The following is a 57,671-nucleotide window of genomic DNA, read 5'->3' on the forward strand; positions in this document are numbered from 1 at the left end:
GGACTGTTGTGCCTTGACATCCTGTTCGATGCCAAAGCGATAGGATCGCTCATTGAGGATTCTATGTCGGTGATTCTTTCCAGAATCAGTTTATCCAGCTCATGCTGTGGAAAAGAAGCTTCTTGGAGAATTTCTTTAACCAAGGCCAAAACTTCAGGAAGGCTCTCCCTGACCGTTTCCCCATATACAGAGAGTACACTGGCACTTCCATAGAATGAAACATTGGCTTTAAGCCTGTCAAATTCATCTTTTATTTCTTCCCTTGTTTTATTGGCAGTTCCCCTATTGAGCATATTGGCTGTATATTCACCGATCAAGCCTTTGTTTTTAAGGTTTTGCTCGTTGCCGAACCGGAAAGTAAAATCGAAATTGACAGAAGCTCCACGGGTCTTTTTATTGAGAAAGGCAATTTTCATCCCATTCTCCAATTCATGTCTGACCGTTCTACTTTCAATATTTGCCGGGCTTGGATCAAAAGCCTCCCCGGCTTCCAGTCCTTCTCCTCCTTTGTATTCCGCCACCAGTTCGGTAATATTGATGGCATCTGGAATTTTGGTCCGGTCTGGTTTTTCAACCGGAACAAACATGCCCATGGTCCTATTATCTTCCTTGAGGTAATGGACAGCGACCCTTTGTACATCCTCCACGCTGATGTCCCGGATGCGGTCTCTATGGATAAACATCAGTCTCCAGTCACCGGCTCCAATATATTCACTCAACTGTAGTCCTATTCTTTCCGAAGAATTAAATGACAGTTCAAAACGCTTCTGGATAGTGCTTTTAGCCCTATTCACCTCCTGTTCGGTGACTGGGTTAACAATCACATCTTCATAGGCTTTGATCATGGCATCCATTGCATTTTCCATTGATTTCTCATTGGGTACTTCCGCAAACGCCATTATGATCCCCGGATCTTTCCAAAGAAAGATATTTCCATAAACATAAGAGGCAAGCTGTGTATCAACCAAGGCTTTGTAAAGCCTTCCGGAAGGATTATCTGTCAGGATATTACTCAAAACTTCCAAGGCTGCGGCATCTTCATGGGAACGGGCTGAGGTTTTATATGCCGCTCCTACCAGTTGGGCATCACCCACCCGTTTTACTGTTACACGCCTTTCTCCATCCTGATCCGGATCCTTGGTATAAAAAGAAGGAAGTATTCTGTCCGGCCTGGGAATTGGGCCGAAATATTCATTGACCATTTCAATGGTTTTTTCCTCTTCAATTTTCCCTACCACAACCAATACAGCATTGTCCGGCTGATAATAGGTGCGGTAAAAGTGCTGCAACCTTTCAATAGGGACATTCTCAATGTCCGATCGGGCTCCGATAGTCGATTTTCCATAATTGTGCCAATCAAAAGCTGCGGAAAGCATCCGTTGCCGGAGGACATTCCAAGGGGAATTCTCACCTGCTTCAAATTCATTCCGGACTACGGTCATTTCAGAATCAAGGTCTTCTTTAGCTATAAAAGAATTGACCATCCTATCTGCTTCCAGGTCCAAGGCCCAACGAAGGTTTTCCTCTGTAGCCCGAAAAGTTTCAAAATAATTGGTACGGTCAGTCCAGGTGGTACCATTGGGCATGGCCCCACGCTCTGTCAGTTCCTGGGGAATATTGGGATGCCTTGGTGTTCCTTTGAAAACAAGATGCTCCAAAAGATGGGCCATACCGGTCTCTCCGTAATTTTCATGTTTTGAACCTACCAGATAGGTAATGTTCACAGTTATTGTTTCCTTGGTAAGATCAGGGAAAAGTAGAACACGTAGCCCATTGGCCAATTGGTATTCCGTGATCCCTTCTACTGTGGTGACCTTAATTGGGTCAGGTAGTCCTATTGTTCCCTGAAATAATTCAGCCCTTGTAGAAGGTGAATTCAGGAAAAGGTATAGACACAATACAATGGAAATTCTTTTTTTCATTGTTAATGATTTAGGTTATAAAAATGGTTTAAACTTAAATATTAGTTAATTTAGATCAAAAAATATCAACTTCCAAATTGTTTATTAAAAAATAACTTAAAAATTAGGTAAAATTAACTTTTGATTTTCATCACTAGGGGAAAAAGATTAAACATATCTTAGGACAAAACCTTTATTCATTCTGAGTTTCCCAATTTATTGAGAAGGCTGAGGAGGAAAATGTAGAATGAAGAATTAAAAATGAGGACTGGATTGAGGATTGGAATTCACTAAGTGGAAAGCACGTGAAAAAAAAACTTGAAATTGGTAGATTTTATCGAACCACAAAAGTCAACAAGAGCCAACAAAAGTTAATTGGGTAATGTAAGTATTCAAATTAGGCCCTTCCTTTTGTGTTACTTTTGTATCTTTTGTGGTTCGAAAATTCCTAATCAATAATTAAAAACTCTAACTGTCTCCACAGAAATCTAAATCCAAAATAAAATACTTCCCGATTCTTTAAGTTGATCCCCCAACCTTCAAAAAATTTCCTTAGGTTAACATATAATTGAACTATTCGTAAAAAATTCTAATTTTATGCGTTGAACCAAATAATCTTTTTAATCCAGTACCATGCATCTAAAAAGTGAAGACCTAAGCAGAATTGAAATTCTTTTTGAATCCGGAATGGTTCCTCCTCCTTACAGTCATATATTCAAATTAAAAATCAGCTTTGGGAAATTTTTTCTAGATACTAACCTGGATCTGACCTATACCGACAGGGAAGAATTATCGGAAGAGGAAATTCTGGACGAAGGCTTTACTTTGGATGATGACTTCCATTTCCAAGGGGAAATACCTATAGTATGGGAAAAACCCTTGAAAGAACTATATGCCAGGTCAAAATGGTCCAACAACAAGCTGGATGATGAAGGAGGAATCAGTATTTTGGCCAAGGACAGGCATGGGCAGATCGTCAGGACTGTTCCCCTAAACCAACAGGAATGGCAAAATTTCTCCCAAGATTATATACAGGCAATTTATGAAATCAGTAAAAAAGAAGCCCCCCTTCAACTGAATTATTTGATAAGGGAAAACCAAAAACAAACTGAAATCAATTTGACTGTAAAATTTTCTTTACGGAAAGTTGAGGTATCGGTCAATGGGAAGTTAAATGAAGCAGATTGGGAGGAAACAAAACAACTGCTCTCCTATGTGTTTTTACCGGATTATGATTACGGAAAAGCCAAAGAAAAAACTCCTCAACATGTGGGTCAGTTTATTGATTGCGGAGATGGTTATTGGCATGAAATAGGAAAAGGAGTCATCAATATTGACAACTCCTTTGATGCTGTTTCCAAAATGAAAGAAGGTTTTGAACACCTAGCCTATCATTAAGGAGTGGCTTTGTCATAAAAATCCCTAACAAAAGCCAATAACTGGTTATTGGTCAATTTATCGCTGGGCTGGACTGAAAACCATTTCCCTCCGAATGATTTGTTCTCCCTCAACCTATTCCTCAACTGTTCTTTCGCAGTTCCCGGGCCAAACAATAAGATATCATCAAAACCATGGAGTTTCGCTTCCATTATTTTGAAATATTCATTGAGCTCATTATGGGAAATGTTGTTCTTTCTATACTCATTATTGGAAGCATGCTCCGAATTTGGAGAAAATCTGGTAGTGTCATTACCTTCTCCTTCAATTCTTTTGATGCTCTCATAGGGAGAATCAATGGTCTCAATCAGTTCTGCATTTCCTTTATTATATCCGATTAAAAGGGCTTTGGAAAAATCTATCCAAACGCCAACCTGTTTAAATGATTTGCTGTCCATAACTTTAGTATTTTATTATTTTTTTATTTAAAGATCTATTGCTTGAAGCAAGCTATCTATGACTTTAAGTTAAGGGTTTTTCCGTAATCTTCCTCGGGAATGGCTACCTTTTCTTTTCTGCTTCTAAGATATTTTCAATACCCTTCAACAAGGCATCCGGATTGAACGATATACTATCGATTCCCTCTTCAACCAGGAATTGGGCAAAAGCTGGATAATCACTGGGAGCTTGTCCACATAGCCCTATTTTTCTTCCATTCTTTTTGGCTTCCTGGATCACAGAGGAAAGCATAAATTTCACCGCACCATTGTTTTCATCAAAAAGATCGGCCACAATGGCTGAATCCCTGTCTATCCCCAATGTCAATTGGGTAAGGTCATTGGACCCTATAGAAAAGCCGTCAAAAATCTCCGCAAACTCTTTTGCAAGAATCACATTACTTGGAATTTCTGCCATTACATAGACCTCCAAGCCGTTCTTTCCCCTTTCCAGTCCAAACTCCTTCATGGTCTCAAGGACTTTTTTCCCTTCTTCCACCGTGCGGCAAAATGGAATCATCAGTTTAACGTTGGAAAAACCGAGCTCATCCCTCAATACCCGCATGGCTTCACATTCCAGGCCGAAACCCTCCTTGTATCGCTCATTATAATACCGGGAGGAACCTCTGAATCCCAGCATTGGATTTTCTTCTTCAGGCTCAAAAGGTTTACCTCCAATGAGCTGGGCATATTCATTGGTTTTGAAATCGCTCATCCGAATGATCACATCTTTTGGATAAAAAGCTGCCGCCACCATGGCTAAGTGCTCAGACAGGGTTTCCACAAAGTATTTTTTCTTATCCTGATAATGCTGCGTAATAGCGGCAATGGCTCTTTTATCATTGCTTTCCGGCAATGAATTATAATTGACCAAGGCCATAGGATGGATTCGAATGGTATTGCTGATGATAAACTCCATTCTCAACAAACCAACGCCCTCATTGGGATAGCGGGAAAGTTTGAAGGCCCTAAATGGATCTGCCAAAATAAACATAGGCTTAGTTGTGGTCTTTCCAATTTCACCCATATTGATTTCTTTTTCTGACCAATCCAGTTTACCATCATAAATCAAACCTTCGTCACCTTCTATACAGGATACCGTGATAATCTGTCCATCCTGCAGTTTATCCGTGGCATCTCCGGTACCCACCACTGCATGGATACCCAATTCCCTGGCCACGATGGAGGCATGACTGGTCCTTCCTCCCTTGTTGGTAACGATGCTGACTGCTCTTCTCAGCATTGAATTCCAATCAGGGTTGGTGATATCGGCCACAATGATGTCGCCTTCTTTTACTTTCTCTGAATCAGCAATGGATTTCACAATACAAACCCTCCCACTGGCAATGGCATTCCCCACTGCTTTGCCTTTGGTGATAGGCTTGGCTTTAGAAAGCAGGGTGTATTCTTTGACAGTAATGCCGCTTTTTTGTCCATGAACCGTCTCTGGTCTGGCCTGTACAATAAATAAGTCCCCAGTCTGACCATCCTTTGCCCATTCAATATCCATGGGCAGGCCATAATGCTTTTCTATTTTGTAACTCCATTCCGCCAATGTTTCTACATCTTCCGGTTCAAGGGAAAATGAATTTCTTTCCGACTGAGAGGTTTTAACATTAACCACAGGCTTCTCCCCACTTTTGGCATATACCATTTTATTTTCTTTCTCCCCTATTTTTTTGAAAATCAAACTTTTATGACCCTTTTCCAAGGAGGGCTTGAAAGCATAAAATTCATCGGGATTGACTGCACCCTGAACCACATTTTCCCCTAATCCCCAAGCGGAAGTGATATAAATGACATTTTCAAAACCTGATTCAGGGTCAATGCTGAATATGACCCCGGCAGACCCTAGGTCAGACCTGACCATTTGTTGTACGCCTACCGAAAGCGCCACCTGCATATGGTCAAACCCATTGTCAACCCGGTATTTAATGGCCCGGTCATTAAACAGTGAAACATAACAGCGCTGGATGGCTTCCAATAGGTTATCTTCACCCTGAATATTCAAAAAACTGTCATGTTGACCTGCAAAACTAGCTGTGGGCAAATCCTCTGCTGTTGCAGAACTCCTTACTGCTACTGAAATAGAATCCGCTCCGCACAAATTCTTATATGCAGATAAAAAATCTGCTTTCATTTTTTCAGAAAATGTTCCTGATGCCATGAGAGAACGGCAAGCCTCACCTACTTCGGCCAAATTCTGGAGTTTTTCAGTATCCAGTTCGTTAAGTTTGTCCTCCAATTTTGAATGCAGCTGATTTTCATGTAAAAAATCCCTAAAGACCTCAGCTGTTGTAGCAAAACCATCTGGTATTTTTATTCCCAAAGGGCTCAATACATGTAACATTTCACCCAAAGAAGCGTTCTTGCCGCCTACAGATGCTATATCAGTATTCCGTAATTTTTGAAAGGGTATGGTATATTGAGGCATGGCATTTTAGACTTATTGTATGCTTTCTCAAGTTACAGTCCAAGCAATTAAAATAATATGATGAAAATCATTGATTGGTCTGATATTTATATTTTACCAAAAACAGCCTTATCTTTCCAAGCTGAAAAACATCAGAAATGAGTGATTCCCAAGGAACCAGAATCAATAAATACCTCAGTGAAGTAGGTTTCTGCTCCAGAAGAGCTGCGGACACTTTGATCCTGGAGGGAAGGGTTACCATTAATGGAAAAATCCCTGAAATGGGGACAAAAGTATTCCCTGGTGATGAAATCAGAGTCAACGGAAAACTGATTACTGAACCAAAAGAAGAGCATGTATATATTGCCTTTAACAAGCCCGTGGGAATTGTGTGTACCACTGATACCAAGGCAGAAAAAGACAATATCATCGATTATATCAATCACCCCAAACGCATTTTCCCCATTGGCAGATTGGATAAACCGAGTGAAGGACTGATTTTATTGACAAGTGATGGGGATATTGTCAACAAAATCCTAAGGGCCGGAAATAACCATGAAAAAGAATATATTGTCACAGTGGACCGGATCATTACTTCTGATTTTGTCAAAAAAATGGCAAATGGAATTCCCATACTTGGAACTGTGACCCGAAAATGTGAAGTTAAACCTCTAGGAAAATACAAGTTTAAAATCATTCTTACCGAAGGCCTCAACCGTCAGATCCGAAGGATGTGCGAGTATCTGGGTTATGAGGTCACCAAACTCAAAAGGATCCGAATCATGAACATCCCTTTGGATCTGCCAATAGGAAAATGGAGGGATTTGACAGAAAAAGAAATGGCAGAAATCAACCGTTTGCTGATTAACTCATCCAAAACAGTGGAGTAAAAATCACCATGTAGTGCGGTTTTCTAAACCGCACCCTTTCTAAATCTTTTCCCAAGGTTTTGATTCTTAAACTTTACTTTATGCGATTTAAAAAATCGAAATACGCTATCCAGTAAATTACCAAACCCGATTATGTGATTTAAAAAATCGCATTACTATTTGCGATTGGAAGCCCAACAGCTATTGCAGAAGACCCGATAAATAAGTCTTCAATAGGAATCACAGAAAAAAATCACTTCCCTCCCAAGCGGATGATTTCTGATTTGAGCTCTAATATCATCTGTGATATATCCTCTAAGCTTACTGGTTTGGATTTGTCTTTTGGATTTGGAAAATCTGTGCTGATAAAAGCTTTCGCCTCCCAGACTTCCAGAACGTCCTCGCCTTTCACCTCATAGGGTTTGTAATGCTCATTGTCAGAAACTAAAAATAACTTCCCGTTTTCCTCCAGGTAGTTAAACACACGCTTGTAAACTACTCCTTCTGTTACAGTTACCAATACATAGGTCTTCCCGCTTTTAATATCTTTAATCTGTTCCACATAGGAACCGATGATGATGGTCCCCGGTACCAATGGCAACATACTGTCCCCACTCAGTTCGAAGGCACGATAAGTAGTATGTCTGGATAAATTGGGCAAATGAAACTGAGGCAATGACTCCATATATTCCGGATCTGCATAACCATTGAGATAGCCTGCCGAAGCCTTTTGCCCTACCATGGTAATCTTTTCATTATCCCCTCCATCCACCGCAATGGTCAGCACTTTGATGCTCTTATTTTGCACTGCCTTCCTCCCCTGTGCTTCAATATCATGATAAAGCAGTTCATCAATATTTACATGAAAAAGTTTGGCCATGATGTCCAGTGAGGAGAGTTTTGGTTCAGACCTGCCGTCCTCATAGGCAGATATCATGGTCCGTTGAAGTCCCAATTTTTCTGCCAGTTCGGTTTGTGTCATCTGAACCTGTGTCCTGAGAAACTTAAGGTTTTTAGCCAGTAACATCTTTATAAGATTAAGCTGAGTAAAGATAAAAATTATGATCTTCCTTAACGGATTTATTCAATGAGAAAGGTTGTAAACCTGACATGGCCACCTTCCTTTGGTACATCCTTTCCTGAATTTCCGCAATGATCTCACCGATGGGTTTGGGTTCATTGGTCAGCAAATAACCATACATCGGCCTTTTATCATCTTCAATAAAAAACTTGACCTGTACATTACCTGATGGCAGTTCTTTCTGTGTCACGCTGATTTTGCTCATGTCTTCCATAAATCTTCCGGTTTACATGAGCTAATATAATAAAGTTATTTTAAATAACATATATGTGTTAATAAAATTAACCTTAAATTGACATTAGGTGTCACATTATTTAAAAAATACAGCAGTAATTGCTTGCATGAAGCAAAAATCATAGAGCTATAGTTTTGAAATTGCTTAAAGCAACCTTGAAAAATTACTGGTTTTCAACAAATTTCCCCTCTCCAAAATGTCGGGTTTTAAACAAATTGATGGTGTAATCAAGCAATTCGATATTACCATATTGCCCATGGCCTGGAACAACAATCTTGGCATCCGGAAATCTCTTTTTGACATTTTCTACTGTATTTGACCAGGAATTCACATTTGCATCCCCTAAAAAACCCTTGTTTGCACCCATTTCTTTGATCAGACAGCCTCCAAAAAGTACATCTTCACCCGAAAAATACACCACGACATTATCCTGGGTATGACCTTCACCAAAATACTTGGCCAGGATAGTCTTGCCTCCCACATTTAACTCAAGCGAATCGCTGAACCCAAGCTGAGGAAGTACAAAATTATTTTCCTTTGCAAGCTGAATCGTATGATTGGAAGCATAAGAAGGTATGCCTTTGTCTTCAAATGACTTAAGCCCGCCAAGGCAATCATTGTGAAAATGGGTAGGCATAACGCCTTTGATCTCCAATCCCAAGCTGGATTGTATCCATTCGATCAGCTCTTCTGAACTGGGGTCATCCGTTGGGGTATCAAAAACAAAAGCCTCTTTACCACTGGTAATTAAAAGCCCATTGCAAGGAACATTTCCAAAATCATTGGTCAGCAAATAAGAAGTGTGGACATAAGCATTTGCTGAAATCCGCGTGACTACCAAAGCCTCTGACCTATAAACTTCATCTGGAAAAATAACCTCTTTGGAGGAACTTTGACAATTTAGAAATGCAAAAGAAAGAAGGGTAAGCAGTAGAAGATAAAGGACTCTTTTCATTGTATTTTTAAGGTATAAATCCGGCTTTCTTTCAATTGGAAACCCAGGTCTGAATACAGCTTGATGGCAGGAATTCTATGCGCTTCGGTAAAAAGCAGGATTTCGCTAAGGTTTTTCTTTTTCCCCTCCTCTAGCAGTTTTTTCATCAATTTTCTCCCAATCCCTTGGTTTCTGTATTGTTCATCGACTACCACATCCTCGATCCATCCTTTTTTGCCGGATATCACTTTATAGGTACACATGGAGGCTATGCCGATAACCTGACCATTGTGCTCACAACAGGCCAAAGTAATCCGGTTGTCTTCTTCCAAAACCTCTTTCAAATTGGTTTGTTCCTTATCTCCTCCTAATTGCTTATATAGGTTGGCGATTTGGATTTCCTTATTTGGATTCAGATCCTGGATCTTTAGGATGTCGATTTTCATTGTTGATGCAAATTGGAGATTTGAGCTTTTAAATTTCAGTCCACAAAGGTTTCCTTAATCACTGCTTTGCATTGCTGGATTTCAGAAGGCTTTAATTTTTCAAAAACTTTTACAATCCGGCTTTTGTCCACTGTTCTGATTTGATCAATGACTATCATTCCTTTTTGTCCATTATGGTTTACCAGGACCCTTGTCGGATACTTTTTTAAATTCGAAGTCATGGGAGCAAGAACAATTGTATTGAGGTACTTATTCATCTCATTAGGAGAAATAATAACACAAGGTCTTGTCTTTTTAATCTCTCTTCCAACAGTCGGATCAAGGTTGACAAGAACTATAGTATATTGTTCTAATTCCATTCTTCAAAATTTTCATCATCAAAAACATCATTGATCAGCAATTTGTCATCCTGATTTTCTGCCATTTTCTTAAACTCATTTTCCCAGTTTTCTCTGGGTACTGAAATGGGCTTGATGATAATCTGATCCTTTTCAAGAATCAATTCCACTTTATCACTGATATTATATTTTTCCAAAATTGTTTTGCTCAACCGGAGTCCTTTGGAATTTCCTATTTTGATAATTGGTGCTTCCATAAATTCTTATATGTTATTACAAAGTAACTACAAATACCCGAATTTTCAAATTGTATACCAACTAGACTCTGCTATTTATTTTTGTCATTTGAATAAAAAAATATAACCAAATTTTGGCGTAGATGAATTTTGGACGTTTTCGAAGCAATTTCCTAGCAATTTCCAACAAACTTACTTAAAAGCATTAAGCTTGGAAAGCCCTCTATTATTATATGGGATAGCTTCTTTGGTTTTAGCTCAATTGCTTTTGTAAAATCCTCAAATCTTTCCTTAAGTAGTGCCTAATTGTAATAAACAATTGGATTGTTGACAAATCGTTATTTTGTTTTTAAACTCGTGTACACTTCCTTTTCAAAGAGTCGATAAAAATCATAGGATATTTTATCATTGAAAGGAAGAAATTGAGTAAAATATACGACGGCCAGTCCTTTTTCTTTATCTAGGGTATAATAGGAATTGGCAACCCCGGCCCAATAGACAGCACCTTTATTTCGAACCATCTCATCTTCACTATTTTCAATAGCCCAGGCAAGTCCATGTGTATCCGATTCATCTGGAAAACTACCCATTGTTTCCGGCAATCCACTTTCAGGAATTCCCCAGTTTATAGAAAAACCCTCAAGTTGATTTTCAAACATCATCGCCACAGTTTCGGGCTTTAGAATTTGGCCCCCTTCATATTTTCCTTCATTCATCATGCAATTGAGAAAAATCAGGTAATCCTTTGGTGAGCCAAATAAACCACCACCTCCACTATATTCAGATACCGGATTTGCCGGAATACGAGGGTATTCTTTAAATCCGGTTGAATCACGCACGCCAATGGATACAATTTTTTCTTTCAGATGATCCGGAACATTAAACCAGGTACTATTCATTTGTAAAGGTCCGGTAATATGATTTCTTAAGTAGGATTCGAGATCTTCTCCGCTAATTTTTTCAACAATTTTCCCGACCCAATCCGTATTGGTACCATACTGCCACCTATCGCCAGCTTCAAATAATCTGGGTAGATCCTCATACTTCCATTCAGATTTATCAAATGATTGAAGGCGATAATCAAAAATATCATACCCGAATCCTGCTGTGTGCGTCAATAAATGCCTCAAGGTTATTGATTTTTTTGCTTCAATAAGCTCTCCTGTCTCTGTTAAGATCGGAACAGCGGTCATTTCAGGCATTAGATTATCTAAAGGATCATCCAGTCCAATTAAACCTTTTTCAACAAGTTGTAGCGCGGCAACAGAGGCAATAGCCTTTGTCATTGAAAAAATTCTAAAGATGTTATTTTCACTCACTGTGTCTTTGTCACCCCAAACTGAGGGTCCAAATGCAAACCAATCCATTTTTCCTTCATTATTGCTATAACCCATAATGGCAGAAGGAAGGTTGCTGTTTTGAAAATAGGTTTCTAGAGTTAATGCATCCAGCGAAACTTTGCTTTCCTGTTCTTCAGTTTTGCAACCAATTACTGAAATAATAATTAGTACAAAGAATAATTGTTTCATAAAAGAATTTAAAGGTTAGGTTATTGATTGCAAACTTTTATTTACCCCTGACCTTTATCAAAACCAGCTGACTACTTTTTGCTGCCTGAGCATGTTTTTGATAGTTTACAAAAGGGTTTAATAAATCTAATTAATTCGTAACCAAACGGCAATCCTTTTAAAATAATTATAAATTTAACGCAACAACCTCTAAGGATACCACAAAGGACGCAACACCGCATATCCTTCCCTTCGTTGCGAGCGCTGCGAAAAACCGTCTCGGACGTTGCGTGAAAAAAGTCAAACCTTGTTGAAAATCCTGTGAATTCCACTTTTTGGATTCCTTTAGTTTCCTTAAGAAGTGCTTGTTCACCCCAAAATATACTAGAGTCAATATTCACCCTACTCAAAATCAAAAAGAATTTTCCTAAAACCCCATCCCCAAATAAACAAACAAGCCCCTTGCAGAGGCTTGTTTGTTAACTTTCCGCTTCACCTAATTATCCGGTCTTACTGCTGGTCTGGGAAATGGTGGTGGTGTAACTTCCGGAACTCCTGCTTTTTCCAGCAATTTCAAGGCTTCCTGTACTCCCCTTTCCAACTGCACATCCCTGCCTTCTGCAAAAGATTTCGCATCAATCGGAACTTCTATATCTGGTGCAATGCCGACATTCTCCCCTATCCATTCGTTCCGGATCGGATCGAAAACAGCATTGTCAGGCGAAGTCATGGCACCTCCATCGATAAAGGAATAATGCACGGAAGACTTTACCAAACCTCCCCAGGTTCTTTTACCGACCAGGGGTCCGGCATTTTGGTTCCTAAACACCCAAGGGAAGAAGTCCCCACCTGAACCTGCCAGTTCATTGATCAATAAAACCTTGGGTCCCAAAATACCGGCCGGCAACCTAAAGTGTCTTGGATTGGGCACTTCATTGGTGATGGCAGCCCTCAAAGTCCTCGTCATCAGGTCCACCATATAATCATCCAACAAACCTCCGCCATTAAACCGCTCATCAATCACGGCACCCGCTTTGTCCTGTTGGGCAAAGAAGTATCTGTTGAAGGACTCAAAACCTGCTCCTGAAGTATTCGGCACCCAAACATAAGCCAGCTTGCCTCCTGATAATTCTTCGACCTTTCTCCTATTGTCCTCCACCCAGGCCCGCTGCCTCAGACCATTCTCTGAGGGGATAGGTTGAACGGTCAGTTTTCTCGCCCCATTCATATTCGGCTCACTGTTGACATGGATATAGGTCTGCTTACCGGAAGTACCTTTGAAGGCCTCATAAATGTCTTTGCTTGCATCCACTTCCTGCCCATTTACCGCCAAAAGGTAATCCCCAACTTTCACATCCAAGCCGGGCTCGGACAGAGGTGCTTTTAGGCTTGGATTCCAGCTCTCAGCCGTATAAATCCGCTTGATCCTCCATTTGCCATTGGCAATTTCATAATCGGCACCCAACAAACCCGTAGCCAAGGTATCCACTGCCGGAAAGTCTCCACCAAACACAAAACTATGCCCCACAGACAATTCTCCATTCAATTGATCTAACAAGTAGGTCAAATCCTGCCTGTGCTGTATGTATGGAATCAGTGGACTATAACGCTTCCAAACATCCTCCCAATCCCTGCCATGGGTTCCGGGGTCATAGAAATAATCCCTTTCATAGTTCCAGGCCTCGGTAAAGATCTGCTCCCATTCCTTTTTGCGGTCCAGCTCCATCCGCAACTCCATTTTAACGAGTCCATCTGTTGGCCCTGGATTTTTATCTACACTTACTACTCTCCAGTTTCCTGCAGAAAAATAAAGCAGTTTTTCCTTATTCTGGGCGATTTTCACCCGGCTTACCCCTTTGGAAAACTCTTCGAATTTCTTTCCCTCAATGGTAAATTTATGTAAAGTCAATCCAGCACCGTTGGAAGCAGACTCCGCAATGAAGGCAGTTCCCTTTTTACCGGCCAAAATAAAACTGTAAGACTTCACCGGTATGCCTAAAGTCAAGGTCCTTTCTTCCAATCCATCCCAATCTATTTTTACTGCCACAGCCCCATTGCCATCCTCTTTTTTGTCATTTTTCACCTCTTCTTTTTTCGCTTCCTCCTCATCACTTTTTAAGGGGAAAGGTGTTTTTTCAACTTTGGATAAAACAATCAGATAGGCGGCATGTTCAGGTTTTGCGGTGATGGCAGAAGTATTGGCCCAACCGGAACCCAAAGCCAGGTTGGTGCTGGCCAAAAAATAAAGGTATTTGCCAGAGGTATCCCAACTTGTTGAAAAGGAATCTGCCAGGGTATTGGTGACTGGCCGTGTTTCATTTTTGTCCACAGACCAGACATAAATCCTTCGGAACATATTGGGTCCCGTTTTGCTGTAGGATAGCCATTTAGAGTCCGGAGACCATTCCAATTTCATATTGCCCCTTTCTACATTAATGCCCCCGGAATCAATGGTTTTGATTGTTCCTGTTGCCAATTCCAATATTTTAACATAAACCTTATTGTCCACAAAGGCGATATACTTTCCATCAGGGGACCAAGTGGGTTCCCAGGCCAATTTGGCTTCTCCCAATGAAATCTGGCGGGCCTGGCCCAAGCCATCCTGAGGAGCCACCCACAGTTGATAACCTTTGCCACCCTGATCGGAAAACCAGGCTACCTGATCACCTTTAGGTGACCAAAGGGGAATTCTATCTGCTGCATCACTGGATCTACTTAGGTTGCGGGGGCTTCCCTCTTCCACAGGAACTGTAAAAATCTCTCCTCTTGCTTCCAATATAATCCTTTTTGCGTTAGGGGAAAGACTGGCATTGGTAGCTCTGGAAGTCACATTTTCCCAGCGGGTCTCGGACCATGGAAAATCACCGCTAACATGGATTTCTATTTGTTTGGAATCTTTGGTCTGTGGGTCGAAAACATGGATCAACCCATCTTTTTCATAAACCAACTGCTTACCATTACCGGAAAGCCACATCACATCCGAACCTTCCAATTTGGTTTCTTGAACCAGCTGGCGAGTACCTGGGTCAAAAGACCAGATATTGCTTACCCAATCACGGTCTGAAAGGAAATAGATTTTACCCTGAACCACCACAGGATGCACATCTGTGGTTCTTTCATTGGGTATCATCATTTCTGAAAAGTCCTTCAGGTTGGTGATAAGCAAAGGGGTATTCTGACCTCCTCTGTATGCCCTCCAGGTTTCATCCCATCTGGAAATGGGTTCTACAACAAGTTGGTCCTCATCCAAAAAAGCAGCCCTTACCCCCCTTGGAAGTGGAAAAGCCTCTGAGGGTCCTCCCTCCACAGGTACTTTCCAAAGGCGGCTATATCCCACAGGTGCAGTTTCCCTGGAAGTCTCATAAATAACAAATTTACCATCGGGCGTCCATCCAACCACATTGGATTCGGCCGGATGCCAGGTGAGTTGTTTGGGGCTGCCTCCCTCTGTCAAAACCACATAGACCGCATAAGCACCGGTTCTATTGGAAGTAAATGCGATTTGCTTCCCGTCCGGGGAAAATTTTGGGTTTTTCTCTACCGCTGCGGTACTGGTCAACCTCTTGGCTTCTCCTCCATTGATATCACTCAACCAGATATCTGCACCATAAACAAATGCGACCTGACTATCACTGATATCCGGTTGCTGCAACAATCTTGTCCCTTGGGAAAAACCCCAAAAGGGCAATAAAAATAGAAATACAAAACCTGGCAACACGAACTTAAGGTTTTTGGAAATTGGTAGTTTTCTCGGATTCATAGTACTGGTTTTAATAGAATAGTTAGACAATTTTCTCACTTAACATACTAATATTTTGAAAATTTTGAATTTTATTTCCTTACAAATGGTTGCAATCTGCCATAAGTTAGACATCTCCACATCCACTCAAGTGGTCCAAAGAGGAAGTGTTTCAACCAGATAGGGCTGATGATCAACTGGAAAATCCAGATTCCAAGAACCAAATAATAGAGCTGGTAATATTCCCATTCCGCATATTTATTCAAGCCATAGCCAAAAAAGACCAAAGTACAGATGACTGAATGCATGATATAATTGGTAAATGCCAATTGACCTACAGCCCTTAGGCCATTCATCAATCGGGTAAAGTAACCTTTTTGATATAATAGGATAACAAGGGCCACATGGGCCATCATGATGAGAATCCTTTGAAAATCATAGATCAAATTCACCCACATGATGGAATGATTTTCAATGTATTTCAGTCCTGCTTCTACATTCGGAAAATGTATGGTATTATAAACAAATGAAAATATCACCAAAGGCAAACCAATGCCATAACCAATCCAGATGGTTTTGATATATTGGGCCTGCGTCCATTTCATGGTCAGAAAGCCCCATCTGTATAGGGCAATGCCTAAAAGCATCAATGCCAGCATGTCCCAAATGGAAAAAATGAGGTATTTTGTCTGACCATCCCAAGCTTTTGGACGGATATGGCCGGCCACATCGGCATAGCTTCCCTTCATATAAGCCGTATTTTCTACCACCTCTTCTTTGTTGGGAATCATTTCTTTTCTTGTTTCTTCCCAAGCCGCAATTGCTGCCAGCTCTTTATCACTTAATTCATTTCCAGCCTCCTGTGATTCAATGGCTACTTTGTATTCCAAATACTCACCCCTGATTTTCTGCATAAATAAAGTATTGGCTATAAAACCAATAATCGCTACAATGGGCACACCCATCACCAGGTACTTCGGCTTCATTTTTCTGAATAGAAAAGCCAACATCCCTATCAATCCATAGAAATAGAGGATATCCCCAATCCACAAAATCAAATGGGCATGGGCCAGCCCAAATAGGGTCAGCCAAATCATCCTTTTGTAAAATAGCCAAGTAGCTGACTTACCGGCTTTTTCCTTATTGCTTGTAAACAACACTATGCCTGCTCCAAAAACCATAGAGAACAGCGCTCTCATTTTTCCTTCAAAGAAAATGATATTGACAGCATGCACCCAAAAATTGGGATTTGAGGTGTCCTGGGACCAAGGTTCCGTAAAGTACTCTTCCATGGAAAAGTATGGGATATTCAGAATAAGGATTCCCAACAGGGCGACTCCCCGGACAATATCGATAATATCAATCCTTTCAATCAAAACAGCAGGTTTGGGGGAGTGGTCGACAAGTTCGACTTCGGTTGTGGTTTTTAGGGACATAGAACAGGTATAAAAAAGAACAATTCATGAAAGTAACTAAAAATCAGCAGTTTTACTATCACATAACAATGTGGTTTTAGGATGATCTACTTGATTTAGAAAATCCTACTTTTCAATATTTCTGTAAAAATCCATCTTAAAGACACCTTGAATTTGATTTTTTGAAGAGTCATTCTTTCTGCCAAATTCCTGATAACCTTATAAGATGATGTTCAAGTTGCAAGTTCTATAAAAACCAAATCTTGGACATTATTGAACTCTAAGCACCATTTCACCCACCCTTTTTCCTAAACCTTCAGCCTTTTTTAGAAAAATCTCCTGAACTTCTTTTCCTACAAATTCCCCTTCTCCGGTTATAGCAGATGCCCCGAATGCTGTTTCCACTTCTTCCCCACCAACAATAATCATCCCCTGAATCATCATGGCCCGGATCATGTTGAACATTACCGCCTCCTCCCCTATGGAAAACCCTCCACCAGTCACAAAGACCGCCCCGATTTTGTCCTTTAATGGCCTTCCTTCAAAAGGCCAGGAATTGATGAACTCCTGCACTTGGGGGGCCATATTGGCATTATAGACCGGAGAACCCAAGATGATTGCAGATGCATTCAAAACCTCTTCTTTGGTCACATTTGCCATGGGTTTTAAGATATATTCAACCCCTTTGACTTCTGATACTCCTGCAGCAACTGCCTCTGCCATGGCTTGGGTCTTTCCGGATTGGGTATAGTAGGTGATAAGGATGGTGGGGGGAGATTGAGCTGATATTACTTGTGAAAGACCTAATAATATCATTAATAACAAAGAGCCAGTAATTTTCATTTATATGTTAATTTTAGGTTAAATTTTGGATTCGTTACTTTTCAGTCAGTACTTAATTGATTGATAAAACAGTATTTACAAAATGCATTTTTAGAGAATAGTTTTTGTAAAAAGCAATTTGAAAACCCCGGCTTTACCTCAACCCGAATTATACATTAAGGTTCGTTGTAAGAGCACAAAATACTTCATAATCAATAACTTCACTGATCACCCAGTTATTGCCACCTCCATTCTCTCTCATATACCAAGCCCCAGACCATACTGCTTCATAGGATTCGAACTTTCAGGGCATGTAGAAAACAGGAGGATCATGTGACTTTTGCTTGCAGGAGAAAATGATAAGGATCAAGAATAAGGCATATATTTTCATTTGCAAAAATTAATTATGATTTTAACAATAAATATCACTGAAAATCGAGCCTTCTAGAATACCCTAATAATGTGATTTGGTAAAATCGGATTTCAAAAAATGGACAAACTTAAAGATATTCATCCATGTAAAATTTCATTAGAGGAGTTTCAAATTCCTATGGAGATTTCTGCTTACAGATTGGCCAAAGAGACTCTTATTCCACAAACGAGATTTTCTGAAATCATCAAAGGCAATAGAAGAATCACCGTAGATACTGTACTTCCTTTGAGCAAATTCTTCGGCCCAAGTCCAAAATATTGGCTAGAGTTACAGGATTATTATGACCTTGAAGAAGAACAATATCAAAAATCCCAAGAACTGGATAAGATTAATCCTATCAGGAATACTGCTGCTTGAGAATATTATTTCACGCAGTGAACGCAAAGGATTCATCCTTTTTTCTCACTGCGATAAACCGTTGCGCCCGCTGCGTGAACAATCAAGAGCATTCGGGGATGCGGTTATCCTATTTGGATATCTTTCCCTAGCTTTCACTGTTTTTATAGCGTCCTTTTTATTATTAAACCAATTGATGGCATCATCTATGGCCTTTTCCACCGTTTGATAGGTATAGTTAAATTCCTTTCTGGTCTTGGTACCGGAGTAACAATTCTCCCTTTAATTTGACCAGTTTTACATGCTGACCGTTTAGTTCCCCTACAATCCTGGGATTTCAATTATCTTTGAAAAAACACAATTTCGCGTTGATATTTACGGTCTCCATCTTTCAATCAAAAGCTAAAATAACCCCATAGATTTCCTCCAAAATCTTTTCAGCCTCTACATGTATAGGGCTTTCGGTTACTGTACCCAAGTTAATGGCCAAAAACAAATAAAGTTGCTTTTCCGGAAAATAATATAACTGGCTTCCTGAACCCAGCCCTCCACCACTATGGCCAATGGCAGTTAAACCGGCAAATTTGGTGACGGCCAGTCCTAAACCATATACGGGTTCCCCTTTGTTGTTGCTTACCCATTCCTGCATCATTTCCAGGGTCTTTGGATCAATTAATTTCCCCTCCATCAGCCCTCTTAAAAATAACAATGCATCTTTTGCCGTGGTAATGATCCCATCATCTCCTACCATAGAGGCTACATTGCTGTTTTGCAAAATAGAAATATTCTCCAACTTGCTATTGCTATACCTATCCCAATAACTTTGAACCAATCTTTGTCCATAATTTTCACCCTGCCTGATTCGGTAATAGGTATCCTCCAAACCCAAAGGTTTGAAAATCCTATCTTCCATATAAGCCCCATGGTGTCCTGTTATCTGTTCGGCTATTAGGGCTAAAATCAGGTAATTGGAATTTCGGTATGAATATTTAGTTCCAGGTTCAAAATCCGCCTTTTTGCCCTTGATGTATTGAAGGTATTCCTCAGGTAAAAAAACCCTTTCTGGATGTTGCAATAATCGGGTCACATAATTGGGATCGTAATTGTATTCAGGGATGCCCGATGTATGGTTTAGGAGCATTTGGATATTTACCTTGGCTGCATTGGGTAGCAGGCTTGAAATTGAGACCGGCAAATATTCATCAATAGTCTTCTTCAAATCCAAACGTCCTTCCTCCCAAAGTTGTAGGATACTGACAGCCATATAGGTTTTGGCGATGCTTTGGATGTAGTGAAGGTGACATCCTTGCATGTGCACTGCATTTTCTATGGAAGCATAACCACTGCTCCAAACTTGCAATCCTTCTTTGTCCAAAAGCCCGGCAACTATCCCAGGTACTTGGTTTTGGGTCAACTTATCCAAGGCTTCCTGAATGGCTAAAGATCGTCCATCATTACCATGTGGGTTAATAAACACACATGGCTTTACCTCCATATGTTGGGAATAACTGTTTCCAAAATTTAACAGCAAAAGAACCAATGATGGGAATAATAGTTTCATTTTCATTTGAATTTAATTTTCTTTTGAACTTCCATAATTTGGGTGTAGCCTAAACCCTCCCTGAATCAAAGTTTGGGGTACAACAGGTAATGTCTGATTGTATTTGGATAGCAACATCACCTGGTATCCGGCAAAAGGAGAAACAAACATATTCGGAGAATATTTGTAATACCCAAGTCCAATCCCTACTGGCAGGGCAATCATGCCTTTTCTTTGCTTTTCTGAAGGAGCCCATTTCCCATCTTTTTGCTTCCAGGATGGAGAAGGATGCCTGGACAGCATATAACCCAATCCAAATTTTATTTCTGTATAAATCCCATTGCTGATCATGGGCCTCCAAGCAGCCTGGGATGAAAACAAGAAGCTGTTTCCAATGCCTTTATTTTTTATCCAGATCAGATCAAATTGCTGCACCCAATCCAGGGAACCATTGAGACTGACCTCGGTTCCAATCCCAAATCCCATATTTTTGAAGTTTGACTTGAAATCCTTGAAAGGCATGGAGAGGGAATGGAATTGAATACTCAGGACAATTGGAAAATTCCTGTAGTCGCTCCTTGATTCTGTTTGACCCTTTGATACATGGATACTGAATAGGAACAATAAAAAGATATTAATTGCGGTAGTTTTCATAGTCAGTAATTTTGACCAAAACTACATCAAGCAAACGGCTTAAAAATATGATTAGGGTGATTGATTCGGTGAAATGTAGCAAAATCGCCTACGAAATGTTAGCCCTTAGGCATAAACCAGGCTCGAAATGCAGGAGCTTTCGTACGGCTAATGGTCAGATCTGGAAAAGTATTGTCTTCAATTTCGAGTTGCACTTCCAATTTTCCGTTTTCAATTCTTTTGAACCCTCTGACTATCTGCCGGTGCAGCAAAATTTGCCTGTTGATTCTAAAAAAATCCATTTCAGGAAGAATTTTTTCTATTTTATCCAGAGAGGAATCCATATAGTATCGGTTGTTGGAAATGTCAACCAATTGTATATAGTCTCCATCTACCCTGATACAACTTATTTCCTGAAATTTAACTAAAAGGCTTTTGTTGCCGGTTTTGACTGTAAGGCCAAAATCCTTTGATTTCTCCCTGTTTGATGCCTGAACAGTAATTTGCCACTCTCTGAAGAAATTCATCCCAATGTAATAACCATTGATCACCAAAAACCATACTGAAATGATCAAAAGATCCTGGGTGTAAAAATCAAGTGGCGCAAACTCTCCCTTAACCAGAATACTTAACATTTCTGTGGTGGAGGCAATGAAAAAAACACCTAAAAATGTGGTGGACACTACCTGAATGGAGATCCTTCTTGCGGGAGCAGAGAAATAAGGCACTTTTTGATCCAACCATAGAATCAACTGCCTGACTATCCACCAGGCAGCATAGCCCTGCAACAGGTCAATGACAAAACGGACAATATAAAAGCTGTTGAAAGCAATATTGGCATAGGTAAGATGAAAATTGATGGCATTGATGATGGGAATAGCAATCAAAAAAACCAATATGTCAGGACGATAACGGTTGGCTTGGTCTTTTGAAATGACTTTTTCCATAATAATTTAATAATTTATCTTACTGATATACTGCCGTCCATGAATCTTCTTCCCCAATGGTTGAAATAAAAATAAGGAATTAAATCAGTCATTTTTCTTTGGATGAAATGAAAGATCCAATTGTTGTAACCTAGCTTCGTTTTCTGGAGTTAAGGTAAAGAAAACTTCCACATTTCCATTTTCAGTTTGTATCTTATACCTACCCCTCAATTGATTTTCAGGTTCAAGTTCCTTGGTTTCCAAAAAGGACCCGGACTTTTCAAGCAAACCCTGGGTTTCTGCCATCCGTTTTTCCTTGGATTTGTCCAGGTAAAAGTTTTCGGCCAAAATCTTAGATTCCAATGCTTCATCCCAGGTTAAAATCAATTGAGTCACTTGTTTTTGTCTTTCCAAAAGGATGTCAGAAACGGGTAGTTTTCTTGGCTGTAAATCAGCTGTTTGAAAGAGTAATTTACCTAATTCCTGGAGAGGCCATGGAGAAGTATAAGTCAGGTTGCAAAACGCCATCAGACCTATCCCGTATTCTGGAAAAAAGACATAATTGCTTCCGAATCCAGGAAGTGCTCCACCATGGGAAACATATTTCAGTCCATTACAAAATTGGGTAATTCCCAAGCCATAGCCATAGCCGACCATCACAGGGCAATCATTTCCGGCGAAATCTTTCGCCTTGGGATTTAACCTCGAGAATTGAGGAGTTTGCATTTCTCTTAAGGAACTTCTTTTTACAGGTCCATTATCTTCATCACTGCGAGGAGGCCAAGCCGAAAGGTGAAAACTGACATATCTGCTGAAATCTTCAATAGTTGTAATCAATCCACCCATGGCTCCATAAGAACCATCGTGAAGCATAGGTTCCATCTTCCAATGTTCATCTTCCCATCGGTAGCCTATAGCTAATTGCTTTTCGGGAATATCATCATATTCCCAATAGGTTTGGTTCATGCCCAAAGGTTGGAAAATATTTTGGGTAAGGTATTGCTGGTAAGGCATTCCTGAAACCCTGGTGATTATTTTTCCCAACAAAGCATAACCGGTATTGCTGTATTCAAATTCAAATCCTGGAACATTGGAAAAAGAAACTCCATTGCTCATGAGATCCATCAGCATTTGATCAGACTCATCCAATTGCCGATCTCCCCAAGGATTATCCTCAGGAAAGCCAGCCGTCATGGTCAGCAGGTGGTTGATGGTCATCTCTGGTGCATCACTGGTGAGGTAAATCAACTTTTCTAGTTCCGGAATGTACTTGCTTGCAGGTTCATTCAAATTCAGTTTGCCTTCATCCCTGAGTTTTAGAATACCCATGGCTGTAAAGCTTTTGGTCATGGAGGCGATCCGGAATGCACTAGAGCTTGATGCGGGAATCTGCTTTTCCAAATTCATCATGCCGGTCGCAGAGGAAAAAACCAGTTGATCGTCCACTACGATTCCATAGACAATACCCGGAATGTTTTTAGTTTGGGCATAATCTTCCATTATTTGCTGGATACTCGCTGCAAGGCCTTTGATTTTTTCAACCCGATCATCCTTGCTGAAAATAGGAGCTTTATAATTCTCGGAATACTTGTTTGGAGAAATTGTGACTGGGTTATCCGTGTTTTCCTTCGAAGTACAGGAGAAAAGGAATACCAGTACAAATAGGAAGAAAATAGTAAGAGGGAGAAAGGAGTTTAATTTCATAGGCCAGATTTATGCATGGAATAGTAGGCAAAATCTGAATCTATAGAATATTCCATTAAGAATCAACAAATCACCATTATGTAGATCAAACGAAATGCTTATTTAATATTGAATTTTCATACTTAAAGTATCAAACTTACTCACTACAAATGGTTCGCTGGCATCAGCATTCACAACACCAGCAGGAGGACTGATCACTTCCCAGAATATTGTGGTGTTTTCAGTCCCTTCCACTTTGATTACAAATGTAGTATCTGCTGGCAATCCTATATTTTCATTGAAGTTAATTTTATAGGGTAACATGCCACAGTTATTGCATTCCCTTGTTACTTGTAGATGCACATAACTTCCAGGATTGTAGTCGCCAATCTTTTGCAATTGCAATTTAACCCAGGAATTTGGTGAAAGAAGAATTTCGCCATAATACGCTTTATTAAAGTTATCCCAGTAATCCGGGTGTGACGCTTCCATGGCTTCTACCCCATTGATTGGACTATATTCTACCTCTCCGTTAACATTTGTTTTCAAAGTTTTTACAACCTGGTACTTGGTGCATCCAAATACAGCATCAAAATTACTGCATTTATATAAGCTAATCGTAGCATCAGGAACCGGAATCCGGCTTACTTTTTCCAATGTCGTTATTTTGAGCTTTTGTGGAATATCAGGCTCTGGACTATCATCTTCGCAACCGAAAAAGGCAAGTGATAATATTATCAACAATACCCAGTTAATTATTTTCATTTTTTTAGGAAAACATGAAAAGACTAATTCACTAAATTTTTACAAACCTAAATAGATACCATGGCAAGGAATTAACCGTCTAAAAGAGTGGGAGATTTTACAATTTAAACTTTCCCTTCTTTTCAAATTCCTGTGATTTAATCCCATGATTTTTAAACCCATGGGCATTAAATACTGTATTAAAATAAAAAACTTATCAGGCTATTTTTATGATCCAAATCATTGCTGCCAATGATTTTGGTTTGAGTAAAGCCAAAAATTATGGATGTTTCAAGACTGGGTTGAATGAATTTGGATTCAAGTTTTTTTAAATCGACTTCACAAATCAAAGCTTCAATAGTAAATAATCGGGTAAAAGATTGAAATGGATTTCCAGATTTCAATTGAAAAGAAAACCAGATTCCCTTAACGAAAAACCTCAATCCAGAAAGTTCAAATAATACTCCATTGTTACTTTTTCAAATCTACTTGCATTTTGTGCTTCCACCCATCCGGATTTGATAGATTCAAGGATTTGGGGATGTTGAAGGTGAATACCCTTTAATAATTGCTCTACTTTTAACGCAATCATTGGATCAAGATTTTTATTAACCAAAACAGGACCTAAAGGAATGGCATCAGACATCCAAATGATTTGAATAAGGTCTTGGGTAGAATCATCCAGGTCATTTGAGCCGAAGGCGGCAAGATCAGAATCTCCCGTAAGGATGGATTCCAAGGAGTTCTTATGGCTTTTGGAAAATTCAACCTCCCTGAATTTTTCTTCAATGGGTATTAAACCTTGTTTTGCCAGTTGCTGAAGCGGATAAAGGTATCCAGAGGTGGAGTTTTCACTTACCAGGGAAAGTCTAAGGTTTTGGGAATTATTCCGGATGAATTCCCAATCCTTAATTCCTGATTTTCTGGAGGCAGCAATTACTGATCTATAACTGGATGCTTTTTCATCATCAAAGACCAAAGCAGCAGCAATATCGTATGCATTTCCTTCCTCTATATACTTTAAAAATCCAGCAGTGCTGATAAATACAATATCCACTTCATTTTGTATCATGGCAGTGATCAACTCCTCCACTGAAGAAAAAGACTTTGTCTCCACGTTATATTGTCCATCAAAATTTTCCTCTGCCAGCTTCGAAAATGGCCTAAGGTTTTCCAACCGGTCATTGGTTTGATAGGTATAGGTGCCCAAAATGAGTTTTTCCTGTTCCTTGGAAAAAGCCAAACCAATAAAAATCAAAAAATAAAACATGGTCAAAAATGGAGTTTTTTTCATGTGTTTCTTATTAATGAGGGAATAAATTAAATTAAGCCGCTTAAGATTTAAAAAGACGAAACCCAATTTTGGGAATTGGATTCCGTTTCAATTTTTCTTAGGTTAAGCGAAGGACTTTTCTTCCAAAGAATCTATTAATGCGAAAAAGTCCCTTTCAGACATCTCAGATTGAATATTTTCCATCAATTGGTTAAAAAATTCTTTGGGAGCATTTGCCTTTAATCCTCCTAATGCCATCAATCTCTCTGAAGGATCCAAGGCTGGAATGATATACCTGAACCACCGGAGTATCTTTTCTGGGCTAAAAGATGAAACAATGCTGTGATGCTGTTCCATCAATTCTTCGTCACTGTAAAAGTTCCAAATTAATCCCAAAATTTTCCTTTCTTCATAGATCATATGGGCAAGGTATTTGGAATGAAATTCGGACAGATCAAGAAAATAATCAAAGAATTTAACAGGAGGAGAACCTGCCTGCAATTCATTCACTTGTTGCTCCAAAGTATTTACCAGGCCTTCCAGATATTCATGCTCCTCCTGGTTTTCTTCGGTGCTTCCCGGACATCTTTTTTCCAAATCCGGCAAGATCATTTCATCTTCGACATGAGCATGAGTTTCCAAAAGATAAAAAAGCTCTTGGGATAAGGCTTTCAGCTTGTCCACTTCTTCATGTTTTGACTGATCCAGATTTCCAGCCAGAATTGTCACTTTTCCAAGTACATATCTTAAGCCTTTGTGCGGTAATAAATAGGGGTTTAATCTTAAAGTTTCCATAGATCATTAAATGGTTTTACAATTCCATGATTTGGATAATGGATGCCAGGTTGCAATAAGGATAGCAAAACCACATATTGATGTGGTAAGATTAAAAAATCATCATACAGGAAATGAGAATATGGAGAAAAAATAAACAATGGACTAATCCATTGGATAATAATGAAGCCCTTTTAATGTATAAAACAAAAAAGGATAAGCAAATCGCCCATCCTTTTTCACTGAATTTAAGTTAATTTTTTTACTGGGTATCCTTTATAAAATCCGCCAAATCCTTTTTGAACTTCACCAAAGAAGGCATATGGGTGTACATCATATGGCCAGCCTCGTAATAGGTCATGATGATGTTATCCCTGATTTCAGGTCTCAGGTTCATTTGATCCAAGGTATATTCTACTCCGTAGAAAACAGTGGCAAGATCATAGTATCCATTCATGATCAAAACCTTCATATTTGGGTCTTTATTCATTGCATCTGCCATATCTATGGCGGTATTGATAGAAATCATACTTCCCCAACCTTCATTTCCTCTATGTGACCAATCCCATTTGAAACCTGGTGCTGAGTAGGCAGAAGTCCTGTAATTTAATTTTTTGCTAACCCCCAATTCCCGGTGAAAGTAATCCAAAAATCCTGCAGTATAAGCCGGAGAAATGGCATCACTCTGAGGATCGGTAACCGCATACTGATTTTGAGGGAAAGGATTGATGCCTATATACCTGGAGTCAAGCCTCCCAACAGTCATTCCTCCATCTCTAAGAAGTTCATTGAAAAACTCCTGGGCCCTAACCCTTAAATTCGCCTTTAACCAATAATCTTTGGAAACTCCTGAATATTGTTCAAGTTTTGTGGCTATTGTTGATTTTTCTCCATCTGTCAGCCTACTTCCTTTAAAAAGCGCTGGCATATATTCTTCCTCTGTAAATTTTCTGACCTCATCTACAAAGGCTTCCAGATTGGGGTTTTTATTCTTTAATTTATCATGATACCATGCTGTGGTGGCATAAGTTGGAAAATGCACCAAATAGGAAGTGCTTTCCTGAACAGGGAATGCCAGAGATCTCAGATCGAATACAGCTGACACCATCACCACCCCATTTAAGGCATACCCTTTATCCAACAGGTAGTTCATTACACCGGCATTTCTCATGGTTCCATAACTTTCCCCCAATAAGTATTTGGGTGATTGAAGCCTGTCGTATTCCTTGAGGAACTGCATGATAAATAAACTGATGGCACGGATATCCTGATCCACTCCCCAGAAATCTTTTCCTTCCGCTTTTCCAACTGGTTCGCTTAATCCGGTTCCTATAGGATCCATCATGACCACGTCTGCTATATCCAAAATGGAATATTCATTATTGACCAACTCGTAGGGTGCTGCTTTAGTGTAACCCGGATCATTGACCACGATTCTTTTTGGCCCCATTACTCCCATATGTAACCAATAAGAAGAAGATCCAGGTCCTCCGTTATAGGAAAAAATGATGGGCCGCTTGGAAGGTCCATCCTCTTTAAAATAGGCGGTGAATCCATGAAGGGCAATCGGCTCATTATTTTCATCCCTCAAAAGCATCGTTCCCGCACGGGTTTTTAAATTATGGGTTACTCCATTGATTCTCACTGTCTGCGTGGAAGTGAATACTTCAGCTTCAGGAATAGGTTTCTCCTGAGTCTTTTCCTGTGCTATCACTGAGGATACCGTAAGCAGAAACAGTAAAACTATAAGGTTAGCTTTTCTCATATTTTTGTGATTTATATTCTGCATTGAATCTAAACAATATTTCCCAAATCAAATATCCATATATCACAAATATAAAAAGTGGTTCAATCCTTCTATTTAAGGGACTATCCGTTTATAATCGGATATATCCGATTATTGTTAGGCCAGACAAACCTTTTTCCGGAAATTTGAAGTAGCTGCATTTTTTATCCGGCTGTTAATTATTCATTCTTTAAAAATTATTATTAAAAACTATGAGCAGTATTAGAAACAGGGTTACTTTAATCGGGAGATTGGGTGCCAAAGCGGATGTCAAAAGATTCGATGACGGGAAAGTCAAAGCCATTCTCAATTTGGCTACCAATGAGTATTTTAAAAACCAAAAAGGGGAAAACGTGGAAGAAACCACCTGGCATTATGTGGTAGCATGGGGAAAATCAGCAGAAATTATTGAAAAGTATACCGACAAAGGCTCTGAAATAGCCATAGACGGTAAACTTTCCAATAGGAGCTATACGGACAAAGAAGGGGTGAAAAAGTACATTACGGAAGTGGTGGTTGACAACGTGGTACTGTTGGGTGAAAAATCTCCTGTCACTGCCTGATTGACCCGGGACCATCTGAGAATTTGACCAAGGAAAAATTCCGGATGGTCTCAATTTTTTATCCCTAATTCATCTAAAATCCTGATCAATAGAACAATGAAAAGATTTTTATGTTTCTTAACATTGAAAGGCTTTTATCAGTATTTTTACGCCACATTAAACCTATTGATCAATGAAAAAAATAGCAGTTTTTACTTCAGGAGGAGATGCTCCTGGAATGAATGCCTGTATTCGTGCTGTAGTCCGCACGGCAATTTTTAAAGGAATAGAAGTTTACGGGATCTCCTATGGATATGATGGCATGATTGAAGGAAATATCAAAAAAATGCAGTCCCACTCTGTGAGTAACATTATCCAAAGAGGAGGAACCATTCTCAAGTCAGCCAGAAGTGAAGAGTTCAGAACTGTAGAAGGCAGAAAGAAAGCTTACGAACAAATACGTCAACATGGTATAGAAGGGATTGTTGCCATTGGAGGGGATGGTACTTTTAGGGGTGCTAAAGTATTTTATGAAGAATTTGGCATACCTACAATAGGTTGTCCCGGCACCATTGACAATGACATCTATGGTACAGATTATACAATCGGATTTGATACAGCAGTGAATACTGCTTTAGAGGCCATTGATAAAATCCGGGATACAGCAGCAGCCCATGACCGGATTTTCTTTATTGAAGTAATGGGACGTGACTCAGGCTACATTGCTTTGGAGTGCGGTATTGGTGGAGGTGCAGAGTTTGTTATGATACCGGAAACAGAAACAGATCTGAAAAGCATAGTAAAATCCCTCAAAAACCTAAGAAAGACAAAATCTTCTTCCATTATTGTGGTTGCTGAAGGTGATGATGAAGGAACCGCTGAGGTCATCATGAACAAAGTCAAAGAAAAGGTGAACGATCCGGATAAGGAATTTAAAGTAACGACGCTAGGACATATCCAACGTGGAGGCAATCCAACTGCCAGAGATAGGGTTTTGGCCTCCAGATGCGGCATGGCTGCTGTGGAGGGCCTGATCAATGGTGAATCCAACTGCATGGCCGGTGTGGTCAATGGGGATGTGGTCTATACTCCCTTTGCCGACTGTATTGGAAGAACAAAAGAGTTGAAAGCAGACCATTTGAAGCTGATAGAAATCTTAAGCATCTGACATGGGGTTTATTCCAATCATTTTGACGCTTTCTGCTGCAATAATTCTTTTTATTATGGCAGTAAACAATTCGCTTAATTTAAAGAAAAACCAGATTCAGGTATTAAAAGCGGAGATGATCAAAGGTTTTTCCAAATTTGACTCTGATTTGAGCAATTCAAAACCAAAAGATTGGGATTGGGTTGCAACAAAATACCAGGAACTAAAAAAGGAATATGAATCGGATTCGAAGGCAATATTTGAGGAAACTTTAAAAAAACCATACCAACAAATAAAAATCCTTAAAGCCCAGTACAATAATCTGATCAATAAGAAACCCTATAGTTTTGTAGCTAAATTAATGGGCCATGAACCTTATGATTGATGTCAATTTAGGGTTTTTCGGCTTTTATAATTTCATTCTTAATACACTGAATGATTTCTTTTTCCTGTTCAGGATGAAACCATAGTACTTCTGAATCTCGTCTAAACCAGGTCATTTGCCTCTTAGCATACCTTCGGGAGTTCCTTTTTAATAGCCTTACAGCCTCCTCCTTATCATACTTCCCCTCCAAATATCCGAAAATCTCCGAATAGCCCACCGTTTGCAGGGCATTGAGATGACGAAAAGGAAAGAGCGCTTCAGCCTCTTCAAAAAGTCCCTGCCTAATCATCATTTCCATTCTTTTATTGATCCTTTCGTATAGTTCTTCTCTTTCTCTTTCAAGACCAATTTTGATAATTTTAAATGGTCTTTGGATCAAATTCTTTACCCTAAATGAACTGAAGGGCTTGCCTGTCCCTCTGAAAACTTCAATTGCCCGCATCAACCTTTGGGGATTATTACGGTCTACTGTCTGGAAGTAATCAGGATCAAACTTCTCCAATTCCCTCTGAAGAAATTCAATTCCTTTTTCTTCAAATTCGGATATGATTTTTTCCCTGATTTTAGGTTCTATATCGGGTATATCATCCAAACCTTTACAAATAACATCAATATATAAGCCTGAACCTCCTGCCATTATTGCTATGTCATGGGTTTTGAAAATTACATCCAACACCTGCAACGCTTCATTTTCAAAATCCTTAACATCGTATGGATTGTGAATTGACTTGGTCCCTATTAAATGGTGAGGTACACTTTTCAATTCACTTTCAGTTGGTTTTGCCGTCCCAATATTGGTTTCCTTATAAAACTGACGGCTGTCAGAAGAAATGATTTCAGTTTGAAATAATTGGGCGATTTTCAGACAAAGTGCGGTTTTGCCTACCGCTGTGGGTCCAAGAAAAATGATCAAATATTTGTGGGATAATTTCAATTTCTTTCGGAATAGAATAACTATAATTACCAAAATTATTAATTGTTGATGAAAAACAATAAGGTCCTGATTGTAGATGACAATGCTCTGAACAGAAAGGTGTTTCAGAATATCATAGGACAGGTTTATCAATGTGAGGTGGCGGAAAATGGAAAAGAGGCCTTGGAAAAAATAAAAAAAGAATCCTTTGATATTATCATTTTAGATATTCAGATGCCCATGCTGGACGGCATTAATACATTAAAAATAATTAAAGAAGAACAACTTACTTTTGTACCGGTAATAGCCGTCTCAGCATTTGCCAATGAAAATGACAGGGATTACTTTTTATCTGCTGGTTTTGATGATTTTATTTCAAAACCGGTCAAACCAAAACAACTTTTAGAAAGTCTTCAAAAACATATTTTGATGTCAAAATCCCCTGGAAAGTTGGAAAAAATAGAATCTGAGATCCAATCAAATACTGAAATATTAAATCCTAAGGTAGTATTACAGCTACTGAAATACAATTCGATTGAAAATATCCGCTTGGTTTATAATGATTTCATAGACGAAACCGAAAGGCTGCTGTCTGAAATTGAATACCAGCTCAAATATGGCGAATATTCCCAGATCGGCGAAAAACTGCACATCATCAAAGGGAATTCAGGAACCATCGGTGCTTTGGAAATTTTTTATTTTACCCAATCATTTGAAAAGAATATTAAGTCGGGGAATTTTGATAATACTGTTAAAGATTACATATATTTGAAGAGCCTATTTGAAAGGTTTAAAACACATTGTAAATCATCCGTATATCTTAATCCATGAGCCCTACAAGAAAAGTACTTGTTGCAGAAGACAGTTCAGTAATTATCAATTTGACAAAAAATGTCCTGATGTTTGAGAATTATCAGATCACCGCAGTAAAAAACGGTAAACAGGTATTAGAAAAATTGGCAAAAGAGGATTTTGATCTGATTCTCATGGACATCAATATGCCGGAAATGGATGGTATTGAATGTACAAAAGCAATAAGAGCTTTAGAGGACCCCAAAAAATCAACAGTTCCAATTATTGCGATTACAGGAAATTATAAAAATTATACTCTTGATGATTTTATGAAAGCGGGTCTAAATGATTATGTCCAAAAACCCTTGGATTATGATTATTTATTGGCTACCGTTAAAAAATATCTGGTATAAATTTTCTCTATGAATATCAAGTACACCAAAAACTTCCTTGACAAGCTAGAAAATATTTTTGCCGCCTCGGAATTTATTTTGCGGTACGAAAAAGGAAATTTCAAATCAGGTTACTGTGTACTCAAAGAGAGTAAAATTGTCATTATCAATAAATATTATACCTTGGATGGTAAAATAAATACACTTATTGATATCATTAAGGAGATCGGTTTTGCTCCTCAGGATTTTATAGATCCAAAGATTCAGGATCTCTTAACTGACCTCCGGAAAACTGAATTAAAGCATTGAAAGTTACATTTCTTGGTACAGGAACATCCCAGGGGGTACCGGTAATCGGTTGCGATTGCCTGGTGTGCAGTTCATTGGATTTCAGGGACAAAAGAACCCGGAGTGCCATTCATATTGAAGTGGATGGAAAAAGTTTTGTCATTGATACTGGACCTGATTTCAGGACCCAAATGCTCAGGGAAAAAATAAACAGCCTGGATGCTGTAATTTTCACCCATGAACATAAGGACCATACGGCTGGATTGGATGACATCAGACCTTATAATTTTTCCCAAAAAAAAGATATGCCTATCTATGGGGCAAAAAAAGTTCTCCATCAGATCAAAAAAGAATTCTCTTATATTTTTGAGGAAGTAAAATACCCAGGAGTTCCATCTGTTATCCCCCATGAGATTACCAATGTCCCCTTCATTGCCGAAGGGATCAATATTATCCCCATTGAAGTGATGCATTATAGACTTCCTGTTTTTGGGTTTAGATTCAATGATTTCACCTATATCACAGATGCCAAGCAAATTGAGGAAAAAGAACTGGAGAAAATCAAAGGAAGTAAAACACTGGTGCTCAATGCGCTTCAAAAAAATCACCATATTTCCCATTTTACTTTGGAGGAGGCCATACAAATGGTCAATATTATCCAACCTGAAATGGCCTATTTTACACATATCAGCCATAAACTTGGAAATCATCAGGAAATTGAATCTTCCCTTCCTTCACATATCCGCTTGGCTTACGATGGACTGAAGCTAAAAATTGACTGATGCATCTGAATTACCACTTTTTAAAATACCTCTGTCCTGAACTTTCTTTGAAGTTTACAGGAATGAGGATTATTACCTGTTTTTCACAAAATAAAGACGAACTGGTGATCGGATGTGCCAATCATACCGGACAATGCTATATCCGTGCTAATCTCCTCCCTATCATATCCTGTCTTTCATTTCCGGAAGAATTTAAAAGAAGCAAAAAAAACACGGTTTCCTTATTTCCGGAATTGATCGGCCAAATCATTACAGAAATCAAGGTATTTTCATTTGAAAGGGCATTTAAAATAAATTTTGATTCGGGAGATTCTCTGGTTTTTAAACTTCATGGAACCAGAAGTAATGTACTTTATTACCCTAAAGACTATCAATTACCTGCTTCCATATTCAGGAATGAATTAAAGGAAGATAAAAACCTGCAACTAGCTGATATTGAAAAGCATTTGGATCTTAGTTTTGATAACTTTCAATTAATGGAAGGAAATGCATCCCAATTTCTTCCAACCTTGGGAAAAATCCCAAGGGAATGGTTGAAATCCAAAGGCTATATAGAGGCAGATCTGCAAACCAAATGGCGTTTGATACAGGAAGTCCTGGATCTTCTTGACAGCCCCCATTATGCTATTATCAAGGAAAATAATGAATTTTTACTCAGTCTCCTTCCGGTGCAAAAGGCTGTATTTGATACTTCTGATCCTGTTGAAGCAAGCAATGAACTTTTCCGTTACAAGGTTGTCATTCAGGCATTTGAAAAAGAAAAAAACCAATGGATAAGAATATTTGAGGAGCAGAAAAAAAAGACGAAAGCCTACATACTAAAAACTTCCCAAAAGTTGGAAGAACTGGAAAAGGAGGTTCCCCCCTCACAAGTGGCCGATGTCCTAATGGCCAATCTGCATCAAATTCCTCCAGGTAGTGAAGCGGTGCTCTTATTTAACTTTTATACCCAAAAAGAGGAACCCTTCAAATTGAAAAAAGGCCAGACCCCACAAAAATTTGCTGAAACACTCTACCGAAAATCCAAAAACAGGAAAAAGGAAATAGACCAATTGCATCACAATCTGGATGAAAAAGATAAAATGCTTTCCCAAACCATGGACTGGATTGAAGATCTGAATGGGATTAAGGATTTTAAATCATTGAAAGAATTTATCAAATCAAAGCATTTATCCGCGCGGCAAAAAGAAAAAGAGGAACAGGTTCCATACAAAAGATTTGAAATAGAAGGATTTGAAATATTAGTGGGAAAATCAGCCAAAGCGAATGATGAACTCTTGAGGTATTTTGCATGGAAGGATGATTTATGGCTACATGCAAAAGATGTTTCGGGTTCTCATGTGGTGATAAAATACCGTTCAGGAATCAATTTCCCCAAAACAGTAATTGAGCGGGCCGCTGAACTGGCCGCCTATTATTCCAAAAATATAAATGAAAGTTTGGCTCCTGTAATCTATACTCCTGCCAAATTTGTCAGAAAAGTAAAAGGCTCCCCTTCGGGAGCCGTAATGGTTGATAAAGAGAGTGTATTGATGGTGGTACCGAGAGGGCCTCAGGAAAACTGATCACTCCACTTCGTGAATTTTCAGCATATTGGTCCTTCCTTTGTCTTTCAAAGGCATACTGGCAGTATTGATGATGATATTGCCCTTTTTCACATAGCCATCTTTCTTCAACTGATCCTGAATATCCATAAAAGTAGCATCAGTGGAAATATTACTTTCATAGTAATAAGATCTTACGCCCCAGACCAAGCTCATCTGGGTCATCAGTTTTTTGTTTCTGGTAAACATGATCAGATTAGCCAATGGCCTAAAAGATGCCAGTCTCAAAGCTGTCATGCCGGAACTTGTAATACCCACCAAAGCTTTGGCTTTCACGTTTCTTGACAGTCTGGCTGCCATTAAGGTGAGATTTTTACTGTAGAAATTCGGATCATCTTCTGGAATCTTGTACAAATGATGGTAAACATCATGGTTGTTTTCAATGTAACTGATGATGCTGCTCATGGCCTTGACAGCATTCACCGGAAATTGCCCGGAAGCGGTTTCTGCTGAAAGCATTACTGCATCTGCACCATCCAACACTGCGGTGGCCACATCATTGGTTTCCGCCCTCGTAGGTCTGGGATGTGTTGTCATACTTTCAAGCATCTGGGTAGCTATGATAACCGGCTTGCAAGCCAACTTACATTTTGTTACTATTTGCTTTTGCCAAAGTGGAACTGTTTCCATGGGAACCTCCACACCCAAATCTCCTCTAGCTACCATGATGGCATCCGTGGCTTCAATGATTTCATCAATATTCGAAAGTGCTTCAGGCTTTTCTATTTTGGCTACAATTTTACAGTCTTTGCCTGCATCTTGAATCCTTTCTCTAAGGTCTTTGATATCATCTGCAGTCCTTACAAAGGAAAGAGCAATCCAATCAACATCCTGTTTTAAACCAAATTGCAAATCTTCCAAATCCTTTTCGGTCAAGGATGGCGCGGAGACTTTGGTATTTGGAAGGTTTATCCCTTTTCTTGATTTCAACATTCCTCCATGGATTACAACACATCTTACATTTTTACCATCTGTATTATTGACTGCAAGTTCTATGTTTCCATCATCAATTAATATCCTGTCCCCTCCTTTAACATCATTGGGTAGATTTTGGTAAACAGTGCTTACCAATTCTGCATTTCCAACAACAGGTTCATTTGTAATGGTTATTTTCTGGCCAGGTAAAATCTGAACACCTCCATTTTCCATTTCACCGACACGGATTTTCGGACCTTGAAGATCCTGAAGAATACCAATATTGGAACCGGTTTCCTTATTGATTTCCCGGATCATTTTGATCACCTGCTTGTGGACTTCGTGATCCCCATGCGAAAAATTCAATCTGAAGACATTGGCACCTGCAGAGACCAAACTTCTTAAAGTATCAATATTATTGGATGCTGGACCTATTGTTGCTAAAATTTTTGTCTTGTTGTAAAGTGCAATACTCATTGATGGTTTTGGATTAATAGGTTAGTAAATTTTCTTTTGATTTTAGTTTGTTAATGTCAAGTTTTACTGCGCTTTGAATATATCTTATTTGGCTTAGGCGCTCAATATACACATTAATATCCAATTCGAAGGTCTGGTCCTGAATGAGGAGAAAGTAATCAAACATTTTTAATTCCGGCACAAGATATAAGGCATTGCCATCATCAGAATGCGACCTGTTTTTCATCAATTGGACAAAACCATGTTCTTTTTCTTCCAAAAACTGAGAGATTTTCAATTGGGGCTGGTGAAGAAATTCAGGCTCAAAATCATTGATTTTGATTAACTTGACACCAAGTGCCTGATTGATCAACCAGGCCATTTTGTAGTCTTTGACTGGAGACACCAGTCCAAGTAGTTCAAAGTCAAATTGATGCTCTACAAATAGTTTGATTTTCTTCATTAGTGGGAAGAATATTAAAAAACAAAGTTATAAATAATCCTCCAAGTTCAACGGTTTGAAAGAATATCTTGAATTTAGTTATTACATTTTTTTGGCAATAAGGCATTAAATATATTTCTTTGCGGAGTGTTTAAATTTAAACTGATCAAAAAATGTCTGAAATTGCACAAAAAGTAAAAGCCATTATCGTTGATAAATTGGGCGTTGAAGAATCTGAAGTTACTCCTGAGGCTAGCTTCACAAATGATCTTGGTGCTGACTCTCTGGATACAGTAGAGCTCATCATGGAATTCGAAAAAGAATTCAATATTTCCATTCCGGATGATCAAGCTGAGCAAATCGGCACTGTAGGTCAGGCTATTAGCTATCTGGAAGCTAACGTAAAATAAATAATCACTTAAAATTCATTTATGAATTTAAGAAGAGTTGTAGTAACAGGTTTAGGTGCCCTTACCCCAATTGGCAACACCGTCGAGGAATACTGGAACGGTCTCTCAAATGGGGTAAGTGGTGCTGCTCCTATTACTAGATTCGATGCGTCTCTTTTCAAGACCCAATTTGCCTGTGAAGTTAAAGGATTGGATGTAGAACAGTTCATTGACAGAAAAGAGGCGAGAAAAATGGACCTTTTCACTCAAATGGGTTTGATTGCATCAGACCAGGCTATAATTGATTCCGGTCTTGATATCGAAAAATCAAATCTAGATAGGATTGGGGTGATTATGGGTTCAGGAATCGGTGGTCTGCGTTCCTTTCAGGATGAGGTCACGGCCTTTGCCCAAGGAGATGGCACGCCAAGATTTAACCCCTTCTTTATTCCAAAGATGATTGCTGATATCTGTGCTGGATTTATTTCAATCAAGTATGGATTCAGAGGTCCAAATTTTGTAACAGTATCTGCATGCGCTTCGGGAACAAATGCCATCATTGATGCATTTAATTATATCCGACTTGGAAAGGCAGATATTTTTGTGACCGGAGGAACAGAAGCTACGATTACCGAATCAGGTGTTGGTGGCTTTAATGCCCTCAAAGCACTTTCCCAGAGAAATGATTCTCCACAAACAGCATCAAGGCCTTTTGACAAGGAAAGAGATGGGTTTGTTTTGGGAGAAGGAGCCGGATGTCTGATTTTGGAGGAATATGAGCATGCCAAAGCCAGAGGTGCAAAAATATATGCTGAAATGGTAGGTGGTGGAATGTCTGCTGATGCCTATCATCTTACTGCACCTCATCCGGAAGGTTTGGGAGCAACCAATGTGATGCTCAATGCGCTGCATGATGCAGGTATGAAACCTGAAGATATTGATTATGTAAATGTTCATGGCACCTCCACCCCATTAGGTGATGTAAGTGAAGTAAAAGCTATTCAGAATGTTTTTGGTGAACATGCCTATAAGCTGAATATCAGCAGTACCAAGTCCATGACAGGACACCTTCTGGGAGCTGCCGGTGCTATAGAAGCCATTGCCAGTATCCTGGCAATAAAAAATAGTCTGGTTCCTCCTACCATAAACCACTTCACAGATGATGAGGAATTTGACAGCAAATTAAACCTGACTTTCAACAAAGCTCAAAAGAGAGAAATCAGGGCTGCATTAAGTAATACTTTTGGATTTGGTGGGCACAATGCTTCCATCATTTTCAAAAAAATCAACGAGTAACTTGAAACTATCCAGATTACTCAGATTACAAGCATTATTTTATAATAAAAATGAAAAAAGGCTTGCTACTGCCATTAAACATATGGTTGGTAGTAAGCCTTTTAATTTATCATTATACAAACTCGCTATAAAACATATCTCTGTAGCAGAAGAAACCATCAATGGATTTAAGATCTCGAATGAAAGGCTGGAATATTTGGGAGATGCGGTTCTGGGTGCCGTGGTGGCTGAGTTCCTTTTTCTCAAATTCCCATACAGGGATGAGGGATTTCTAACAGAAACCAGATCCAGGATGGTCAATAGAGAAGCCCTTAATCAGATTGCCATCAAGATCGGTCTGGCCAAAGTGGTGGACATTGAATACAAAGGACGAAACCTGAGTTCCCATAAATCCATTTATGGAGATACACTGGAAGCAATCGTGGGTGCGGTGTATTTGGACAGAGGATATAAATTTTGCAAAAGATTCATTCTCAAATGCATCATCATCCACTTTGATGTAGATGATATTATTTCCACTACCTCCAATTTTAAAAGTAAGATCATAGAATGGTCCCAAAAAGAAAACAAAGAGGTTGATTTCCGGACAATTTCAGTTACAGGCAACCAACGATTTAAAGAATTTCATGTACACCTATATGTGGGAGGTGAACAACTTTCTGAAGGAAAAGGACCAACAAAAAAGAAAGCAGAACAGGAAGCTTCCAAAAATGCCTGCGAAAAACTAAATATTGCAATTTAGAACACTATCTTTGAAAACAGTGTTTTGTATTTTTACTTCTGAATATGTCCAAACTTCATATTGCTTTAGCCACTGTTAACCAGACTCCCCTTAACTGGTCAGGCAATCTTCAGCATATCATTGAATCTATCAAGGAAGCAAAAACTCTTGGTTCAGAATTAATATGTTTTCCTGAATTGGCCATTTGTGGCTATGGAAGTGAAGATCTTTTCCTTAGCTATTGGTATCCTCAGAAGGCCCTCAAGCAATTAAATGAATTAGTCGCCTTTACCGAAAATATTACAGTTGCCGTAGGAATACCCATAAGAATAGCCGACAAGGTCTATAATTGCATGTCAATAATCGAAAACAAGCAGATTATAGGTTTCGTCGCCAAACAATTTATGGCAATTGACGGGGTTCATTATGAATTCAGATGGTTTACTCCTTGGGAACATGGAAAAGTTATACAGTTTGATTTTTTTGGACAGGAAATACCATTAGGAGATATAGTTTTTGAAAAAAACGGAATAAAATATGGTTTTGAAATCTGCGAAGATGCCTGGAGGGGCAAATTAAGACCGGGATACAGACTAAAAGACAGAAAAGTAGATATTATTTTTAATCCCAGTGCCAGTCATTTCGCTATGGGAAAAAGCATCCTGAGGGAAAACCTGGTCAAAGATAGTTCAGGGTTATTTCATGCCACATATTGTTACATCAACCTCCTTGGCAATGAAAGCGGAAGAATGATATTTGATGGTGAAATATTGGTTGCTGACAAGGGAAAGCTCTTACTCAAAAATGACCTTCTTTCCTTCCAAGACTATCAGGTCAGGACATTTCTATTTGATAAAAGCCAAAATGACCATAATCCATTAGAAAGTAAACATGACAAAAATGAAGAATTTGTAAAAGCCGCCTCTTTGGCTCTTTTTGATTATTTAAGGAAAAGCAAAAGCAAGGGCTTTGTTCTTTCCCTTAGCGGAGGCGCTGATTCCTCCACTATTGCTGTATTGGTTGCAGAAATGGTCAGGAGAGGTATGGAAGAATTAGGAGTTAATCATTTCATAGAAAAATCAGGCATTCCTTTTGTCCCAAAAACTGATAACCCAGTAATAGAATTTATTGGCCAAATCCTGACAACTGCTTATCAGGCCTCCGATAATTCTTCATTTTCAACATTTCAAAGTGCCAAATCACTTGCAGAAAGTATTGGAGCAGGGTTTTTGAACTGGGAAATCTCAGATGAAGTCAGGTCATATACTGAAAAAATCGAAAAAGCCATTGGGAGAAAACTGAGTTGGAAAGAAGATGACATTACGCTTCAAAACATACAGGCAAGAGCCCGTTCTCCTATCATTTGGATGCTTGCCAATATTAAAAATTCGCTATTACTTAGTACTTCAAACAGAAGTGAGGGGGATGTGGGATATGCTACCATGGATGGAGATACAAGTGGAAGCATTTCACCTATAGCAGCAGTTGACAAGCATTTCATCATCCAATGGCTGAAATGGGCAGAAAAAGAGCTTCAATATAGTGGATTACAAAAAGTTAACAGCTTACAGCCAACGGCCGAATTGAGACCTGCCGAAAACAATCAAACCGATGAGACCGATCTCATGCCATATTCCTTGATTGTAGAAATTGAAAGATTGGCTATAAGAGACAAAAGATCACCTCTGGATGTCTATTTGATCTTGAAGGAAGAATTGGGCATGGATGAAAAAATGCTGAAAGTTTACATAAAAAAATTCTTTACCCTTTGGTCACGTAACCAATGGAAAAGGGAAAGGTTAGCTCCATCCTTCCACTTGGATGAATTCAATGTAGACCCCAAGACCTGGTATAGGTTCCCTATTCTATCAGGATCTTATGAAGAAGAGTTAAAAGAGTTGGATACTTATTAAAAAAGGGTAATTTCACATCCCTTGGATAAAATATTAAAGATGAATACGATTGATTTTATTTTAAGCTATGTAGTCTGGAGTCCCAATCCGGCTGTTTTCCCTAGTTTTGAAAGACTGAGATGGTATAGTCTCTTGTTTGCCTTGGGCTTTATCATTTCCCAACAGATAATGTTTTACATTTATAGAAAAGAAGGGCAAGATGAAAGATTAGTTGACAAACTGACCATTTACATGGTACTGGCTACCATCATTGGGGCAAGGTTGGGGCACGTTCTTTTCTATGAACCGGAAAAATATCTCAGCAACCCCATTGATATATTAAAAGTTTGGGAAGGAGGTCTGGCCAGCCATGGTGCAGCAATTGCAATTCTATTTGCCCTATATCTCTATGCTAAAAAAGTACCTTCCCAGACCTATTTATGGGTTGTGGACAGAATTGTCATTGTTGTGGCCATGACCGGCGCAATGATTAGGGTGGGTAACCTGATGAATTCTGAAATTGGTGGAAAACCTACAGGCAGTGACAGTGGCTTTGTATTTGCCAGAGATGCAGAGGAAATTATTGAGACATTGAGAATTCCGGTTGCTTCGGTAGAGGCTTATAAACCTTCAGAAAGGGCTTCGGAACTAACCGGAAATGGAATTGTCCCAGTAAATTTTGATATCAAAGTTGAAAAAGGAGGATATAGTGAAGCCGACCTTAAAACTGCTATTGAAACTGATGTTAAATATGTGTTGACGAGATTTAGAAGTTCACAAAAATACTTGGCGGAAAACCCTGAAACCCCTCTTAAATACAATTTAAAAGACGAGGGAGATCATTATTTAGTGAGTGTTTACACTTTTGGTGTGGCCCGATATCCGACACAGATTTATGAGGCAGTATCCTATCTGATCATCTTTTTGATATTATATTGGATTTGGAAAAAATATAAATCAAGACTTCCGGATGGTCTCTTTTTAGGATTGTTCCTTATTTCAGTATTTGGAATGAGGTTTATTTGGGAATTTTTGAAAGAAAACCAGGTTGATTTTGAAGAAGAATTAAGCCTCAATATGGGACAAGTATTAAGTATACCTTTGGTTGTAATCGGGATTATCCTTGTGACAATGGCCTTGAAAAAAGGTTTTAAACCAGAAGAATCTCAAGGAACCGGGTCATGACCATGGCCGCCCCATGGATGACAGCTCGCAATCCTTTTAATACCCAACCATCCTCCTTTGAATACCCCATGCTTAAGAATGGCTTCTTTCGCATACTGACTGCAAGTAGGTGTATACCTACAAGTAGCAGGAAATAAAGGAGATATCAAATATTGATAAACCAAGACAGGAAATACGGCTATTTTTCTGATAATTGTTTTCAACTCTATATTGTATTTAAAATCATAAGAAATTTATATGAATTAAAGTTCCTTTATAATTTCAGTTCGTCAAAAAGTTTTGAATTCTTTCATCTCACATAATGCCCTTTTACTTCTCCTGTTCCTTTTTTTCGCAAAGGGTACAATTACTTTTGCTCAGGATGAAGTAACTGACCAGGATAGTATCATGCTTACCCCTCCAGGAAGGGTAGTCATAAACAATATTTATGTGGTAGGTAATGAAAAAACAAAAAGAAACATCATTCTTAGAGAAATCACCCTTCAAACCGGAATTTACTATGATTGGGAAGAATTGATCTCCCTGATTCAAGCTGACCAAAAGAAAGTTTATAATCTTCAACTTTTTACCAGTGTAGAAATTACTCCATTATTAACCGGAAGTGAACAGATAGAACTTTTGGTTGCAGTAACCGAAAGGTGGTATATCATTCCCAATATTATATTTAATCTTGCAGATCGGAATTTTGCTGAATGGTGGACCAACCAAAACCGTGATTTATCCAGGGTAAATTACGGGGCACGCTTAATCCATAACAATGTAGGAGGAAGAAATGAAAAATTGCGGATCGGTGCCCAATTCGGATTTGTCCGATCTTTTGAATTGATGTACAGTAAACCTTATATAGATAAAAAGCAAAAACACGGGTTGTCGGCACAATTCAATTATTTTACCCAAAAAAATATACCGATCAAATCTTCCAATAACAAACAAGTCTTTTATCAAAACGAAACCGAGGATGTTTTACGCAAAACCAACACCACTTTATTAAGGTATACCTATAGAGGAAGTTATTATAATTTCCATTTTGTGACGATAGGATATAGCAATACCTGGATAAGTGACGATGTTTTTATCCAAAATCCTGATTATTTTTTACATGATGATAACACATTGAGGTATTCGCTCATTAGTTATACTTATCGGCATGACAACCGTGACAATATCGCTTATGCGACGGAAGGTCAGGTACTCAGTTTAGGCTTGAACAAATACGGCTTGTTCAACGGTGATGATGTTCAGGACATCGAATTCACCCTTAATGCCAATAAATATAAAAGACTGGACAATAGATTTCATGTTGTCAGTGGCTTATCTTTAAATTATTTCTTTGGCCAGCAACAACCATACACCCTTGTCAGAGGAATTGGATATAATCCCAATTTCATTAGAGGATATGAACTGAATGTGATTGAAGGACAATTTGTTTTAGTTCATAAAAACAGTTTCAGGTATAAGCTATTTGAAACAGGCTTTGATGTTGGCGACTATATGCCCTTGGATGAATTTTCATACATTCCCTTTAAATTTTATTTAAGTGCCAATTTTGACCAGGGATTTGTCAACGACAAAAATAAATTACCTGAAAATACAAGATTAACGAATACCTATCTTTTCGGTTATGGATTGGGCATTGATATGGTAACTTTGTATGATATGGTTTTTAGGTTTGAATATTCCATCAACAACCAAAATGAAAGTTCATTTTTTATCAATTTCAGAGCTCCTTTTTAAACTTCAAATCCAATATCCAAAATTTAAAATCCTAAATCCAACGTTATTGGTTTTTCCAAATCCCGAAATCCCAATTCTGGCCCGATTCTGTCATTTATCTCTCTTAGTTTTTGTCTCTTGATTCTTGCATACTGCTTCCCACCATCAATTTATCCGATTATTATCCGATTATAATTTTCAAAAAGTTTACTTCTACCCTATTTTAATATACTGATTAGGGATTTTTTTAATGAAAAAGCTATTTTTTACCTATTTTTCTTTGGTATTATTCAATAACATTTTTGCCCAAAGCGGCAATGAGACACTTCCCAAGGGTGCCAGGAGCACTGGAATGGGAGATGCCCATGTGACCTTGGGAGATGTTTGGAGTGTTTTTAATAATATCGGAGGATTGAGTAGAATTGAATCTTCCCAAGTAACTTTTTCTTACGACCATAGGTTGAATCTAGAGGAATTGACCACCTTAGCGGCAGCTATTGCCTTTAAAAAAGATAATTCTGCATTTGGATTAGGAGTTTCCAATTTTGGCTCGGATTATTTTTCCCAAAGCCAATTGGGACTTGGGTTTTCCAACCAGCTGGGCATTGCCAGTTTGGGAATTAAAGTCACCTATTTTCAGACAAGCATTGAGGGGTTTGGTACCGGTAGAGCAGCAATAATTGAATTTGGTGGTGTGGCCGAACTCAGCCCTGAATTATTTTTTGGAGCCCATATTTATAATCCCAATAGAGCCAGATACGGGAAAAATTCACCTGACCATCTCCCTACAGTAGTCAAAGCCGGATTATCATATCGAGCATCCGACAGGGTTATGCTCAATATTGAAGCTGAAAAAGATATTTTGTTGGAGCCATTGGTCAAGATTGGACTGGAATATAACATGCTGGAAAAAGTATGGGCAAGAACAGGATTGAACACTTTCGCTCAATCGTTATTCTTTGGAATCGGATTCAAAACAAGAAAAATCCAAATTGATTATGCCATGACCCAGCATCCACAATTGGGGTTTACCCATCACTTTTCATTTAATTATTCTTTTCATGAAAAATGAAAACTGCAATTGTCATGCTCTTTTTTCTATTTTGCCTCCCTCCTTCATTTGGCCAAATAATGAAGAAGGGTGAAATAGACATGGAACAGTTTGTTGAGGAATTATTTTCCATGCAGGGTAATGAAGGGGATTATGATGAGCAGTATGAAAGTTTATTGCAGATCTTGCTAAATCCTATTCATCTTAACAAGACTTCACCTGAAGAACTGAAATCCCTCTATATTCTCAGTCCGGTGCAGATCAATAATTTTTTTGAATATAAAAGGTTGTTCGGAAATTTATTGTCAATCTATGAATTACAGGCAATTCCGGAATTCGATTTAGAAACTATTTATAAACTCCTTCCTTTCGTTACACTTGATGAAAATTTAAAACCCAAATCATCTCTTCTTGAAAAAATTCCGAATGAAAAAGATGCCTATTTTATTTTTAGGCAACAAAGAGTCTGGGAAACCAGGCGGGGGTTCACAGCCCCAGACACCCTGAACGGTAGAATTACCAGTCGCTATTTGGGTGATCCAAACAGCCTCTATGGAAGGTTCAGGATACAACATTCAAAGGATTTCAGTTTGGGATTTACAGTAGACAAAGACCCAGGTGAAGTATTTAAATGGGACAGGAAAACAAATCGATATGGATTCAATTTTTTATCCTATCATTTCACCATGTATAACCGTGGTAAATGGAAAGCTATAAGTATTGGAGATTATCAAATGCAGTTTGGGCAAGGGCTGGTTTTCGGGGCAGGCTTTTCTGCGGGAAAAGGATCGGAAACCATTACCACCATAAGAAGAAGTAATCTTGGTATAAGACCTTATACGGCCGCCCTTGAATCCGGTTTTTTCAGAGGTATTTCAGCCACTTACAAAACCGGCCCTATCCATTTAACTATGATGGCATCGAATGCTCCAAGGGATGGAAACCTCCATATATCCCCTATGGACACCAGTGAAAATCAAACCGAGATTATCACTTCTTTACAGACAAGCGGTCTACACAGAACCCCAACCGAAATCAGTTATAAAAACCGGTTAAGGGAAAAAAACCTTGGGGGTAACCTCCACTTTCAAAGTAGGAAAAAACACTTTCAACTAGGTATTAATTCACTATGGACTCAATTCAGCCAACCATTTTTTAGGACGGAAAGAATTTACAACTCATTTGAATTTTCCGGAAAAAATAACCACATCCATAGCCTTTATTTCGCATATAATTTCCAAAATTACTTCTTCTTTGGAGAAACTGCTATTTCTGCCAGTAGAGGAACCGGTTCAATTTTGGGCATGATGAGCAGTCTTCATCCCAAATTATCACTATCAGTGCTTTGGAGATTTTATGACCGCAATTTCCATACCTTTTATGGAAACTCCTTTTCTGAAAATTCAAGATCCATCAATGAAAACGGGATTTATATTGGCATACATTTCAAACCCAACCAGAAATTCAATTGGTCCTATTATTATGACAGGTTTCATTTTCCCTGGTTGCGCTATAGGGTCTATGCCCCATCTTCAGGTCATGAATGGTTGACAAGATTAAGCTTTAGTCCTTCAAAGAAAACCTTGCTTTTTTTCCAATTGCGGGAAGAATCCAAGGCAAGGAATATTAGTGAATATCAAGGATTCCAATCGTCCTATCTTCTCGACCAGGGATTGAAAAGGAATTTTGTGGTAAATCTTGACCAGAGAGTAGATAAGGTTTGGAGTTTCAAATCCAGGGTTACAGCTAGCAGTTTTCAATTTGGCGGAAAAAAGACCAGGGGTTTTGCCATCAGTCAGGATGTCAACATTGATAAAGAAAAATGGAGGATTTCTTCCAGGTTTGTGTTGTTCGACACCGAGGATTTTGATAACAGGCAATTCATTTATGAAAGAAATGTACTTTGGCTGTTTTCTATTCCCTTTTTAAACGGTCAAGGTCTAAGATATTACTTTTTAGCGCAGTACAAAATCAGTCCAAAGCTCAGTATTTGGGCCCGGTATAGCAGAACTCTTTATACCGACCGGGAATTCATAGGAACCGGGTTGCAGCAAATTAGCGGAAATAGGATAACAGAGAGTGTACTTCAACTTAGGTACCAGTTCAATAGATAAATTCCACAGTCGGTTTATCTTGCTTAGAAGTATTTTAATAAATTCAAGGATTGAAATATATTTAACCATGAATAAAAATCTATACTTAACTACCATCTGGTTTATCTTTTTTCCCTTGTTGCTTTTTGCCCAGGGAATAGACAAAGACAACCTTCAGAAAAAAGAAGGATTTCTGACTATTTATCTGGACGAAGATAAAGGGAAAATCTACCTGGAGATCGATAAACTTGACCATGAATTTCTTTACGTCAATTCCATGCCGGCAGGAGTAGGTTCCAACGATATTGGACTTGATCGGGGACAATTGGGAAGAACAAGAATTGTAGAGTTTAGAAAGGCTGGAAATAAACTTCTTTTGGTACATAAGAATTACGATTTCAGGGCATACAGTGATAACCCGGCCGAGGTTAAATCAGTCAGGGACGCCTTTGCAGAGTCAGTACTGTGGGGATTTGAAATCAGTCAACAGGAAGGTAGCACTTATTTAGTAGATGCTACAACATTTTATCTGCAGGATGCTCACAATGTGGCTGAAAAACTGGGTAGTGCCAGACAGGGAAGCTATAAGACAGATGCCTCAAGATCTGCAATATATTATCCGATGACAAAAAATTTCCCTGAAAATACAGAAGTGGAAGCAGTTATCACTGTAACAGGATCGCCCACTGGAAATTATATCCGATCTGTAACCCCAACCCCCGAGGCTGTTACCGTAAGGCAAAGGCATTCCTTTATCAAATTACCGGAAGCTGGATATCAACCGCGGGCATTTGATCCAAGATCAGGTTATTTTCATATCAGCTATATGGACTTCACCACACCCATAGGAGATCCTATGGAAAAAAAGTTTATCTCTAGGCATAGATTAGAAAAGAAAGACCCTAATGCAGAAATTTCAGAACCGGTAAAACCCATTGTCTATTATCTGGACCGTGGAACTCCTGAACCGGTAAGGTCAGCTCTTTTGGAGGGAGGAAATTGGTGGGCTGCAGCTTTTGAGGCTGCAGGATTCAAAAATGCCTATAGAGTAGAACTTGCTCCGGAAGACATGGATCCTATGGATGTAAGGTTCAATGTAATCCAATGGGTCCACAGATCAACCAGAGGTTGGTCGTATGGCTCATCTGTGAGGGATCCGAGGACCGGAGAAATCATCAAAGGCCACGTTACTTTAGGTTCTCTAAGAGTAAGACAGGATTACCTGATAGCACAAGGACTGCTTCAACCTTTTGAGGAAGGAAAACCCAAAAATCCTGAAATGTTAGAAATGGCATTAGCAAGATTGAGGCAACTTTCTGCCCATGAAATTGGTCATACCATTGGCTTGGCCCATGCCTATGCCTCTTCACCCACTAACAGAGCCTCTGTGATGGATTACCCATACCCTTTAATCACTATGGACAAGGAAGGCAAGATAGACATGTCAAATGCTTATGATGATAAAATCGGGGATTGGGATAAATGGGCCATAAAATATGGATATGCCACGGTTCCAAAAGGGCAAAATGAAAAGGCTTTTCTAAACAAAATATTGGAAGACACCTATGCTGCTGGACATACCTTTATTTCTGACGCGGATTCCAGGCATCCTAGCGGTAGCCATGGTACAGCCCACCTTTGGGATAATGGTGAATCCGCCAGTGAGGAACTCATGAGAATGATGGAGATAAGAGCTAAAAAACTCCAATCTTTTGGCTTAAATAGCATTGAGGTCAACCAACCTGAAGCATTAATGGAAGAAGCTTTGGCACCTCTTTATCTGATGCATCGCTACCAGGTGGAAGCTACTTCCAAATTGATCGGTGGTTTGGATTATACCTACAAAATCAAAGGAGATAACCAAAGAACACAAAGCAGGTTAGATGCTGCAAAGCAGAATAAAGCTCTGGAAGCTTTGATTTTCACTATCCAGCCTGCACAGCTTGTTCTACCTGAATTCCTCATCAACAATCTCCCCCCTAGACCTATGGGATACAACAGGACAAGAGAAACATTTCCCTCAAGAAACGGATTGAATTTTGATCCTTTGGCACCGGCTGAAAATGTAGTGGATATGACCTTCAGCTTCCTGTTTGATGCAGGTAGGGCCAACCGACTGCACCAACAGAAATTATTTGATTCTACACTTCCTTCTTTTTCTGAAGCGTTGACCAAAGTCTCCAATTCAGTTTTTACCCAGGCCAATGAGTCAAATTACGAAAAAGAAATCAGGATGATGACCCAAAACAAACTGGTAGATCAACTCATTGCCCTTTCCAAAAATCCACAGGCAACGGCTCCGGTTAGGGCAATTTGCAGGAAACAACTGAAAGACTTTACCACTAAACCTTTAAGTGGGAATACCGGCATACAGTCCTCTGATTTTAAATCTTATATCAATGAAAAAATATCAGCCTACCTGGAATTACCGGAAGAACTGAGCAGCCCATCCCCAATTGCTGTTCCAGATGGAGCTCCCATAGGAAGTGAGGATTTGTCCTGTGATTTTGATTATTAAGCAAGGCTCCCATTCCATCATTTTTGTTTAATAAAAAGTGGTGGAATGGGAGGTTTAAGTAAAAGGCTATTTGGGAAAGGTTTTTGATCCAGCACATTTTTTGGAACAATATTTTACATTTTCCCAATTCTTTTCCCATTTCTTCCTCCAAGTAAATAGTCTATGACAAACCGGACAAACTTTGGTTGGTAAGAACTCTTTTTTCATCAAGTCAATGTTCCCCTTACGAATCTGTAAGTTACCGGAATGATAATCCATTGGTTGGCAGCATAATCATACATTCTTTGGGAATAGGTAATATCCAATGTCAATTGGTCTACCAAAACAATATTTTGAAATTCGGCATTTTCCAGAACAGAAGGAATTTGTTCCCTACTAACGAATTCATCTTTAAGCTGGTCAAAAGTGACAAAAAGCCTTATTGGAGTAGGTAAAAATCTGATTATGGGAATTCCCTCAAATTCCGTTAGTACATTTGCTTCCATAATAGAAAAGTTCATTTCTTCAGTATTTTCATTTGTAAAAGACAAGCGGTTATTCAATTCACCCTGAACTTCCTCTATTTCCAACAACAAATTAGGAGTGGACTGTCCATTATTGTTGAAATCCATAGCTATTCCTGCTGTAATAGCCTGCAAATTATAATTACCATAAAAATATTTTAAAGGTGGAATGGGGTCTGGATCTTCAGAACATCCCGAATAAAAAACGATCACAAATAAGACCGGGAATTTTACCAATAATTTTTTCATCACTCACTCTATTTTCTCAAATTACAATATATCCATTTGATCAAGCAAAACAAATACTTCTGCCCTTATGACTTTCCAAATCAGGAAAATGTTAAATCAACTTTTTGTTTTCTCTATGTCGGTTTTTGTCCCGGATATTTTTTTTCTCAAAATTTTTCTGAAGTGCTTCAGTAAGATCAACCCCGGTTTGGTTTGCCAGGCAAATCAATACCCAAAGTACATCAGCCATTTCATCTGCCATGTCTTTATCCTTGTCGGAGTCTTTGAAAGATTGTTCTCCATATTTTCTGGCCATTATCCTGGCCAATTCCCCCACTTCTTCCATCAAAATGGCAGTATTGGTGAGTTCATTGAAATATCGGACTCCTACGGTTTTGATCCAATCATCAACAAGCTCTTGCGCTTCTGCTATAGAAATTTCTTTTTTCATTAGACAAATCCTTCACCCTTTTCTTTTGCATCCTGGACGAAAGCTCTAAATTTTTTTTCAGAATCCAACTTGCAGATCAATAATACATTTTCACTTTCATTAATCAGGTAATTATCCAGGCCTTGTATGACAACCAATTTATCATGACCCACTTTAACATAACAATTTTCAGTTTCATATAAAATAGCATTGGCATCAATAACATTATTAAAACCATCCTTTGGCTTATTGTCATATAAACTAAGCCAAGAACTCAAATCAGACCAACCAAAATCTCCCATAACCATAAATACTTCATTTGATTTTTCCAAAATGCCGTGATCTATGGAAATGTTCTTTACTAAAGAATAAGCTTTTTGGGTAAATGCCTCTTCCTGGCTTTTGTTGTAATAAGCATTCCCTTCTTCAAACACCTCTGCAACATCGGGCATATATTTTTCGAATGCATGGATAATACTTCCAACTTTCCATAGCAAAATCCCTGAATTCCAAACAAAATCACCGCTATCCAAGAACATTTTGGCCAATTTACTACTAGGTTTTTCTGTAAAGGTCTTTACTTTTTTTACAGGATTCCCCGGATCCGAAATAAACTGTATATAACCATAACCCGTTTCGGGTCGATTGGGTTTTATCCCTATTGCAATCAACTTGTTCCCTTCCTCACAGGCGTCTAAGGCAATTTGGATTTTTTCTCTGAATTTTTCTTCCTGCACAATCAGGTGGTCTGAAGGTGTAACAATGATTTTTCCATCCGGATCTGATTGGGCTATTTTATAACAGGCATAGGCAACACAGGTTGCTGTATTCCTCCTCAAAGGCTCTGTGAGAATTTGGTTTTCAGGTATTTCAGGTAATTGGTCTTTCACCAAATCAAAGTAATTTTTGTTGGTAACCACATAAAAATGCTGACTGTCTGAGAATTTCACAAACCTGTCATAGGTCATTTGCAACATGGTTCTTCCGGTTCCCAAGATATCCAAAAACTGTTTTGGCCTGTTATTTCTGCTATAGGGCCAAAAACGGGAGCCAATCCCCCCTGCCATGATAACTATATAAGGTTTATCCTTCATTAACACTAAAATATTTCACCCGCTTTCAATAATGCCTGAATATGAAAAAAACCAATGATATTATCATCATTCGGATTCTACCGATTGTGTAATTTATCCAATCCCCTAATTCTACTCTATAATATTTGATCAAATGGGAAATACTTTTAACCGCTATTTCAATTTTGTTAAAAATTAAGAATTTCAATCGAATTAATTTAGAAAAATATTATTTAATTTATTGTTAATGAACATTTTACTATCTTTTCCTTTTCAAAAACCCGAAAAAGAAAAAAAGAATTGAATACTCATCTGCTTTGATTTTTTTATTCTCTAACCCGAAGCTTTTTGGCCAATTTTTTTAGTACATGTTTTAATATTTTTTGTTAACTTCAAAAATACCTTTGGTAATCACTAAATTTGTGTAAAGGTAGCTTAGAAATACCTCTTGCTTATTAGAAACCCAGAAGGAGCAACTTCAAAATTTAAATTTGCTGTGGATCAAATCGTAAAAGAAAACTTAAAAAAAATATTTGGTTTTAGCCAGTTCAGAGGAAACCAAGAACCAATTGTAGATAATATTCTTAAAGGTAATAATACATTCGTGATCATGCCTACCGGGGCCGGAAAATCACTTTGTTATCAACTTCCGGCTGTCATCAAGGATGGGACAGCCATAGTTATTTCCCCTTTAATAGCCCTGATGAAAAACCAAGTGGATCAATTGAATGCCTTTGGAATAAATGCGCATTTTTTAAATTCCACCCTGAACAAATCTGAAACCAATAAGGTAAAAAAGGAAGTACTTTCAGGAAAGACGAAATTACTGTATGTGGCTCCTGAATCATTGACCAAAGAGGAAAATATTCTTTTCCTTAAAGACGCAAACTTGAGTTTTGTGGCAATTGATGAGGCCCATTGTATCTCTGAATGGGGACACGATTTTAGGCCAGAATACAGAAAAATAAAATCGATCATAGCACAAATTGGTCCTGATCTCCCTGTAATTGCCCTCACAGCAACTGCCACACCCAAAGTTCAGCAAGACATACAACGAAATCTTCAAATGGAAGAAGCTGATCTTTATAAGTCTTCCTTCAATAGGACGAATCTTTACTATGAAGTAAGACCAAAAATTAAAAACGAAACAAAAAAACAGATTATCAAATACATTAAATCCCATAAAGGGAAGTCAGGAATAATCTATTGTTTAAGCAGGAAAAAAGTTGAGGAGATTGCAGATTTACTGAAAGTAAACGGTATTAAAGCAGCTCCTTATCATGCAGGACTTGATCAAAGTGTCCGGGTGAAAAACCAGGATGATTTCCTGAATGAAGAAGTAGATGTGATTGTGGCCACAATTGCATTTGGAATGGGTATCGATAAGCCTGATGTCCGTTATGTGATCCATTACGATGTACCAAAGTCCCTGGAAGGCTATTATCAGGAAACCGGCCGTGCAGGTAGAGATGGACTTGAGGGACATTGCCTGATGTTTTACAGGTATGACGATATCATCAAATTAGAAAAGTTCAATAAAGACAAGCCGGTCACTGAAAGAGAAAATTCCAAAATTCTTCTTCAGGAAATGGCCGCTTATTCAGAAAGCTCAGTGTGCCGCAGGAAATTTCTACTTCATTATTTTGGTGAAATGATGGAACAGGATTGTGGATTTTGTGATAACTGTAAGAAACCAAAAGAGAAATTTGAAGGAATGGATTATTTGACTGCAGCAATTGAGGCAGTCAAGGAAACCAATAACAGGTTTAATATGGATCACATTGTAAATGTGATCAGAGGAGAGAGCAATGATTATATCACCAGCTACAAACACGACAAACTGGATGTTTTTGGCAGGGGAAAAGAAGATGATGAAAGGCTATGGAGAACAGTCATCAGGCAGGCCATGATCGGAGGGTTTCTTGAAAAAGACATTGAGAATTATGGGGTAATAAAAATCACGCCAAAAGGTGAAAAATTCCTTGAAGCCCCATATTCAGTCACATTTTGTAAGGACCACAACTTTGAGGAGATGGTGGAAAATGAAACACCTGAAGAAACTCCTTCAGCCGGTGGTGTTGCCTACGATGAAAAATTATTTGAACTTTTAAAAGCTGAAAGAAAAAAAGTTGCAAAAGCAAAAGGACTGCCTCCCTATGTGATTTTCCAAGATCCATCTCTTGAAGAAATGGCAACAGTATATCCCACTACCAGGGAAGAATTGGCCCAGATCAATGGTGTGGGAATGGGAAAAGTGGTTAAATTTGGAGCATCCTTCCTCAAACTGATTGAAAACTATGTGGAGGAGAATGATATTATCACGGCTTCTGATGTAGTGGTCAAAACATCAGGAACCCGATCAAAAGTCAAGATTTCCATAATTCAGCAGGTGGACAGAAAAATTGATCTGGATGAAATTGCAGAAAACCTGAATTTGACAATGGAAGAACTACTTCAGGAAATTGAGCAGATCATTTACAGTGGGACCAAATTGAACATCAATTATTATATTGAAAACATCATGGATGAGGAAAGAGAGGAAATACTCCATGATTATTTCATGACTGCTGAGTCTGACAATATCAGGGTCGCACTTCAGGAGTTGGAGGATGAGGATTTTGCGGAAGAAGAAATCCGTGTTTACCGAATTAAGTTCATTTCGGAACACGCTAACTAAAAAAAGAAATTAATAAATGAACATATTATTATTGGGCAGCGGAGGCCGAGAACATGCCTTTGCCTGGAAAATTATAAATAGTAAAAATTGTACAAAACTTTTTGTTGCCCCGGGAAATGCAGGCACTGCACAGATAGCTGAAAATGTCAATATTTCTGCTACTGATTTTGATGGAATTGCCGGATTTGTTGAAGAAAAGAAAATAGACTTGGTTGTAGTCGGGCCGGAGGAACCTTTGGTGAAAGGAATTGTGGATTTTTTTCAAAACCATAAAACCGTTGGCCATATCCCGGTTATCGGACCTAGCAAACTAGGTGCGCAATTGGAAGGTTCAAAAGATTTTTCCAAACAATTCATGGAAAGGCATGGGATTCCCACTGCAGCATCCAGAACCTTTTCCAAATCCAATATCGATGAAGGCCTTGAATATATTAAGCTGCAAGATCTCCCTATTGTCTTAAAAGCAGATGGATTGGCTGCAGGTAAAGGTGTTTTGATTTGCCAAAGTCATGAGGAAGCATCCCAGCTATTGAAAGAAATGCTTTTGGAGGCAAAATTTGGACAGGCCTCTGAAAAAGTTGTCATCGAGCAATTTTTGGATGGTATTGAATTATCGGTATTTGTTGCTACTGATGGAAAAAGTTACAAGATCTTACCTGAAGCCAAAGACTATAAAAGAATTGGAGAAAAGGACACAGGTCTCAACACAGGGGGAATGGGAGCTGTTAGCCCTGTTCCTTTTGCGGATAAAATATTTCTGGATAAAGTGGAAAGACGGATTGTTCTACCCACGATTAAGGGACTGGAAGAAGAGCAGATTAAATATACTGGGTTCTTGTTTATCGGTCTGATGAATGTCAATGGTGACCCCTATGTGATTGAATACAATGTTAGAATGGGGGATCCTGAAACCCAGGCCGTCCTTCCGAGAATCAAAAGCGATTTTCTGGATTTATTATATGCCATGGGAACCTTAAACTTGGAAAATCATCCTTTCGATCTCCATACATTTACCACAACCACAGTAGTAATGGTAGCAGGTGGTTATCCAGGAGATTATGAAAAAGGAAATAAAATACACGGACTGAATGTAGATAATAATAAAGCCATTGTCTTTCATGCTGGGACAAAATCGGATTCCTCTGGCGAAATAGTAACAAATGGAGGCAGAGTGATTGCCATCACAGGTATTGGTGAATCTGTGGAAGATGCTTTAAAAAATGCCTATGAGGTAGTTTCCAAAATTCACTGGAAGAATTCCTATTTTAGAAAAGACATAGGTCAGGATATTTTAAAATTAATTAAATAAACCCATTTCAACGAGGAGCCTAAATCTCCCTAGGTATATAAAAATATGGCAGGATGTAATAGCTGCTCTACCACAACAGGAACCACCGGAGGATGCCAGAATAACGGCACATGTGGTACGAGCGATTGTAATAAAATGAACGCTTTTGATTGGTTGTCCCATATGGGAATTCCAACCATTGATAAATTTGATATAGTAGAAGTAAAATTCAAGGGCGGGAGAAAAGAATATTTTAGAAATGTAGACCATCTTTCCCTCACCACAGGTGACCCGGTGGTGGTAGATGTTCCCAACGGACATCACATTGGATATGTATCCCTACAGGGAGAATTAGTCCGCTTGCAAATGCAAAAAAGAAAAATCAAGGATGATGACAATATCCTGAGAATTTATAGAATTGCCACGCAAAAGGATATTGAGAAATGGGAGGATGCCAAAAACAGAGAAGTTCCCACTATTTACAGGACCAAACAAATTATAGATGAGTTAAAGTTGGATATGAAATTATCCGATGTTGAATTCCAGGCTGATAATTCCAAAGCTACCTTTTATTACTCAGCAGATGATAGGGTTGATTTCAGAGAATTGATCAAACTCCTCGCTTCGGAATTTAAAATCAGAGTGGAGATGAGGCAAATAAGTCTTAGACAAGAAGCAGGTAGAATTGGGGGAATCGGTATATGCGGAAGGGAGCTTTGCTGCTCAACCTGGATCCATGATTTCAAAAGTGTGTCTACTTCTGCTGCGAGATACCAAAACCTATCTTTAAACCCAAGTAAACTTTCTGGTCAGTGCGGTAGATTAAAATGTTGTCTTAACTATGAGTTGGACACCTATATGGCTGCCTTAGAAAATGTACCTTCTGTGGATAAACCATTGCAGACGGAAAGTGGACCGGCAAAACTTCAAAAGACGGATATCTTCAGGAAATTAATGTGGTTCAGCTACAACAACGATAACAATTGGCATTCAACAACATGTGAAAGGGTAAGAGAGATTCAGGAAATGAACGAAAAAGGAATCATTCCTTTTGACCTGCATAACAATAAAGCAAAAGGCATTGATGATGAAGTCCTTAAATCGACCCTTGAGCTTGAAAGATTGGATAAGAAATTCAGTACCAAAAAGAAGAAAAAAAGAAAAAATAAAAATACGACGGCTCAAGCTGAATCAGAACAAAAAGCATTTAAGAAACCCGAAAGTAGTAATATCCAAAAAATTGAAGAATCCCAAACTAAGGGCGAAAATGAAAAATCCAAAAATAGGAGAAACAGAAACGGAAGAAAAAATTTTGATGAAAAAAATAAAACCAATCCTCAAGCAAAAGAGGAAAATTCGAATTTTGTAAAAAGAGAAAACCAACAACAGGCAAAAGGAGATACTGAAAACAGGCCAAAAAATAAAGGAAAAAAGAGGTTTCCACCCAGAAACCGTGGAGATCAAAATAAAGGAGAGTAAAATGGGAAGACAACATTTTTATCTACTGATCGGATTGATCCTGTTGTTTATGAGCTGTAATCAAAATAGGGTTTATGAGGATTACCAAGGAATGGAAACCCAATCCTGGAATATTGACGACACAGTTTCTTTTAAAATAAACCAAGGTCTAAACTTTGATAAAACGGTTTTTATTTTCAAATACAATAATGAATATGAATACAGAAATTTATATATACGATATATTTTAGAAGATTCGCTGGGAGTTGAAATAGAATCCAGACTAATCAATGTACCCCTTTTTGAAAGTACGACTGGAAAACCATTAGGAAAAGGTTATGGAAATACATTTTCCTTTTTTGACACATTGCCGATTAATAATGAAATTGGTTTTCATCAAATTCACTTTATTCAGTACATGAGGGTAGATAATTTGAAGGGAATTGAGGCAATTGGGCTTAAATTAATCAAAAACTAATTCCCAATATCATCGAGCGCTCTTCCCATCCAATACTGCCTGCTAAAATAAAATTGAAAAGGCCAGTTTTTTTCTTTCAGA

At 38.7% G+C, this 57,671-nt stretch carries 54 protein-coding genes (2 of these 54 cut by a window edge); 24 read left to right on the forward strand and 30 right to left on the reverse strand.

Translation table 11 applies throughout. The features are described from left to right. Nucleotides 1-1,922, reverse strand: the 5' portion of a protein-coding gene (locus ACFSKV_RS16670; RefSeq protein WP_380805290.1) for a M16 family metallopeptidase. 817 nt of this gene lie to the left of the window's left edge; 1,922 of the gene's 2,739 nt are visible here — the first part of the coding sequence; its start codon is at nt 1,920-1,922; its stop codon lies beyond the left edge, outside the window. 612 nt (nt 1,923-2,534) lie between these two features. Here ACFSKV_RS16670 and ACFSKV_RS16675 point away from each other — a divergent pair. Further along, complete coding sequence (locus ACFSKV_RS16675; RefSeq protein ID WP_380805292.1) at nt 2,535-3,299, forward strand: hypothetical protein; 765 nt, start codon at nt 2,535-2,537, stop codon at nt 3,297-3,299. Here ACFSKV_RS16675 and ACFSKV_RS16680 read toward each other — a convergent pair. Together ACFSKV_RS16680 and ppsA are read right to left on the reverse strand one after the other, a co-directional pair. Continuing rightward, nucleotides 3,296-3,736 (reverse strand): hypothetical protein, encoded by a 441-nt coding sequence (locus ACFSKV_RS16680; protein WP_380805294.1) that lies wholly within the window; start codon nt 3,734-3,736, stop codon nt 3,296-3,298. The two genes, ACFSKV_RS16675 and ACFSKV_RS16680, sit on opposite strands and share 4 nt — an antisense overlap. A 103-nt stretch (nt 3,737-3,839) precedes the next feature. After that, nucleotides 3,840-6,209: a phosphoenolpyruvate synthase gene (gene ppsA, locus ACFSKV_RS16685; protein ID WP_380805298.1), complete on the reverse strand. Its 2,370-nt coding sequence runs from the start codon at nt 6,207-6,209 to the stop codon at nt 3,840-3,842. 137 nt (nt 6,210-6,346) lie between these two features. Between ppsA and rluF the strand changes: the two genes are divergently transcribed. Beyond that, a complete protein-coding gene (rluF, locus tag ACFSKV_RS16690) occupies nt 6,347-7,078 on the forward strand; it encodes a 23S rRNA pseudouridine(2604) synthase RluF (protein WP_380805300.1) in 732 nt (243 codons plus the stop codon). A gap of 232 nt (nt 7,079-7,310) precedes the next feature. Here the strand turns inward: rluF and ACFSKV_RS16695 are convergent, their stop codons facing one another. The 10 genes from ACFSKV_RS16695 to ACFSKV_RS16740 all read right to left on the reverse strand — a co-directional run bounded on the left by ACFSKV_RS16695 (nt 7,311) and on the right by ACFSKV_RS16740 (nt 17,832). Then, nucleotides 7,311-8,084: an XRE family transcriptional regulator gene (locus ACFSKV_RS16695; protein WP_380805303.1), complete on the reverse strand. Its 774-nt coding sequence runs from the start codon at nt 8,082-8,084 to the stop codon at nt 7,311-7,313. 10 nt (nt 8,085-8,094) lie between these two features. Then, nucleotides 8,095-8,352, reverse strand: coding sequence for a hypothetical protein (locus tag ACFSKV_RS16700; protein ID WP_380805304.1), 258 nt, complete (start codon nt 8,350-8,352; stop codon nt 8,095-8,097). Nucleotides 8,353-8,536: 184 nt separating this feature from the next. Continuing rightward, entirely contained in the window at nt 8,537-9,328 is a 792-nt protein-coding gene (gene bla / locus ACFSKV_RS16705; RefSeq protein ID WP_380805307.1) for a subclass B1 metallo-beta-lactamase, read from the reverse strand. Further along, nucleotides 9,325-9,753: a GNAT family N-acetyltransferase gene (locus tag ACFSKV_RS16710; protein ID WP_380805310.1), complete on the reverse strand. Its 429-nt coding sequence runs from the start codon at nt 9,751-9,753 to the stop codon at nt 9,325-9,327. The genes bla and ACFSKV_RS16710 overlap by 4 nt, the downstream gene beginning before the upstream one ends. Nucleotides 9,754-9,788: 35 nt before the next feature. Beyond that, the gene (locus tag ACFSKV_RS16715; RefSeq protein ID WP_380805313.1) at nt 9,789-10,112 is read right to left on the reverse strand and encodes a type II toxin-antitoxin system PemK/MazF family toxin; all 324 of its coding nucleotides are present in this window, start codon (nt 10,110-10,112) and stop codon (nt 9,789-9,791) included. After that, a complete protein-coding gene (locus tag ACFSKV_RS16720) occupies nt 10,103-10,348 on the reverse strand; it encodes an AbrB/MazE/SpoVT family DNA-binding domain-containing protein (RefSeq protein WP_380805315.1) in 246 nt (81 codons plus the stop codon). The genes ACFSKV_RS16715 and ACFSKV_RS16720 overlap by 10 nt, the downstream gene beginning before the upstream one ends. Nucleotides 10,349-10,665: 317 nt before the next feature. Continuing rightward, nucleotides 10,666-11,856: a serine hydrolase domain-containing protein gene (locus ACFSKV_RS16725; RefSeq protein WP_380805318.1), complete on the reverse strand. Its 1,191-nt coding sequence runs from the start codon at nt 11,854-11,856 to the stop codon at nt 10,666-10,668. Nucleotides 11,857-12,331: 475 nt separating this feature from the next. Further along, nucleotides 12,332-15,595, reverse strand: a complete 3,264-nt coding sequence (locus ACFSKV_RS16730) for a S41 family peptidase (protein ID WP_380805321.1) — start codon at nt 15,593-15,595, stop codon at nt 12,332-12,334. Between the two features lie 71 nt (nt 15,596-15,666). Continuing rightward, a complete protein-coding gene (locus ACFSKV_RS16735) occupies nt 15,667-17,010 on the reverse strand; it encodes a DUF418 domain-containing protein (RefSeq protein WP_380805324.1) in 1,344 nt (447 codons plus the stop codon). A 249-nt stretch (nt 17,011-17,259) separates the two neighbouring features. Further along, nucleotides 17,260-17,832 (reverse strand): flavodoxin family protein, encoded by a 573-nt coding sequence (locus ACFSKV_RS16740; RefSeq protein WP_380805327.1) that lies wholly within the window; start codon nt 17,830-17,832, stop codon nt 17,260-17,262. A gap of 469 nt (nt 17,833-18,301) precedes the next feature. Here ACFSKV_RS16740 and ACFSKV_RS16745 point away from each other — a divergent pair, with 469 nt between their 5' ends. Then, complete coding sequence (locus ACFSKV_RS16745) at nt 18,302-18,601, forward strand: HigA family addiction module antitoxin (protein WP_380805331.1); 300 nt, start codon at nt 18,302-18,304, stop codon at nt 18,599-18,601. Nucleotides 18,602-18,971: 370 nt separating this feature from the next. Here ACFSKV_RS16745 and ACFSKV_RS16750 read toward each other — a convergent pair whose 3' ends face one another. The 8 genes from ACFSKV_RS16750 to ACFSKV_RS16785 form a co-directional block, all read right to left on the reverse strand. Continuing rightward, nucleotides 18,972-20,141 (reverse strand): serine hydrolase domain-containing protein, encoded by a 1,170-nt coding sequence (locus tag ACFSKV_RS16750; RefSeq protein ID WP_380805333.1) that lies wholly within the window; start codon nt 20,139-20,141, stop codon nt 18,972-18,974. A gap of 12 nt (nt 20,142-20,153) precedes the next feature. Further along, nucleotides 20,154-20,774, reverse strand: a complete 621-nt coding sequence (locus tag ACFSKV_RS16755; RefSeq protein WP_380805336.1) for a hypothetical protein — start codon at nt 20,772-20,774, stop codon at nt 20,154-20,156. Between the two features lie 98 nt (nt 20,775-20,872). Continuing rightward, entirely contained in the window at nt 20,873-21,700 is an 828-nt protein-coding gene (locus ACFSKV_RS16760; RefSeq protein ID WP_380805338.1) for a LytR/AlgR family response regulator transcription factor, read from the reverse strand. Between the two features lie 84 nt (nt 21,701-21,784). Beyond that, on the reverse strand, nt 21,785-23,383 hold the full coding sequence (locus ACFSKV_RS16765) for a serine hydrolase domain-containing protein (RefSeq protein WP_380805340.1): 1,599 nt from the start codon (nt 23,381-23,383) through the stop codon (nt 21,785-21,787). A gap of 102 nt (nt 23,384-23,485) precedes the next feature. After that, a complete protein-coding gene (locus ACFSKV_RS16770; protein ID WP_380805343.1) occupies nt 23,486-24,127 on the reverse strand; it encodes a hypothetical protein in 642 nt (213 codons plus the stop codon). Nucleotides 24,128-24,545: 418 nt separating this feature from the next. After that, nucleotides 24,546-25,400 carry a phosphate/phosphite/phosphonate ABC transporter substrate-binding protein gene (locus tag ACFSKV_RS16775; RefSeq protein WP_380805346.1) on the reverse strand — a complete coding sequence of 285 codons (855 nt, stop codon included), beginning with the start codon at nt 25,398-25,400 and terminating at the stop codon, nt 24,546-24,548. Nucleotides 25,401-25,502: 102 nt separating this feature from the next. Continuing rightward, entirely contained in the window at nt 25,503-26,174 is a 672-nt protein-coding gene (locus ACFSKV_RS16780) for a hemerythrin domain-containing protein (RefSeq protein WP_380805349.1), read from the reverse strand. A 241-nt stretch (nt 26,175-26,415) separates the two neighbouring features. After that, on the reverse strand, nt 26,416-27,918 hold the full coding sequence (locus ACFSKV_RS16785; protein ID WP_380805351.1) for a S10 family peptidase: 1,503 nt from the start codon (nt 27,916-27,918) through the stop codon (nt 26,416-26,418). 233 nt (nt 27,919-28,151) lie between these two features. Between ACFSKV_RS16785 and ACFSKV_RS16790 the strand changes: the two genes are divergently transcribed. From ACFSKV_RS16790 to ACFSKV_RS16800, 3 genes are all read left to right on the forward strand, one after another. Further along, a complete protein-coding gene (locus tag ACFSKV_RS16790; protein WP_380805357.1) occupies nt 28,152-28,502 on the forward strand; it encodes a single-stranded DNA-binding protein in 351 nt (116 codons plus the stop codon). Between the two features lie 172 nt (nt 28,503-28,674). Further along, nucleotides 28,675-29,649, forward strand: a complete 975-nt coding sequence (pfkA, locus tag ACFSKV_RS16795) for a 6-phosphofructokinase (protein WP_380805361.1) — start codon at nt 28,675-28,677, stop codon at nt 29,647-29,649. 55 nt (nt 29,650-29,704) lie between these two features. After that, complete coding sequence (locus ACFSKV_RS16800; RefSeq protein ID WP_380805366.1) at nt 29,705-30,013, forward strand: hypothetical protein; 309 nt, start codon at nt 29,705-29,707, stop codon at nt 30,011-30,013. Nucleotides 30,014-30,020: 7 nt separating this feature from the next. On the opposite strand, the gene miaA is transcribed toward ACFSKV_RS16800, so the two are convergent. Continuing rightward, nucleotides 30,021-30,947, reverse strand: coding sequence for a tRNA (adenosine(37)-N6)-dimethylallyltransferase MiaA (gene miaA, locus ACFSKV_RS16805; protein ID WP_380805370.1), 927 nt, complete (start codon nt 30,945-30,947; stop codon nt 30,021-30,023). Between the two features lie 48 nt (nt 30,948-30,995). On the opposite strand from miaA, the gene ACFSKV_RS16810 reads away from it, so the two are divergent. Genes ACFSKV_RS16810 through ACFSKV_RS16830 form a run of 5 tightly spaced genes read left to right on the forward strand, consistent with a single transcriptional unit; the run spans nt 30,996 to nt 34,745 of the window. Further along, on the forward strand, nt 30,996-31,757 hold the full coding sequence (locus tag ACFSKV_RS16810) for a response regulator (RefSeq protein ID WP_380805374.1): 762 nt from the start codon (nt 30,996-30,998) through the stop codon (nt 31,755-31,757). Continuing rightward, nucleotides 31,754-32,131 (forward strand): response regulator, encoded by a 378-nt coding sequence (locus ACFSKV_RS16815; RefSeq protein ID WP_380805376.1) that lies wholly within the window; start codon nt 31,754-31,756, stop codon nt 32,129-32,131. The genes ACFSKV_RS16810 and ACFSKV_RS16815 overlap by 4 nt, the downstream gene beginning before the upstream one ends. A 9-nt stretch (nt 32,132-32,140) precedes the next feature. Further along, nucleotides 32,141-32,419, forward strand: coding sequence for a hypothetical protein (locus tag ACFSKV_RS16820; RefSeq protein ID WP_380805379.1), 279 nt, complete (start codon nt 32,141-32,143; stop codon nt 32,417-32,419). Then, entirely contained in the window at nt 32,416-33,180 is a 765-nt protein-coding gene (locus ACFSKV_RS16825; RefSeq protein ID WP_380805380.1) for an MBL fold metallo-hydrolase, read from the forward strand. Before ACFSKV_RS16820 ends, ACFSKV_RS16825 begins: the two co-directional genes overlap by 4 nt. Further along, nucleotides 33,180-34,745 carry an NFACT RNA binding domain-containing protein gene (locus ACFSKV_RS16830; RefSeq protein ID WP_380805383.1) on the forward strand — a complete coding sequence of 522 codons (1,566 nt, stop codon included), beginning with the start codon at nt 33,180-33,182 and terminating at the stop codon, nt 34,743-34,745. The genes ACFSKV_RS16825 and ACFSKV_RS16830 overlap by 1 nt, the downstream gene beginning before the upstream one ends. On the opposite strand, the gene pyk is transcribed toward ACFSKV_RS16830, so the two are convergent. Further along, nucleotides 34,746-36,176 (reverse strand): pyruvate kinase, encoded by a 1,431-nt coding sequence (gene pyk / locus ACFSKV_RS16835; RefSeq protein ID WP_380805388.1) that lies wholly within the window; start codon nt 36,174-36,176, stop codon nt 34,746-34,748. A 13-nt stretch (nt 36,177-36,189) separates the two neighbouring features. Further along, the gene (locus ACFSKV_RS16840) at nt 36,190-36,618 is read right to left on the reverse strand and encodes an IPExxxVDY family protein (protein ID WP_380805391.1); all 429 of its coding nucleotides are present in this window, start codon (nt 36,616-36,618) and stop codon (nt 36,190-36,192) included. A gap of 152 nt (nt 36,619-36,770) precedes the next feature. On the opposite strand from ACFSKV_RS16840, the gene ACFSKV_RS16845 reads away from it, so the two are divergent. Genes ACFSKV_RS16845 through ACFSKV_RS16865 form a run of 5 tightly spaced genes read left to right on the forward strand, consistent with a single transcriptional unit; the run spans nt 36,771 to nt 42,080 of the window. After that, nucleotides 36,771-37,007 (forward strand): acyl carrier protein, encoded by a 237-nt coding sequence (locus tag ACFSKV_RS16845; RefSeq protein ID WP_008629501.1) that lies wholly within the window; start codon nt 36,771-36,773, stop codon nt 37,005-37,007. Between the two features lie 21 nt (nt 37,008-37,028). Continuing rightward, on the forward strand, nt 37,029-38,282 hold the full coding sequence (gene fabF / locus ACFSKV_RS16850; RefSeq protein ID WP_380805397.1) for a beta-ketoacyl-ACP synthase II: 1,254 nt from the start codon (nt 37,029-37,031) through the stop codon (nt 38,280-38,282). A gap of 1 nt (nt 38,283) precedes the next feature. Continuing rightward, a complete protein-coding gene (rnc, locus tag ACFSKV_RS16855) occupies nt 38,284-39,024 on the forward strand; it encodes a ribonuclease III (RefSeq protein WP_380805399.1) in 741 nt (246 codons plus the stop codon). A gap of 44 nt (nt 39,025-39,068) precedes the next feature. Beyond that, nucleotides 39,069-40,916 (forward strand): NAD(+) synthase, encoded by a 1,848-nt coding sequence (nadE, locus tag ACFSKV_RS16860; RefSeq protein WP_380805400.1) that lies wholly within the window; start codon nt 39,069-39,071, stop codon nt 40,914-40,916. Nucleotides 40,917-40,955: 39 nt separating this feature from the next. Next, the gene (locus tag ACFSKV_RS16865; protein WP_380805403.1) at nt 40,956-42,080 is read left to right on the forward strand and encodes a prolipoprotein diacylglyceryl transferase; all 1,125 of its coding nucleotides are present in this window, start codon (nt 40,956-40,958) and stop codon (nt 42,078-42,080) included. On the opposite strand, the gene yidD is transcribed toward ACFSKV_RS16865, so the two are convergent. Then, the gene (yidD, locus tag ACFSKV_RS16870) at nt 42,062-42,283 is read right to left on the reverse strand and encodes a membrane protein insertion efficiency factor YidD (protein WP_380805405.1); all 222 of its coding nucleotides are present in this window, start codon (nt 42,281-42,283) and stop codon (nt 42,062-42,064) included. The two genes, ACFSKV_RS16865 and yidD, sit on opposite strands and share 19 nt — an antisense overlap. Nucleotides 42,284-42,359: 76 nt before the next feature. Between yidD and ACFSKV_RS16875 the strand changes: the two genes are divergently transcribed. The 4 genes from ACFSKV_RS16875 (at nt 42,360) to ACFSKV_RS16890 (ending at nt 49,455) form a co-directional block, all read left to right on the forward strand. Further along, the gene (locus ACFSKV_RS16875; protein ID WP_380805407.1) at nt 42,360-43,814 is read left to right on the forward strand and encodes a BamA/TamA family outer membrane protein; all 1,455 of its coding nucleotides are present in this window, start codon (nt 42,360-42,362) and stop codon (nt 43,812-43,814) included. Between the two features lie 229 nt (nt 43,815-44,043). Further along, a complete protein-coding gene (locus ACFSKV_RS16880) occupies nt 44,044-44,865 on the forward strand; it encodes a PorV/PorQ family protein (RefSeq protein ID WP_380805408.1) in 822 nt (273 codons plus the stop codon). 59 nt (nt 44,866-44,924) lie between these two features. After that, a complete protein-coding gene (locus ACFSKV_RS16885) occupies nt 44,925-46,958 on the forward strand; it encodes a ComEA family DNA-binding protein (RefSeq protein WP_380805410.1) in 2,034 nt (677 codons plus the stop codon). A 67-nt stretch (nt 46,959-47,025) separates the two neighbouring features. Further along, nucleotides 47,026-49,455 (forward strand): zinc-dependent metalloprotease, encoded by a 2,430-nt coding sequence (locus ACFSKV_RS16890; protein WP_380805411.1) that lies wholly within the window; start codon nt 47,026-47,028, stop codon nt 49,453-49,455. 66 nt (nt 49,456-49,521) lie between these two features. On the opposite strand, the gene ACFSKV_RS16895 is transcribed toward ACFSKV_RS16890, so the two are convergent. The 4 genes from ACFSKV_RS16895 to ACFSKV_RS16910 all read right to left on the reverse strand — a co-directional run bounded on the left by ACFSKV_RS16895 (nt 49,522) and on the right by ACFSKV_RS16910 (nt 51,710). Then, on the reverse strand, nt 49,522-49,713 hold the full coding sequence (locus tag ACFSKV_RS16895) for a DUF2256 domain-containing protein (RefSeq protein ID WP_380805413.1): 192 nt from the start codon (nt 49,711-49,713) through the stop codon (nt 49,522-49,524). Further along, on the reverse strand, nt 49,662-50,207 hold the full coding sequence (locus tag ACFSKV_RS16900) for a hypothetical protein (protein ID WP_380805415.1): 546 nt from the start codon (nt 50,205-50,207) through the stop codon (nt 49,662-49,664). The genes ACFSKV_RS16895 and ACFSKV_RS16900 overlap by 52 nt, the downstream gene beginning before the upstream one ends. A 91-nt stretch (nt 50,208-50,298) precedes the next feature. Continuing rightward, a complete protein-coding gene (locus tag ACFSKV_RS16905; protein WP_380805416.1) occupies nt 50,299-50,637 on the reverse strand; it encodes a nucleotide pyrophosphohydrolase in 339 nt (112 codons plus the stop codon). Then, nucleotides 50,637-51,710: a mannose-1-phosphate guanylyltransferase gene (locus ACFSKV_RS16910; protein ID WP_380805418.1), complete on the reverse strand. Its 1,074-nt coding sequence runs from the start codon at nt 51,708-51,710 to the stop codon at nt 50,637-50,639. The genes ACFSKV_RS16905 and ACFSKV_RS16910 overlap by 1 nt, the downstream gene beginning before the upstream one ends. A 475-nt stretch (nt 51,711-52,185) precedes the next feature. Here ACFSKV_RS16910 and recQ point away from each other — a divergent pair, with 475 nt between their 5' ends. From recQ to ACFSKV_RS16930, 4 genes are all read left to right on the forward strand, one after another. Then, nucleotides 52,186-54,366, forward strand: coding sequence for a DNA helicase RecQ (gene recQ, locus ACFSKV_RS16915; RefSeq protein ID WP_380805421.1), 2,181 nt, complete (start codon nt 52,186-52,188; stop codon nt 54,364-54,366). Nucleotides 54,367-54,382: 16 nt separating this feature from the next. Continuing rightward, nucleotides 54,383-55,675, forward strand: a complete 1,293-nt coding sequence (gene purD / locus ACFSKV_RS16920) for a phosphoribosylamine--glycine ligase (protein WP_380805424.1) — start codon at nt 54,383-54,385, stop codon at nt 55,673-55,675. Nucleotides 55,676-55,810: 135 nt separating this feature from the next. Beyond that, the gene (locus ACFSKV_RS16925; RefSeq protein ID WP_465270333.1) at nt 55,811-57,133 is read left to right on the forward strand and encodes a PSP1 domain-containing protein; all 1,323 of its coding nucleotides are present in this window, start codon (nt 55,811-55,813) and stop codon (nt 57,131-57,133) included. Continuing rightward, entirely contained in the window at nt 57,108-57,590 is a 483-nt protein-coding gene (locus ACFSKV_RS16930) for a gliding motility lipoprotein GldH (protein ID WP_380805428.1), read from the forward strand. The genes ACFSKV_RS16925 and ACFSKV_RS16930 overlap by 26 nt, the downstream gene beginning before the upstream one ends. On the opposite strand, the gene ACFSKV_RS16935 is transcribed toward ACFSKV_RS16930, so the two are convergent. Continuing rightward, nucleotides 57,587-57,671, reverse strand: the end of a protein-coding gene (locus ACFSKV_RS16935) for an AAA domain-containing protein (RefSeq protein ID WP_380805430.1). 3,866 nt of this gene lie beyond the right edge of the window; only the last 85 of its 3,951 coding nucleotides appear in the window; its start codon lies off the right edge, out of view; it ends in the stop codon at nt 57,587-57,589. The two genes, ACFSKV_RS16930 and ACFSKV_RS16935, sit on opposite strands and share 4 nt — an antisense overlap.

Source organism: Shivajiella indica (assembly GCF_042683085.1).
Lineage (GTDB): Bacteria > Bacteroidota > Bacteroidia > Cytophagales > Cyclobacteriaceae > Shivajiella > Shivajiella indica.

What these genes read in the sequence shown, in the direction of transcription:
- ACFSKV_RS16815 (WP_380805376.1), top strand. Translation starts at nt 31,754, where the DNA reads ATGAGCCCTACAAGAAAAGTACTTGTTGCAGAAGACAGTTCAGTAATT.
- ACFSKV_RS16785 (WP_380805351.1), bottom strand. Translation starts at nt 27,918, where the DNA reads ATGAGAAAAGCTAACCTTATAGTTTTACTGTTTCTGCTTACGGTATCC.
- ACFSKV_RS16675 (WP_380805292.1), top strand. Translation starts at nt 2,535, where the DNA reads ATGCATCTAAAAAGTGAAGACCTAAGCAGAATTGAAATTCTTTTTGAA.
- ACFSKV_RS16700 (WP_380805304.1), bottom strand. Translation starts at nt 8,352, where the DNA reads ATGGAAGACATGAGCAAAATCAGCGTGACACAGAAAGAACTGCCATCA.
- ACFSKV_RS16905 (WP_380805416.1), bottom strand. Translation starts at nt 50,637, where the DNA reads ATGAAAAAAGAAATTTCTATAGCAGAAGCGCAAGAGCTTGTTGATGAT.
- nadE (WP_380805400.1), top strand. Translation starts at nt 39,069, where the DNA reads ATGTCCAAACTTCATATTGCTTTAGCCACTGTTAACCAGACTCCCCTT.
- ACFSKV_RS16755 (WP_380805336.1), bottom strand. Translation starts at nt 20,774, where the DNA reads ATGAAAACTACCGCAATTAATATCTTTTTATTGTTCCTATTCAGTATC.
- ACFSKV_RS16740 (WP_380805327.1), bottom strand. Translation starts at nt 17,832, where the DNA reads ATGAAAATTACTGGCTCTTTGTTATTAATGATATTATTAGGTCTTTCA.
- ACFSKV_RS16775 (WP_380805346.1), bottom strand. Translation starts at nt 25,400, where the DNA reads ATGAAAAAAACTCCATTTTTGACCATGTTTTATTTTTTGATTTTTATT.
- ACFSKV_RS16680 (WP_380805294.1), bottom strand. Translation starts at nt 3,736, where the DNA reads ATGGACAGCAAATCATTTAAACAGGTTGGCGTTTGGATAGATTTTTCC.
- ACFSKV_RS16895 (WP_380805413.1), bottom strand. Translation starts at nt 49,713, where the DNA reads ATGGATTATCATTCCGGTAACTTACAGATTCGTAAGGGGAACATTGAC.
- ACFSKV_RS16840 (WP_380805391.1), bottom strand. Translation starts at nt 36,618, where the DNA reads ATGAAGAAAATCAAACTATTTGTAGAGCATCAATTTGACTTTGAACTA.
- ppsA (WP_380805298.1), bottom strand. Translation starts at nt 6,209, where the DNA reads ATGCCTCAATATACCATACCCTTTCAAAAATTACGGAATACTGATATA.
- ACFSKV_RS16845 (WP_008629501.1), top strand. Translation starts at nt 36,771, where the DNA reads ATGTCTGAAATTGCACAAAAAGTAAAAGCCATTATCGTTGATAAATTG.
- ACFSKV_RS16790 (WP_380805357.1), top strand. Translation starts at nt 28,152, where the DNA reads ATGAGCAGTATTAGAAACAGGGTTACTTTAATCGGGAGATTGGGTGCC.
- ACFSKV_RS16820 (WP_380805379.1), top strand. Translation starts at nt 32,141, where the DNA reads ATGAATATCAAGTACACCAAAAACTTCCTTGACAAGCTAGAAAATATT.
- bla (WP_380805307.1), bottom strand. Translation starts at nt 9,328, where the DNA reads ATGAAAAGAGTCCTTTATCTTCTACTGCTTACCCTTCTTTCTTTTGCA.
- ACFSKV_RS16900 (WP_380805415.1), bottom strand. Translation starts at nt 50,207, where the DNA reads ATGAAAAAATTATTGGTAAAATTCCCGGTCTTATTTGTGATCGTTTTT.
- ACFSKV_RS16885 (WP_380805410.1), top strand. Translation starts at nt 44,925, where the DNA reads ATGAAGAAGGGTGAAATAGACATGGAACAGTTTGTTGAGGAATTATTT.
- ACFSKV_RS16745 (WP_380805331.1), top strand. Translation starts at nt 18,302, where the DNA reads ATGGACAAACTTAAAGATATTCATCCATGTAAAATTTCATTAGAGGAG.
- ACFSKV_RS16720 (WP_380805315.1), bottom strand. Translation starts at nt 10,348, where the DNA reads ATGGAAGCACCAATTATCAAAATAGGAAATTCCAAAGGACTCCGGTTG.
- purD (WP_380805424.1), top strand. Translation starts at nt 54,383, where the DNA reads ATGAACATATTATTATTGGGCAGCGGAGGCCGAGAACATGCCTTTGCC.
- ACFSKV_RS16710 (WP_380805310.1), bottom strand. Translation starts at nt 9,753, where the DNA reads ATGAAAATCGACATCCTAAAGATCCAGGATCTGAATCCAAATAAGGAA.
- pyk (WP_380805388.1), bottom strand. Translation starts at nt 36,176, where the DNA reads ATGAGTATTGCACTTTACAACAAGACAAAAATTTTAGCAACAATAGGT.
- ACFSKV_RS16865 (WP_380805403.1), top strand. Translation starts at nt 40,956, where the DNA reads ATGAATACGATTGATTTTATTTTAAGCTATGTAGTCTGGAGTCCCAAT.
- ACFSKV_RS16890 (WP_380805411.1), top strand. Translation starts at nt 47,026, where the DNA reads ATGAATAAAAATCTATACTTAACTACCATCTGGTTTATCTTTTTTCCC.
- ACFSKV_RS16695 (WP_380805303.1), bottom strand. Translation starts at nt 8,084, where the DNA reads ATGTTACTGGCTAAAAACCTTAAGTTTCTCAGGACACAGGTTCAGATG.
- ACFSKV_RS16760 (WP_380805338.1), bottom strand. Translation starts at nt 21,700, where the DNA reads ATGGAAAAAGTCATTTCAAAAGACCAAGCCAACCGTTATCGTCCTGAC.
- rluF (WP_380805300.1), top strand. Translation starts at nt 6,347, where the DNA reads ATGAGTGATTCCCAAGGAACCAGAATCAATAAATACCTCAGTGAAGTA.
- ACFSKV_RS16925 (WP_465270333.1), top strand. Translation starts at nt 55,811, where the DNA reads ATGAACGCTTTTGATTGGTTGTCCCATATGGGAATTCCAACCATTGAT.
- ACFSKV_RS16730 (WP_380805321.1), bottom strand. Translation starts at nt 15,595, where the DNA reads ATGAATCCGAGAAAACTACCAATTTCCAAAAACCTTAAGTTCGTGTTG.
- ACFSKV_RS16715 (WP_380805313.1), bottom strand. Translation starts at nt 10,112, where the DNA reads ATGGAATTAGAACAATATACTATAGTTCTTGTCAACCTTGATCCGACT.
- ACFSKV_RS16725 (WP_380805318.1), bottom strand. Translation starts at nt 11,856, where the DNA reads ATGAAACAATTATTCTTTGTACTAATTATTATTTCAGTAATTGGTTGC.
- ACFSKV_RS16780 (WP_380805349.1), bottom strand. Translation starts at nt 26,174, where the DNA reads ATGGAAACTTTAAGATTAAACCCCTATTTATTACCGCACAAAGGCTTA.
- ACFSKV_RS16770 (WP_380805343.1), bottom strand. Translation starts at nt 24,127, where the DNA reads ATGAAAATAATTAACTGGGTATTGTTGATAATATTATCACTTGCCTTT.
- ACFSKV_RS16735 (WP_380805324.1), bottom strand. Translation starts at nt 17,010, where the DNA reads ATGTCCCTAAAAACCACAACCGAAGTCGAACTTGTCGACCACTCCCCC.
- pfkA (WP_380805361.1), top strand. Translation starts at nt 28,675, where the DNA reads ATGAAAAAAATAGCAGTTTTTACTTCAGGAGGAGATGCTCCTGGAATG.
- ACFSKV_RS16750 (WP_380805333.1), bottom strand. Translation starts at nt 20,141, where the DNA reads ATGAAACTATTATTCCCATCATTGGTTCTTTTGCTGTTAAATTTTGGA.
- ACFSKV_RS16810 (WP_380805374.1), top strand. Translation starts at nt 30,996, where the DNA reads ATGAAAAACAATAAGGTCCTGATTGTAGATGACAATGCTCTGAACAGA.
- fabF (WP_380805397.1), top strand. Translation starts at nt 37,029, where the DNA reads ATGAATTTAAGAAGAGTTGTAGTAACAGGTTTAGGTGCCCTTACCCCA.
- ACFSKV_RS16830 (WP_380805383.1), top strand. Translation starts at nt 33,180, where the DNA reads ATGCATCTGAATTACCACTTTTTAAAATACCTCTGTCCTGAACTTTCT.
- ACFSKV_RS16765 (WP_380805340.1), bottom strand. Translation starts at nt 23,383, where the DNA reads ATGAAATTAAACTCCTTTCTCCCTCTTACTATTTTCTTCCTATTTGTA.
- ACFSKV_RS16910 (WP_380805418.1), bottom strand. Translation starts at nt 51,710, where the DNA reads ATGAAGGATAAACCTTATATAGTTATCATGGCAGGGGGGATTGGCTCC.
- ACFSKV_RS16880 (WP_380805408.1), top strand. Translation starts at nt 44,044, where the DNA reads ATGAAAAAGCTATTTTTTACCTATTTTTCTTTGGTATTATTCAATAAC.
- ACFSKV_RS16800 (WP_380805366.1), top strand. Translation starts at nt 29,705, where the DNA reads ATGGCAGTAAACAATTCGCTTAATTTAAAGAAAAACCAGATTCAGGTA.